Source organism: Pectinatus frisingensis, assembly GCF_014076555.1.
Lineage (GTDB): Bacteria > Bacillota > Negativicutes > Selenomonadales > Selenomonadaceae > Pectinatus > Pectinatus frisingensis.
Window position 1 is genome coordinate 1,665,001 of sequence record NZ_CP045424.1, and the last position, 57,671, is coordinate 1,722,671.

Annotated in this window: 47 protein-coding genes, 2 tRNA genes and 2 rRNA genes (2 of these 51 only partly in view); 8 read left to right on the forward strand and 43 right to left on the reverse strand. The window is 38.0% G+C overall.

The genetic code is table 11. The annotated features are described in order from the left end of the window. The 12 genes from F8M42_RS07820 to F8M42_RS07875 all read right to left on the reverse strand — a co-directional run. A 23S ribosomal RNA gene (locus F8M42_RS07820) occupies position 1 on the reverse strand; it reaches 2,921 nt to the left of the window's first position. 318 nt (positions 2 to 319) lie between these two features. Further along, positions 320 to 396: transfer RNA gene (locus tag F8M42_RS07825), tRNA-Ile, on the reverse strand. Positions 397 to 406: 10 nt separating this feature from the next. Further along, a tRNA-Ala gene (locus F8M42_RS07830) sits at positions 407 to 482 on the reverse strand. Positions 483 to 573: 91 nt separating this feature from the next. Next, positions 574 to 2,123, reverse strand: a 16S ribosomal RNA gene (locus tag F8M42_RS07835). Together the 16S and 23S rRNA genes with 2 tRNA genes alongside form the textbook arrangement of a ribosomal RNA operon. Positions 2,124 to 2,495: 372 nt before the next feature. After that, on the reverse strand, positions 2,496 to 3,296 hold the full coding sequence (gene folE2, locus F8M42_RS07840) for a GTP cyclohydrolase FolE2 (RefSeq protein WP_182185770.1): 801 nt from the start codon (positions 3,294 to 3,296) through the stop codon (positions 2,496 to 2,498). A 7-nt stretch (positions 3,297 to 3,303) separates the two neighbouring features. Beyond that, positions 3,304 to 3,975: a 7-cyano-7-deazaguanine synthase QueC gene (queC, locus tag F8M42_RS07845; RefSeq protein WP_407672847.1), complete on the reverse strand. Its 672-nt coding sequence runs from the start codon at positions 3,973 to 3,975 to the stop codon at positions 3,304 to 3,306. Between the two features lie 91 nt (positions 3,976 to 4,066). After that, the gene (gene pknB / locus F8M42_RS07850) at positions 4,067 to 5,794 is read right to left on the reverse strand and encodes a Stk1 family PASTA domain-containing Ser/Thr kinase (protein WP_182188682.1); all 1,728 of its coding nucleotides are present in this window, start codon (positions 5,792 to 5,794) and stop codon (positions 4,067 to 4,069) included. A 5-nt stretch (positions 5,795 to 5,799) separates the two neighbouring features. Further along, the gene (locus tag F8M42_RS07855; RefSeq protein ID WP_229711304.1) at positions 5,800 to 7,212 is read right to left on the reverse strand and encodes a peptidoglycan D,D-transpeptidase FtsI family protein; all 1,413 of its coding nucleotides are present in this window, start codon (positions 7,210 to 7,212) and stop codon (positions 5,800 to 5,802) included. Further along, the gene (locus F8M42_RS07860; RefSeq protein ID WP_182185772.1) at positions 7,205 to 8,461 is read right to left on the reverse strand and encodes an FtsW/RodA/SpoVE family cell cycle protein; all 1,257 of its coding nucleotides are present in this window, start codon (positions 8,459 to 8,461) and stop codon (positions 7,205 to 7,207) included. The genes F8M42_RS07855 and F8M42_RS07860 overlap by 8 nt, the downstream gene beginning before the upstream one ends. Next, complete coding sequence (locus F8M42_RS07865; RefSeq protein WP_182185774.1) at positions 8,461 to 9,165, reverse strand: Stp1/IreP family PP2C-type Ser/Thr phosphatase; 705 nt, start codon at positions 9,163 to 9,165, stop codon at positions 8,461 to 8,463. Before F8M42_RS07865 ends, F8M42_RS07860 begins: the two co-directional genes overlap by 1 nt. A gap of 5 nt (positions 9,166 to 9,170) precedes the next feature. Further along, positions 9,171 to 9,605 carry an FHA domain-containing protein gene (locus tag F8M42_RS07870; RefSeq protein WP_182185775.1) on the reverse strand — a complete coding sequence of 145 codons (435 nt, stop codon included), beginning with the start codon at positions 9,603 to 9,605 and terminating at the stop codon, positions 9,171 to 9,173. Continuing rightward, on the reverse strand, positions 9,605 to 10,351 hold the full coding sequence (locus F8M42_RS07875) for an FhaA domain-containing protein (protein WP_182185777.1): 747 nt from the start codon (positions 10,349 to 10,351) through the stop codon (positions 9,605 to 9,607). Before F8M42_RS07875 ends, F8M42_RS07870 begins: the two co-directional genes overlap by 1 nt. A gap of 152 nt (positions 10,352 to 10,503) precedes the next feature. Here F8M42_RS07875 and F8M42_RS07880 point away from each other — a divergent pair, with 152 nt between their 5' ends. Both F8M42_RS07880 and F8M42_RS07885 read left to right on the forward strand, forming a co-directional pair. Continuing rightward, positions 10,504 to 10,818 (forward strand): metal-sensing transcriptional repressor, encoded by a 315-nt coding sequence (locus tag F8M42_RS07880; protein WP_182185779.1) that lies wholly within the window; start codon positions 10,504 to 10,506, stop codon positions 10,816 to 10,818. A gap of 6 nt (positions 10,819 to 10,824) precedes the next feature. Then, positions 10,825 to 13,386: a heavy metal translocating P-type ATPase gene (locus F8M42_RS07885; protein WP_182185781.1), complete on the forward strand. Its 2,562-nt coding sequence runs from the start codon at positions 10,825 to 10,827 to the stop codon at positions 13,384 to 13,386. Between the two features lie 152 nt (positions 13,387 to 13,538). On the opposite strand, the gene F8M42_RS07890 is transcribed toward F8M42_RS07885, so the two are convergent. The 5 genes from F8M42_RS07890 to uxaC form a co-directional block, all read right to left on the reverse strand. Next, complete coding sequence (locus tag F8M42_RS07890; RefSeq protein WP_182185783.1) at positions 13,539 to 15,026, reverse strand: UxaA family hydrolase; 1,488 nt, start codon at positions 15,024 to 15,026, stop codon at positions 13,539 to 13,541. Continuing rightward, positions 15,023 to 16,528, reverse strand: a complete 1,506-nt coding sequence (locus tag F8M42_RS07895) for a tagaturonate reductase (RefSeq protein WP_182185785.1) — start codon at positions 16,526 to 16,528, stop codon at positions 15,023 to 15,025. Before F8M42_RS07895 ends, F8M42_RS07890 begins: the two co-directional genes overlap by 4 nt. 66 nt (positions 16,529 to 16,594) lie before the next feature. Beyond that, a complete protein-coding gene (locus F8M42_RS07900) occupies positions 16,595 to 17,020 on the reverse strand; it encodes an HIT family protein (RefSeq protein WP_182185787.1) in 426 nt (141 codons plus the stop codon). Between the two features lie 56 nt (positions 17,021 to 17,076). After that, positions 17,077 to 18,513, reverse strand: a complete 1,437-nt coding sequence (locus tag F8M42_RS07905; RefSeq protein WP_182185789.1) for a glycoside-pentoside-hexuronide (GPH):cation symporter — start codon at positions 18,511 to 18,513, stop codon at positions 17,077 to 17,079. A gap of 201 nt (positions 18,514 to 18,714) precedes the next feature. Further along, entirely contained in the window at positions 18,715 to 20,124 is a 1,410-nt protein-coding gene (gene uxaC / locus F8M42_RS07910) for a glucuronate isomerase (RefSeq protein ID WP_182185790.1), read from the reverse strand. A gap of 202 nt (positions 20,125 to 20,326) precedes the next feature. Here uxaC and F8M42_RS07915 point away from each other — a divergent pair, with 202 nt between their 5' ends. Then, a complete protein-coding gene (locus F8M42_RS07915; protein WP_182185792.1) occupies positions 20,327 to 21,325 on the forward strand; it encodes a LacI family DNA-binding transcriptional regulator in 999 nt (332 codons plus the stop codon). A gap of 89 nt (positions 21,326 to 21,414) precedes the next feature. Here F8M42_RS07915 and argH read toward each other — a convergent pair whose 3' ends face one another. From argH to F8M42_RS07955, 8 genes are all read right to left on the reverse strand, one after another. Then, positions 21,415 to 22,839, reverse strand: coding sequence for an argininosuccinate lyase (gene argH / locus F8M42_RS07920; RefSeq protein ID WP_182185794.1), 1,425 nt, complete (start codon positions 22,837 to 22,839; stop codon positions 21,415 to 21,417). Positions 22,840 to 22,843: 4 nt separating this feature from the next. Further along, entirely contained in the window at positions 22,844 to 24,055 is a 1,212-nt protein-coding gene (locus F8M42_RS07925; protein ID WP_182185795.1) for an argininosuccinate synthase, read from the reverse strand. 60 nt (positions 24,056 to 24,115) lie between these two features. Then, entirely contained in the window at positions 24,116 to 25,060 is a 945-nt protein-coding gene (gene argF / locus F8M42_RS07930; protein WP_182185796.1) for an ornithine carbamoyltransferase, read from the reverse strand. Positions 25,061 to 25,132: 72 nt separating this feature from the next. Beyond that, positions 25,133 to 26,323, reverse strand: coding sequence for an acetylornithine transaminase (locus F8M42_RS07935; RefSeq protein ID WP_182185797.1), 1,191 nt, complete (start codon positions 26,321 to 26,323; stop codon positions 25,133 to 25,135). Positions 26,324 to 26,356: 33 nt separating this feature from the next. Further along, complete coding sequence (argB, locus tag F8M42_RS07940; protein WP_182185798.1) at positions 26,357 to 27,247, reverse strand: acetylglutamate kinase; 891 nt, start codon at positions 27,245 to 27,247, stop codon at positions 26,357 to 26,359. Between the two features lie 13 nt (positions 27,248 to 27,260). Then, positions 27,261 to 28,466: a bifunctional glutamate N-acetyltransferase/amino-acid acetyltransferase ArgJ gene (gene argJ / locus F8M42_RS07945; RefSeq protein ID WP_182185799.1), complete on the reverse strand. Its 1,206-nt coding sequence runs from the start codon at positions 28,464 to 28,466 to the stop codon at positions 27,261 to 27,263. 30 nt (positions 28,467 to 28,496) lie between these two features. After that, positions 28,497 to 29,531 (reverse strand): N-acetyl-gamma-glutamyl-phosphate reductase, encoded by a 1,035-nt coding sequence (gene argC / locus F8M42_RS07950; protein WP_182185800.1) that lies wholly within the window; start codon positions 29,529 to 29,531, stop codon positions 28,497 to 28,499. 189 nt (positions 29,532 to 29,720) lie between these two features. Further along, positions 29,721 to 30,293 (reverse strand): hypothetical protein, encoded by a 573-nt coding sequence (locus F8M42_RS07955; protein WP_182185801.1) that lies wholly within the window; start codon positions 30,291 to 30,293, stop codon positions 29,721 to 29,723. Between the two features lie 250 nt (positions 30,294 to 30,543). Here F8M42_RS07955 and htpG point away from each other — a divergent pair, with 250 nt between their 5' ends. Beyond that, positions 30,544 to 32,502: a molecular chaperone HtpG gene (htpG, locus tag F8M42_RS07960; protein WP_182185803.1), complete on the forward strand. Its 1,959-nt coding sequence runs from the start codon at positions 30,544 to 30,546 to the stop codon at positions 32,500 to 32,502. Positions 32,503 to 32,929: 427 nt separating this feature from the next. On the opposite strand, the gene F8M42_RS13655 is transcribed toward htpG, so the two are convergent. From F8M42_RS13655 to F8M42_RS08045, 17 genes are all read right to left on the reverse strand, one after another. Further along, positions 32,930 to 33,160, reverse strand: coding sequence for a hypothetical protein (locus tag F8M42_RS13655; protein WP_229711305.1), 231 nt, complete (start codon positions 33,158 to 33,160; stop codon positions 32,930 to 32,932). Positions 33,161 to 33,234: 74 nt separating this feature from the next. Next, complete coding sequence (locus tag F8M42_RS07970) at positions 33,235 to 34,461, reverse strand: ISL3 family transposase (RefSeq protein ID WP_182185806.1); 1,227 nt, start codon at positions 34,459 to 34,461, stop codon at positions 33,235 to 33,237. 251 nt (positions 34,462 to 34,712) lie between these two features. After that, a complete protein-coding gene (gene pyk / locus F8M42_RS07975; protein ID WP_182185808.1) occupies positions 34,713 to 36,128 on the reverse strand; it encodes a pyruvate kinase in 1,416 nt (471 codons plus the stop codon). Between the two features lie 155 nt (positions 36,129 to 36,283). Then, positions 36,284 to 37,282, reverse strand: a complete 999-nt coding sequence (locus tag F8M42_RS07980) for a GGGtGRT protein (RefSeq protein WP_182185810.1) — start codon at positions 37,280 to 37,282, stop codon at positions 36,284 to 36,286. A 28-nt stretch (positions 37,283 to 37,310) separates the two neighbouring features. After that, positions 37,311 to 38,006: an iron-sulfur cluster assembly scaffold protein gene (locus tag F8M42_RS07985; RefSeq protein ID WP_182185812.1), complete on the reverse strand. Its 696-nt coding sequence runs from the start codon at positions 38,004 to 38,006 to the stop codon at positions 37,311 to 37,313. A 97-nt stretch (positions 38,007 to 38,103) separates the two neighbouring features. After that, the gene (gene gpmI / locus F8M42_RS07990) at positions 38,104 to 39,627 is read right to left on the reverse strand and encodes a 2,3-bisphosphoglycerate-independent phosphoglycerate mutase (RefSeq protein WP_182185813.1); all 1,524 of its coding nucleotides are present in this window, start codon (positions 39,625 to 39,627) and stop codon (positions 38,104 to 38,106) included. A gap of 192 nt (positions 39,628 to 39,819) precedes the next feature. Further along, positions 39,820 to 40,572 carry a triose-phosphate isomerase gene (gene tpiA / locus F8M42_RS07995; protein WP_182185815.1) on the reverse strand — a complete coding sequence of 251 codons (753 nt, stop codon included), beginning with the start codon at positions 40,570 to 40,572 and terminating at the stop codon, positions 39,820 to 39,822. 93 nt (positions 40,573 to 40,665) lie between these two features. Beyond that, a complete protein-coding gene (locus F8M42_RS08000) occupies positions 40,666 to 41,850 on the reverse strand; it encodes a phosphoglycerate kinase (protein WP_182185817.1) in 1,185 nt (394 codons plus the stop codon). A 75-nt stretch (positions 41,851 to 41,925) separates the two neighbouring features. Further along, complete coding sequence (gap, locus tag F8M42_RS08005; RefSeq protein ID WP_182185819.1) at positions 41,926 to 42,939, reverse strand: type I glyceraldehyde-3-phosphate dehydrogenase; 1,014 nt, start codon at positions 42,937 to 42,939, stop codon at positions 41,926 to 41,928. A gap of 251 nt (positions 42,940 to 43,190) precedes the next feature. Beyond that, positions 43,191 to 44,546: a thioether cross-link-forming SCIFF peptide maturase gene (gene scfB, locus F8M42_RS08010; RefSeq protein WP_182185820.1), complete on the reverse strand. Its 1,356-nt coding sequence runs from the start codon at positions 44,544 to 44,546 to the stop codon at positions 43,191 to 43,193. 65 nt (positions 44,547 to 44,611) lie between these two features. Further along, entirely contained in the window at positions 44,612 to 44,755 is a 144-nt protein-coding gene (gene scfA / locus F8M42_RS08015) for a six-cysteine ranthipeptide SCIFF (RefSeq protein WP_182185822.1), read from the reverse strand. 89 nt (positions 44,756 to 44,844) lie between these two features. Then, positions 44,845 to 46,023, reverse strand: a complete 1,179-nt coding sequence (locus tag F8M42_RS08020) for a copper amine oxidase (protein WP_182185823.1) — start codon at positions 46,021 to 46,023, stop codon at positions 44,845 to 44,847. A 13-nt stretch (positions 46,024 to 46,036) separates the two neighbouring features. Further along, a complete protein-coding gene (locus tag F8M42_RS08025) occupies positions 46,037 to 46,825 on the reverse strand; it encodes a polysaccharide deacetylase family protein (protein WP_229711306.1) in 789 nt (262 codons plus the stop codon). Continuing rightward, positions 46,825 to 47,772, reverse strand: coding sequence for a DNA-binding protein WhiA (gene whiA, locus F8M42_RS08030; protein WP_182188685.1), 948 nt, complete (start codon positions 47,770 to 47,772; stop codon positions 46,825 to 46,827). The genes F8M42_RS08025 and whiA overlap by 1 nt, the downstream gene beginning before the upstream one ends. Positions 47,773 to 47,790: 18 nt before the next feature. After that, a complete protein-coding gene (locus tag F8M42_RS08035; protein WP_182185825.1) occupies positions 47,791 to 49,104 on the reverse strand; it encodes a gluconeogenesis factor YvcK family protein in 1,314 nt (437 codons plus the stop codon). 24 nt (positions 49,105 to 49,128) lie between these two features. Beyond that, on the reverse strand, positions 49,129 to 50,022 hold the full coding sequence (gene rapZ / locus F8M42_RS08040) for an RNase adapter RapZ (RefSeq protein ID WP_182185826.1): 894 nt from the start codon (positions 50,020 to 50,022) through the stop codon (positions 49,129 to 49,131). Positions 50,023 to 50,213: 191 nt separating this feature from the next. Beyond that, complete coding sequence (locus F8M42_RS08045) at positions 50,214 to 51,056, reverse strand: Cof-type HAD-IIB family hydrolase (protein WP_182185828.1); 843 nt, start codon at positions 51,054 to 51,056, stop codon at positions 50,214 to 50,216. Between the two features lie 486 nt (positions 51,057 to 51,542). Between F8M42_RS08045 and groES the strand changes: the two genes are divergently transcribed. The 4 genes from groES to F8M42_RS08065 all read left to right on the forward strand — a co-directional run bounded on the left by groES (position 51,543) and on the right by F8M42_RS08065 (position 55,265). Then, the gene (groES, locus tag F8M42_RS08050; protein WP_182185830.1) at positions 51,543 to 51,824 is read left to right on the forward strand and encodes a co-chaperone GroES; all 282 of its coding nucleotides are present in this window, start codon (positions 51,543 to 51,545) and stop codon (positions 51,822 to 51,824) included. Positions 51,825 to 51,866: 42 nt separating this feature from the next. Further along, positions 51,867 to 53,495, forward strand: a complete 1,629-nt coding sequence (gene groL / locus F8M42_RS08055) for a chaperonin GroEL (RefSeq protein ID WP_182185831.1) — start codon at positions 51,867 to 51,869, stop codon at positions 53,493 to 53,495. A 161-nt stretch (positions 53,496 to 53,656) separates the two neighbouring features. Continuing rightward, positions 53,657 to 54,115, forward strand: coding sequence for a GNAT family N-acetyltransferase (locus F8M42_RS08060; RefSeq protein ID WP_182185833.1), 459 nt, complete (start codon positions 53,657 to 53,659; stop codon positions 54,113 to 54,115). After that, positions 54,102 to 55,265 (forward strand): MFS transporter, encoded by a 1,164-nt coding sequence (locus F8M42_RS08065; RefSeq protein WP_182185835.1) that lies wholly within the window; start codon positions 54,102 to 54,104, stop codon positions 55,263 to 55,265. Before F8M42_RS08060 ends, F8M42_RS08065 begins: the two co-directional genes overlap by 14 nt. A gap of 146 nt (positions 55,266 to 55,411) precedes the next feature. Here the strand turns inward: F8M42_RS08065 and F8M42_RS08070 are convergent, their stop codons facing one another. Then, a protein-coding gene (locus F8M42_RS08070; RefSeq protein ID WP_182185837.1) for a glycyl radical protein crosses the window boundary here: on the reverse strand, positions 55,412 to 57,671 show its 3' portion. It continues 149 nt past the right edge of the window; the window shows 2,260 of its 2,409 coding nt (coding positions 150-2,409); its start codon lies off the right edge, out of view; it ends in the stop codon at positions 55,412 to 55,414.

The following is a 57,671-nucleotide window of genomic DNA, read 5'->3' on the forward strand; positions in this document are numbered from 1 at the left end:
TTTAAACTTTCCATAACCGCTCATCTGCTTCGTCATCATTTCAGCTCACTCATCGGCGTATATTAATACGCCTTCTTTATTCGCTTTCATGTTTCCTTGCACCTGAACGTTTCTGGTAAGTTTATTATATTCTCGAGTCTCCTCCAGAATATCACCTTTAGCTTAAATCATTTGTTTTTGTCTTAGCTTGTTTTAGTTTCCTAATTGTGCTTGGTCCAACTATTCCCCGCCATCCTCTTGAAAATTTCTTCTCACAAGTTTGGCATTGGTGATTAATTGTTCTTTGCTTTTCTTCTGTGTAGTTTTCAATGTGCAATTATGGTGGGCCTAAGTAGACTTGAACTACTGACCTCACGCTTATCAGGCGTGCGCTCTAACCAGCTGAGCTATAGGCCCATTTCTCTTCTGGTGGAGACGAGGAGATTTGAACTCCTGACCCCCTGCTTGCAAGGCAGGTGCTCTCCCAGCTGAGCTACGCCCCCATTAGTTCTATCTATTTTTTTTGAGGGAGAAACCCTCAAAACCAAACAATACATGTTCCGGATGTGCTCGACGGATTGTTTTAATCCTTAGAAAGGAGGTGATCCAGCCGCACCTTCCGATACGGCTACCTTGTTACGACTTCACCCCAATCATCGCCCCCACCTTAGACGGTCGGTGCCTTGCGGCCCTTAGCCGGCTTCGGGTGTGAATGACTTTCGTGGTGTGACGGGCGGTGTGTACAAGGCCCGGGAACGTATTCACCGCAGTATGCTGACCTGCGATTACTAGCGATTCCGACTTCATGCAGGCGGGTTGCAGCCTGCAATCCGAACTGGGAGACATTTTTTGGGGTCCGCTCCAGATCACTCCTTCGCTTCCCTCTGTGTGTCCCATTGTAGTACGTGTGTAGCCCAGGACGTAAGGGGCATGATGACTTGACGTCATCCCCGCCTTCCTCCGCGTTGTCCGCGGCAGTCTCACTTGAGTTCCCACCTTTACGTGCTGGCAACAAATGATAGGGGTTGCGCTCGTTGCGGGACTTAACCCAACATCTCACGACACGAGCTGACGACAGCCATGCACCACCTGTTTTCTTGTCCTCCGAAGAGAAAATATCCATCTCTGGATACGTCAATCAATGTCAAGCCCTGGTAAGGTTCTTCGCGTTGCGTCGAATTAAACCACATACTCCACCGCTTGTGCGGGCCCCCGTCAATTCCTTTGAGTTTCAACCTTGCGGTCGTACTCCCCAGGCGGGATACTTATTGCGTTTGCTCCGGCACAGGAGGGGTCGATACCCCCTACACCTAGTATCCATCGTTTACGGCCAGGACTACCGGGGTATCTAATCCCGTTCGCTACCCTGGCTTTCGAGCCTCAGCGTCAGTTACAGTCCAGAAAGCCGCCTTCGCCACTGGTGTTCTTCCCAATATCTACGCATTTCACCGCTACACTGGGAATTCCGCTTTCCTCTCCTGCACTCAAGAACCTCAGTTCGGACCCCATCACGGGGTTGAGCCCCGCACTTTTAAGATCCGCTTAATGTTCCGCCTGCGCTCCCTTTACGCCCAATGATTCCGGACAACGCTTGCCGCCTACGTATTACCGCGGCTGCTGGCACGTAGTTAGCCGTGGCTTTCTAACAGGGTACCGTCATTCACTATACTTATTGGCTATAGTGCCGTTCGTCCCCTGCAACAGAACTTTACGATCCGAAGACCTTCCTCGTTCACGCGGCGTTGCTCCGTCAGGCTTTCGCCCATTGCGGAAGATTCCCCACTGCTGCCTCCCGTAGGAGTCTGGGCCGTGTCTCAGTCCCAATGTGGCCGTTCATCCTCTCAGACCGGCTACTGATCGTCGCCTTGGTGCGCCGTTACCGTCACCAACCAGCTAATCAGACGCAGGCCCATCTCCAAGCGATAGCTAAAAGCCACCTTTGGTAATACTGCCATGCAGCAGCATTACAACATTCGGTATTAGCACCCCTTTCGGAGTGTTGTCCCCATCTTGGAGGCAGGTTGCCTACGCGTTACTCACCCGTTTGCCACTAAGCCCTTACCGAAATAAGAGCCTCGTTCGACTTGCATGTGTTAAGCACGCCGCCAGCGTTCGTCCTGAGCCAGGATCAAACTCTCCATAAATTTATCGGAGAGCCAATTTGGCTCTTGTCATTTTTGTTAAAAAGAAATTGTTTCAGGTTTTTATTTAAACCGCACATCCGGTATGTTTCGAAAACATATGATGTATTGTTCAGTTTTCAAGGTGCCTGCCTCAACGAGTTAGCTTGTATATATTATCACGCGCTGTTTCGTTTGTCAAGGACTTTTTTTCGCCCGGCTCCCCGGCCGCCGCTCTCTTGAGCGCAGGAATTATTATATCTAAACTTTCTCCCTTTGTCAATCCCTTTTCCCGCTTTTTATGCAATATTGCTACGACAATATATTTTATACTATACAAATAAAAGACAGCTGTCAGATTTATACTACTGCAGCTGTCTTTCATTTACCTATTGTCTATTCCCTATCCATATATTCCTTATGTGATGCATAAGCATTATGATTATGAATAGACTCAAAATTTTCACATTCAATTGAGAAATAATCCACGTCTTTTAATTTACGCATTGACAAAACCAGATCACGCAACATATCTTCAACAAATTTAGGATTTTCATATGCTGTCTCGGTTACATATTTTTCATCTTCCCGTTTTAAAATGGAATACACTGAAGATGATGCCTGGTTTTCAATCAATTTAACCAATTGTTCAATTGTTAATGAATTAGGTTGATAAGATTTTACTTTCACCTTAACTATACTGCGTTGATTATGAGCCCCATATTTAGATATTTCTTTACTACATGGGCAAAGTGATGTGACCGGCACACTTACTACAATGGTAAAATTAAGAACTCCATCCTTTTCTTTATCACCTATAAAAGAACAATCAACATCCAGTAATGATTTCTTATGACTGATTGGTGCCGTTTTTTTTACAAAATATTTAAATCCGACAGCAATGTGCGCTGATTTAGCCGATAATTTAGTCAATGATTCCGTAAGCAAATTATCTACAGTGGAAAATTCAAGCGGTTTATTAGCATATTCGTGGAGTATCTCCATAAAACGGCTCATATGGGTTCCCTTATATTCCATCGGTAAATCTACTGTAAAGCGCTTTACCTTCGCTGTCACATGTTGTGGCTTGTCTGTCTTTTTCTTATTAGCAATCAAAAAAGGCAGCCATGCCTGGCTTATCCCTACACGCTGAATAGCAATTCCCCGTGTATCACCCATATTTTGAACATCTTTCAAAAAAAACTCACCTCATATATTCTATCGGATCTTTTAAACCCGCCTCAGCAAAACCACGCAGACGCAGTTTACAACTGTCACAATGTCCACAAGCTTTTTCACCACCATTGTAGCAGCTGCGTGTCAAATGAAATGGTGCTCCCAGCTTGGTTCCTAAAAGAATTATGTCTTTCTTTGACAAATTCTGCAGTGGTGTTTCTATTATTATTTTTTTTCCGTCTGTAGCCGTAGCTTTGGTAGCATAATCTGCTAAATTTTGAAATTTAGCAATGAACTCTGGACGACAATCAGGATAACCGGAATAATCGACAGCATTAACTCCTATATAAATGTGCGCTGCATCAAGTACCTCAGCATACCCTAAAGCATAACTCAAGAAGGTAAGATTTCTGGCAGGTACATAAGTTACCGGCACATCATCGTCATCGGGATTTCGATCAGGTACAGCAATACTCTTATCTGTCAATGCAGAACCACCAATAGCATCCATATTAGTATTTATTATTAAATGTTTTTTAACCCCGAAAAATTTTGCGACTTTTTGAGCGCTTTGTAATTCTATACTATGCCTTTGATGATAATCAAAGCTTATTGGATAAAGTTCATATCCTTTACTTTTAGCCACTGCCATACAGGTCGTAGAATCCAGCCCGCCTGACAATAAAATAACTGCTTTCAAAAAATATCCTCCCATATAAGTGACTATTATTTCTTTTAATATTATATACTGCGGAAATCCCAGCATTTTTTACAATTATTTTTCAATTTAATCAGTTGCTCTTCTTACCCACCGACAGATCCTTCCCGGCAGAACCATTATTAGGTTCCGGTTCTTTAGTGGAATTCTTTACAGTTCTTTGTTTTGCCACTACAAGGTTTATTGCACTTTTTTCTGCCGCTTCACTGGCCGGTTGAGGTGATTGACTTAAAACAGTACCTGACGGCCTGTCACTTTCCTGTTCTGTTACTGATCCAACCGAAAATCCCATTTTTTGAATAATTTCTTTTGCTGAGCCAAGTGAATCACCAATAACATCAGGAACGCCGCTTTTTTTAACTTCCTGACCTTTGCTGACGATCAAATCCACAGACTTGCCCTTTTCAAGTTTATCCCCGGCATTCGGACTTTGCCGCAAAACAGTTCCGGCTGGCTTATCAGAAAATTCTTCACTGATATCCCCTACTTTCAGCCCTGCCTTACTGAGCTGATTGGCCGCTTCTTCTTTAGTAAGACCAGTAACATCCGGTACTGATATTTTTTCACCGCCTTTACTAACATAAATGGTGACCAATCGGTCTTCTTTAACCGTCTCACCAGCTGCCGGTGTCTGGGATATTACAAAGCCTTCCGGTACGTCGGCATCATAATTTTCCGTTACCTGAACACGTAAGTTTTTACTTGTCAAAATATTTTTTGCCGCTTCTTGTGATTGTCCGACAACATTAGGAACTACCACTTGGGCATTACTCCAAAATTTACCAAAAGATAAGAATGCTCCTGTTAAAAAGCCTAACAATAATATGACAATTAATATAGCTATAAATTTTTTTGACTTTAAAAAAGAGTTTTCTGAATGTCCGGCAGTAGTTGGTACCCGTTCAGCCGCTGCCAATTCATTTATCTGCCCACGCGGTAAAATTTTTGTTGCGTAAGGATCGTCTGCTGCCTCATCTTCTGAAAATAACATCTTTTGTGCTTTATGGATATCAAGTATCATTTGCGTACTGCTGAAACGTTTTGCCGGATCCTTCTCCATAGCCTTAAGTACGATAGCTTCAACAACAGGTGGTACATCAGGACGCAATTCATGTATTGGAGCAGGCATTTCCTGTAAATGCTTTAAAGCAATGCTGACAACATTTTCACCCTTAAATGGCACTTGGCCTGTTAACATTTCATAAATTACTACCCCCAGCGAATAAATATCTGACTTAGGCGTTATAGCATTACCTTGTGCCTGTTCAGGAGAAATGTAATGAACAGAACCCACTACATTACCACTATAAGTCATCGTTGAAGAAGAAGCTGCCCGGGCAATACCAAAATCAGCTACCTTTACCTGCCCATTAGGTTTTAATAAAATATTATGAGGTTTTATATCACAATGAATAAGATTATGCGAATGAGCATGTTCCAATGCTTCACATATTTGTCCGCTTATATCAAGCACATCACGTATTGAAAGCTGTCCTTCCCGTTGAATTTTATTTTTCAATGTTTCGCCTTCAACATATTCCATAACTATAAAATGTTTGCCTTCCCATTCACCGACGTCATAAATATTGACAATGTTGACATGAGATAATTTGGCTGCACCTTGTGCCTCTTTTTTAAATCGAACTATAAATTCTTCATCATTGGCAAATTGAGGATGCAATATTTTAACCGCGACATAACGATCCAAAAGCTGGTCATGAGCCCGATATACGGCAGCCATTCCTCCGTCACCAATGCGCTCTATCAATTCATAACGTTCCGCCAAAATCTGTTTAGCCATCATGTTTAATCCTCCTTAAGCATAGTAGTTATTATATCTCTTATGACTGGCGCAGCCTCAGATCCGCCAAATCCACTATTTTCCAAAATAACTGCAAACGAAATTTTCTTATTTCCCACTTGTGCCGTACCAATAAACCATGCATGATCAGCGCCAAGAGAATTTTCCGCCGTTCCTGTTTTGCCGGCAACTACAGTCCCTTTTACTGCCGCATTTCGCCCGGTACCCCTCAATACCTCATTTTTCATATAACTTTCTATCAAGTCTGCCCTATCCGGTGTAGTTACTTCCTTAAATACACTTGGTGATGCCTTTTGAAGCACTCCTCCGTTCGGTGAAGTCACCTCTTCCACCATATAAGGCTTCATCATTTTCCCCTGATTGCCAAATGATTCAGCTAACATTGCCATCTGCAATGGTGATACCAGCAAGTTAGCCTGTCCTATGCCAACCTGGGCAATTTCCCCCTTGTTCAACTTAGAAAAATCGGGTAAATGCGCTGATTCAACTGCAAAATCTGTTTGCAGCCCATCATTAAAACCAAAGCGATCAAAGGCCTTTTTTAACCCGGCTTCACCCATTTTTACTGCCAATCCGGCAAACATCACATTACTGGAATGAATTATGCCCTCCTCCAAATCTATATTTCCATATACAGCATTATCAGCTTCATATATCTTTTGATTGTTCCCTAAATCATAATAAGGTCCACATTCTATTTTTTCATCGGGAGTTATCACATTTTGCTGCAAAGCCGCATCAGCCATCATTGGTTTTATTGATGAACCGGGTGGGTACATTCCCTGCGTTACTCTATTTAATAACGGGCTTAGTTTATCAACACGCAAACTTTCCCAGTTTTTTGCCGCGCTGTTAGGATCAAATGACGGTTTACTCACCATCGCCAATACGGCTCCGGTATTCGTGTCCAATACCACAACAGCACCGCGTTTGTTCCCCATTGCATCCCAGGCCGCCTTTTGCACAACAGCATCTAACGTCAATTTTACATTATTTCCCTTATCTGCAGCAAATAACTGTTCCAAAGGTCCCAGCTGATGAAGCAGCATATTAACACCTGATAAGTTAGCATTTTCGCCCTGTTCAATACCTGAATTTCCTATGCTGGTACCAGTATAACCCACTGCTTGAGCAAACACCATTCCATATGGATATATTCGTTTTACTATTTTACCCGTATTCTCACTATAGGCAATTTTTTTCCCATTACAATCCAATATATCCCCGCGCAAAGTGGAATTTTCCTTATTGGCAATGCGTGGATTAAGCGGATTACTGTCATACCACTCACTCTTAACTATCTGTATATAAGACAAATTCCCTATCAAAATAATGAATAATACAATAAATACACGTACTATTCTAAACATATTTCTATTTATGTCGTTATTACGCACGATTTTTCTCCCTTGCATTTATTGCCAGCAACAACCCTATTGCAATAAATTCTGAAAGCATTGAACTGCCCCCATAACTAATAAATGGCAGTGTAATTCCAGTTAATGGAATTAATTTTGTATCTCCCGCAAGAATTATAAATGCCTGTAATAACATCGTGCCGGCTATGCCAAAGGATAATAATTTGTATTTTTCATTCACACAGGCAAACGCAATTTTAGCTGAACGGAAAAATATCAGCAAATATGCCATAATTACTGATATAACGCCAATAAAGCCGAATTCTTCACCAACCGCGGAAAAAATGAAGTCCGTATATACTATCGGTATCAATTCAGGTGAGCCATGAAAAAAACCTGTGCCAAAAAATCCGCCATATCCCAGCGCAAATAAAGACTGCACTATCTGATAAGCTTTACCCATAGGATCCGCCCATGGATTAAGCCAAATTTCAACTCGTACCCGTACATGCCCAAACATCATATAACTAAAAATGGAAGCCAATATAAAAAAAACTGCCGCCAAAAATATATATGATTTATTACTTGTAGCAGCATAAGTCATCATTACTGCCATGCCAAAGAATAACAAAGCAAAACCTAAATTACGCTGATAAACAAATATTAATAATGCTATTCCCCAAATCATCACTAAAGGAGCCAAAAATCTAAGCGGTGGCAAATATAAAAAGATCCAATGCCTATTAGGTAAATTAAGCATATTTTTATTTTCTTGCAGATATGTTGCCAAAAAGCCAAGAATCAGCAACTTAGAAAATTCGGCTGGCTGTATTTGAAAAGGTCCGATTATTATCCAGTTTAAACCGCCGCCTATTTCAGTGCCAAATATAATAACTGAGCCAATAATAATTATAGCGCATAATCCAAGTATATACGGATAATCAAGCAGTTGTAAAAGCTTATCGGCAAATTTTATTGTGATAAACATAAGTACCATACCAATTACAATCCAGCGAAACTGGGCATAAAACAAAGAAACTTTTAACCGCAGCATCATAATGAGACTGATACTGCACAAGAAACAAATTAATGGCAGTATATATTCATCAGTATTTTTTAAAAACTTCTTTGCCATCATTGGCACAACAACAAATATTACACATGATACTGCCATTATCGACAAATTGACATTGTTTACCGCAGAAGCATCTTTTAGATAAAACAAAGCCATTGCCAAGGCCGGCAGACAGGCCTGTAACAGTAATATCCTATTCTTTAAATAATACATCAAAGTTCCACCACTATTGCCGTTATATTATCTATTCCACCATGCTGCAGTGCCTCTTGAATAAGGAATTCAGCCTTATCATGAATACTTTCATCAAACATAATTTGTTTTATCTCAGCATTTTCCACCATGTTAGTCAACCCATCGGTGGCCAGTAAAAGTTTATCACCTGTTTCTACTGGGAATGTCCCGGTATCTACTTTTATATCGTTCTCTACACCAACCGCACGAGTTAAAATATTTTTCTGCGGATGATGTAGCGCTTCCTCTGCCGTTATAGTCCCATTCTTCACCCATGCATCAACCAAAGAATGATCCGTAGTAATCTGTCGCAGCTGTCCGGCATGGCAACAATATATCCGGCTGTCACCTATATGTGCCCATATGACCTTATCAGTTTGTAAACAAATAATACTGGCTGTTGTCCCCATTCCCGCTAATGTTCTGTTTTCAGCGGATTTACTCAATATAATACTATTAGCCGTTGTAATGCATTGCTGCAGCATTTTTTCATCACAGGTTACCGACGAGAGTGTTTCTAAGTTCTTTCTTATCTCGCCAATCAGCAGTTTACTGGCCACTTCACCTGCAGCATGTCCGCCCATTCCATCAGCAACAGCAAAAATATGAGGTTCGGCACAAACATAACTATCTTCATTATTACCTCTGACCAGGCCCACATTAGTGCCATGTGTCACGTGCATTATTATCACCTCTCAAATTTAAATACTGTTGTCCCAATTTTTATTATATCGCCATTTTGTAAAAATGATTTATTTCTTATTTCCTGCTCATTCACGTATGTATGATTTCTGCTGTGCAAGTCTTCAATCTGGTATTGATTCTTAATATGGCTGATTACTGCATGATGATACGATACGTAAGCATCTGACAATACTATATTATTATCAGGGCCTCTGCCTAAAGTAATCAATTCAGTAAATAATACCCGTTTATTGATGATATTTTCATCATAAGACTGTAGAACTAACAATGCCACCTTTTTAATTGAACGAACATTGCCTTTTTCATGTGAATCATTATATAAATCTTTATATATTGCCCGCATTGTCTTACAAATAAAAGCACATATAAACAACAACAATGCATATTCTAATATTACCATTACTGTCTTTATGATCATCAAAGCACCTCGTAAATAAGTTTACTCTGCCCAATAGTAATCACATCTTCATTATTCAGACAAAGTGCTGTAATCTTTTTCCCATTTACAAAAGTTCCGTTTAAACTATCAGCATCATACAATATATGACGATACTTTTCAAATGTTATATAGGCATGCAATCTGGAGGCATTAGGATCAGTCAACAAAAATTCATTTTCTGCCCGTCTTCCTATATGTATCTGGTGTTCACCAATTTCTAATCTCGAATCAATATCATAACCTTCTATTACAGTCAGTCCAGCATAAAACCGTTCCAGCGGCATTGACGCTGTTTCTTTTATTGTCGGTTTTCTTATAACAATAGTCTTTTCCGCTACATCACCTGTTGCAGCAGTGCAGTCACTATCAGCAGCGTAATTTGCCGTTACTTCACAGGCTCCTTTTTTCAAACTACTATTTTTACAAAATTTTACATTTAAATGTCCATCAATAAATAAGTTACTCCGTATTGTCATACGTACGATATATTCATAAAGCATTTCCCGTGCCTTACGTGAACAGATACGGTCATAATCAGCACCGCTCATCTGCAATATATAGCAGTTAGGGGCAAACAAAATGCCATTTATCATTTTTTTATTGCGGCCCATTGAACGCTCAACATTTTTCTGCAACTCCACAAATTGAAGATCACTGGCAAATTTACGATTAAAAAATCCCTCGATATGTTTTTCTAAAAAAGTTTCCATTTTAGAAAATGACATTTATATCGCCCCGTTGTCTTTCCGAATTTAATATCCCTATTATATGCAATATTATATTCTAAGTCAAAAACAATTATTTAATTCATACTTGACAGATAATAAATAACGATGTATATTATATATACCCCCTTGGGGTATACGGAGGAAATGATATGAGCTGTAATTGTAAGAATATCCAACAAGACAATATAAAATATAAACGACGAGCTGCAGCAGAAAAAAAAGATCTTACTACACGATTAAATAAGATTGAAGGACAAGTACGCGGCTTAAAGGCGATGGTGGAAAACAACCGTTACTGTGTTGACATTTTAATACAGGTTTCTGCTGTACAATCAGCTCTCAACAGTTTTAACAAGGAACTGCTGGCCCGGCATATTAAAACTTGTGTTGCCGATGACATAAGAAAGGGTAACGACACTGCCATCAATGAACTTTGCGAGCTTTTAAAAAAACAAATGAAGTAGGTATATATGATGAAACAAAAATTTTCTGTAACCGGCATGACTTGTTCGGCATGTTCAAGCCATGTTGAAAAAAGTGTGATTAAAACACCTGGTGTAAAAAATGCCAGTGTCAATTTACTTACCAATAGTATGCAGGTAGATTACGATGAGGAAACGACTTCTTCAGCCAAAATAATTACTGCAGTCGAAAGTGCCGGTTATGGCGCATCTGTTTTTGGCAGCGCAGATACAGTTACTGCACCTGATAAAACTTCTGCCATCACAGCCATGCGGCAGCGTCTTTTTACTTCTGTGTTATTTTTGATACCACTACTTTATATTGCCATGGGTCATATGATTTATAGTTGGTTATCAATTACTCCGCCATCTTTTATGTCTAGCTATTTTTTAGGCAATGCCAACGCTGTCACTTACTCATTTACACAACTCTTATTATTGCTGCCGATAGTTCTAATCAATAAAAGTTATTTTATTAATGGCTTTAAAACACTCAGCAAGGGCAGTCCCAATATGGACAGTTTAATCGCAATTGGTGCTGGTGCGTCAATTGTTTATGGTATATTTTCCATTTATCGTATTGGCTACGGACTAGGTTATAATCTTCCATCTCTTGTTGAACATTACCGACTCAATCTATATTTTGAGTCAGCCGGTATGATACTTACCTTAATAACTGTAGGTAAATATCTGGAAACTAGAGCAAAAGGAAAAACCAGCGATGCCATAACCAAATTAATAAATCTCACTCCTAAAAAAGTAACTGTCATAAAAAACGGCACAGAAAAACTTATTCCGGCTGATGATATCCTTGTTGATGACATTTTTATTATAAAACCCGGAGAAGCTGCAGCTGTCGATGGTATAGTCATCGAAGGACGCTCAGCTTTTGATGAAGCTGCATTAACCGGTGAAAGCATCCCTGTAACAAAAAGCCCCGGTGACAAATTAATATCTGCTTCGATAAATAAGACCGGCCTAATCCGCGCTAAGGCAACACAGGTTGGTAAAAACACAACAATAGCTAAAATAATAAAATTAGTTGAAGATGCTTCTGCCAGCAAAGCTCCTATAGCTAAACTTGCCGACAAGGTTGCCGGTGTATTTGTTCCTATAGTTATCGGCATTTCTTGTTTTACCGGTCTATTTTGGCTGTATAATGGCTCCGGTACTGAGTTTGCCATATCGATGGCGATAACTGTATTGGTTATCTCCTGCCCGTGTGCATTAGGTTTAGCAACCCCTGTGGCTATTATGGTCGGTACCGGCAAAGGAGCCCAAAACGGCATTTTGATAAAATCCGGTGAAGCATTGGAAACAGCGCACGCCATCGACACTATCGTACTCGATAAAACAGGTACTATAACTGCAGGAAAACCCATTGTCACTGATATTATCTGCACCGACAGCAACGATGAAAACAGTTTATTGAAAATAGCCGGTTCAATTGAAAAAGGCAGCGAACATCCTTTGGCAGAGGCTATTATTAATAGATGTGAAACTAATGCCATAAAATTTGCTACTGTAACTGATTTTAAGGCACTTTTAGGTCTAGGCGCTGAGGGATGCATTAACGGCCAAAAATATTATGCCGGAAATATAAACCTCCTCCATGAAAAAGGTATTTACATCAATGACATCCAAAATAAGATTATTCAGGAACTGGCCCAAAAAGGTAAAACACCATTAATTTTTGCCGACACACAAAAAATTATTGGTATTATTGCGGTAGCAGATACAATAAAACCAGACAGCAAGACAGCTGTACAAAAATTAAAAGCAAATGGCTTAAACGTCATAATGTTAACCGGTGACAATAAAATAACCGCCCATGCCATAAAATCACAAGTAGGTATAGATAATGTTATTGCCGATGTATTGCCAACTCAAAAAGAAGCACAAATAACCGCATTAAAAAATAGCGGTCATAAAGTCGCCATGGTTGGTGATGGTATAAATGATGCGCCCGCTTTGACCGCCGCTGACGTTGGTATTGCCATTGGAGCTGGAACCGATATAGCTATTGAAAGCGCTGATATAGTATTGATGAAAAGCAATCTTTTAGATGTTGTCAATACCATGCATCTCAGCAAAGCGGTGATTCGCAATATAAAAGAGAATTTATTCTGGGCTTTCTTTTATAATATAATTGGTATTCCTATTGCCGCCGGACTTCTTTATCCTCTTTGGGGAATACGTTTAAATCCAATGTTTGCCGCTGCAGCCATGAGTTTGAGCAGTGTATGCGTTGTAACTAATGCACTGCGTTTAAGAAATTTACGGCTGGATAATTCTCAAAACAATACCTTCCCGCCGAATTCCAACATAATTGTACAAAAAGAAAAAGGAGCTAATAAAATGAAAACAGTAACTATCATGATTGAAGGAATGAGCTGCAGCCATTGCACTAATGCAGTAACAAAGGCATTGCAGTCCGTTAATGGCGTTGATGATGTAAAAGTCAGTCTGGAAAAGAAAAATGCTGTCGTTACAGCAGATAATAATATATCGGTAGATATATTGAAAAATGCCGTTATCAATGCCGGATATGATGTAATTGATTTAAAATAAGTAAAACAGGGTTGTCACACATAACCATTTTCATTCATAAATATACGATAGTCCACTCTATTTACCCGCCCTTAGAAAAGCAAAAAGCGCATTACAGTGGTGGATTTGCATCTTTATGAAGTCAATGTTGTTTAGTGACAACCCCGTTTTATTTACTCTGTCACGCCATCTTTCATTATGGCTATTTCATGAAAATCCATCTGTTCCGATTTAGTAAGCTGTCCTGATGCAATTTTTATTATTAAATCGAATAACTCATCACGCAGATTGTCCATAGAAATATTATTCAATAACCTACCAGCATTAAAATCAATCCATTTGGATTTATAGCTGGCCAATTGATCATTAGTTGCTATTTTTATTACTGGGACCGTAGTTCCCCATGGAGTACCGCGTCCCGTTGAAAACAATATCAATTGGCAACCGCAAGCCGCCAATGCCGTCGTCGACACTGAATCATTGCCAGGGCCATTAAGCAGATTCAGGCCTGTATTTTTTAATATATCCCCATAACAAAGCACATCCTTGACAGCAGCCTGTCCTCCTTTTTGCACGCAACCCAATGATTTATCTTCCAGAGTGGTTATGCCGCCCTTTTTATTACCAGGGGAGGGGTTGTCATATATTACCTGCCCATAACGCTGAAAATATTTTTTAAAATTATTTATTAAAGCTACAGTTTTATTAAATACCCGCTTATCGATTGCTCTGTTCATCAAGATACTTTCAGCGCCAAACATTTCCGGCACTTCTGTGAGAACAGTGCTACCACCACTGGCTATTATAAGATCTGATAATGCACCAATTAATGGGTTAGCAGTTATGCCAGATAGCCCGTCAGAACCACCACACTTCAATCCGACACGTAATTCAGACACATGACAGGCTGTCCTGGTATATTGATTAGCAAATCGAGCCAGCTGCAGCAGTAATTTTTCGCCGGCATCATTCTCATCCTTAACCTCCTGCGTAACAAGAAATTTTACCCGATTTCCATCAAAATTTCCTAAAGCTTTCTTAAATTCATCAATGTTGTTATTTTCACAACCAAGTCCTACGACAAGCACAGCTCCGGCATTGGGATGATTAACAATATCAGCTAGTATACGCTGGGTTGTGTGGTAATCGTCACCAATTTGTGAACATCCATAAGGATGTGTCACAGCAATGCAGTCATCAATATTTTTTAAATTTCTGCATAATTTCCTACCTTTTCTTTCTAAATAACGAACTGTACTGGTAACACAATTTACCGTAGGCACTATAAGAATATTATTTCTAATACCAATTATATTCTTATCACGCCTGTATCCCATAAATGTGGTATTTTTTTTAATGGGCAGTTTTGTCGGTAATACTGGATCATATTTATAATCTTTTACTCCCTTAAGATTAGTTTTTAGGTTATGGGTATGGATATGGGCACCAATAAAGATGTTTTCCGAAGCATGCCCGATAGGAAATCCATATTTTACGATATTCTCACCCCTTTTTATATTATCCAGAGCAAATTTATGGCCTATACAGATATCATCCAGCAATGTGATTTCCCTGTTGTTGACTTTAATAATATTTCCCTTGAATAAATTTTCTAAAGCTACCGCTGTATTATCCAGTTTGCTTATTTGCAATGCTTTCATAATTGTACATCTTTCCGTATTAAAGATTTCATAACAGTCCTGCTGCCTTCCTTACCTATCCTATAAAGATATTTACCGATAATTTCAGTGATATTGGCAAACTTAGTCAAATCGATATTCCATAAATCAGTATCACTGATTACTTCCTTTACCATATTTATACTACTTTGCTGCGTGCCATCATATAATTTCCAAGCTGCTGCCATTTTAGCAATATCAGCTTCATTATCAGTAAGCTCGTATTCTTTTCCCTGCCGTATGCCATATAAATGATTGCCCTCAATCCGCACTGGTCTATACAGAAAAATATATGCAGCAAACGAAAACAAGAGCTCCTCAGGAAATTTACCAAATTTATCATGATATTCTAATAAAGACGGCAGTACTCTGACTTTAAATTTGGATGTTGAATTCAATAGTATATTGAGCAAATAATGCTTGATAAATGGGTTTTCAAAACGCTCAATAACTGATTCCGCAAAATTTTCAAGCATACTTTTATCTATATCTATTGATGGTAAAATAACGTTACGTATTACCTGACGGGTAAATTTTCCTGTTACTTTATCGTCCATCATTTCGGACACAGTATCAAGTCCGGACAAAAAGGCAGCCGGCACATTCGCTGTATGTCCGCCATTAAGCAACCGTACTTTACGTTTTCTGTATTTACTTATATCCTTTTCGATAACTACATTCAGCCCAATTTTTTGAAAAGGCAGCTTTTCTTTTAAACAAGCGTCTCCTTCAATAGCAAAAAAATAAAATGGTTCACCGCAAACCAACAACCTATCTTCGTAACATAATTCTCTGATAAACTTTTTAGTTTCACTCTTTGGATAACCGCTTACAACCCTGTCCACCAAGGTATTATAAAATTTATTATGATAATTGAGCCAATCGATAAATTTTCTAGGTAAATTCCATTGTTGGCAATATTTTAGGATTATGCTTTTTAATAGATCACCGTTTGCTTCCAACAGCTCACAAGGAATTACGTACATTCCCTTATCGGTGTCGCCATGAAAATATTTATAGCGATGATAAAGATAGAGCGTTAACTTTGCCGGAAATGACAGCGGCGGCAGCATATCCTTACAGTCATCAGCATTATATACAAGGCCTGCTTCCGTAGTATTGGAAAATACATACTCAATTGTGGGATTTTCTGCACATTTCAATATGTCAGCCCAATTGGTATAAGGATTTATTCCACGGCTTACAGAGGTTATTATTTCTTTCTTATTTACAATATTACCGTCTCGTACACCGCGCAGTATAGTCGTATATAGACCATCCTGCGCATTCAGTTTACTGACCACCTTGCCATATGGTGTCGGTTGAACAGCTACAATCCGACCATTAAATACGTTATTCAAATTCATCCGATGCACCATCCAATCAATAAAACAACGCAGAAAATTTCCCTCACCAAATTGAATAATTTTTTCGGGCAAATTGCTTTTTAGTTCCGGATGAGAATTGAAACTTAACATTTCCATATAAAATACCTTCTTTTACTAATTCATAGTATAAAAACAAAATATTATGTTATAAGTAATAAAAACTTATTTTCTAAGTACTGCCCTTATCTGCTCTATTATTTCCGCATATTCAGTGTCAGTCAAATATACATTATCAGGATTCATGGCAAAAACTCCACCCCATTCAAATTTATCCTTATATTTGGGAACCAAATGTGTATGAATATGCTTTGCTGTATCACCATATACCCCATAATTTATTTTATCAGGAATAAATATCTCATACAACGCACGTGACACTTTAGCTATGTCTTGATAATAACCAGCAATATCTTTATTATCGAGCTCGGTAATATCACCTATATGTTCCTTATAGGCCACAATACATCTACCCTTATGGCTCTGTTCTTTAAATAAATAAACGCGGCTTACCGGCAGGCTGCAGATAAACATGCCAAACCCAGCCAACACCTCATCATTTCCACAATAAGCACAATTTATGTCTTTCAATTTTATACCCCCATATTAAATCTATAATACAAATTTTTGCACCAAAAATACGAGAACTATTTTATCTGTCCATTTTCCCACAAATTATTGCTTAAATCATTGGCAATTTTTTTATAATGATCATCTGACAAACTATAAAAAAGACCGATTATTATAGCTGCTATACCCAGTGCAACACCAGGATAAAGTGTCATTGCGGCTTTAATACCTGTTAATGTTTCTTCTGATTGGGTAATATTTGCCACGTATCCGGTTAAAACTAAAATACCGGAACTCACCACTGCAGCTATAGCCTGTGCTATTTTACGAGAAAAATTGAAGGCAGCATAGGTTATGCCCTCTTTACGGATACCATTATGCCATTCACCATAGTCAATAACATCAGAAACAAAGGCCCACGTGATACCATTTGGGATAGCTAAAGCGACATATCCTATAGTAACAAGAATAATAAAGGTATAAATATTAGTAGTAATTACGAAATTAAGAATATTTGCAATACATCCAATTAAAAGTCCACTTACAGCTGTTTTCTTTTTGCCAAATTTTTTTACTAACGTAGGTATTAATAAAATCCCTAAGACAGAACATCCCATCATGATGCCATTTACCAGCGGCTGTAATCCCATGTTTCCTAAATTATACTGGCAGAAAAATATCATCATTTGGTTGTTGGTATTCATTGCTGAAATAGTAAACAAGGTCATTAAAATTATACAAAGCAGTGGTTTATTAGTAAATACTACTCTAATATAATCAGAAAAACCTGCTTTCTTTTCAGCTTCAGTATTACGCAAAACAGGCACATTTTCGCGTGTATTGCGATAACAGATATAAAAACCTATTACTCCAATAATAGACATGATGATAGCCGCCACAAAAAAACCATGGCGCGGATCACCGGAAGCAATGACTATAGGTACAAAAGCCATACCGGTTATAAGTTGCGCCCCTATAGAGCCAGCCTGACGTGTTGTTGCCAATTGGCTTCGTTCACTGATATCACGTGTCATGACGCTTGCCAGCGAACCATAAGGTATATTAGTAAAAGAGTAGACAAGTCCCCATGCCATATAAGCAACATACGCGAAAAGTATTTTACCTGACAGCGATAAATCCGGCATAGTAAATGTTACTATAGTAAGAAGTGCCAGTACAATGCTGGAAATCATCATAACTGGACGAAATTTGCCGCGTCTGCCTATATTTTTTCGTCTGTCTATCAAGGAACCTGCTATAGGATCCATAAATGCATCAAATATTTTAGTAAATGCAAAAATACCTGCTACTGCTGCTGCGGGAATTGTACAAATATCTATCCAATATTTGGTTAAATAGGCCTGTCCTAAATCAAACATAAAACCATTACCAAAATCACCAAAACCATAACATATTTTTTCCCGCCATGATAATTTTTTAAAATGTTCGATTTGATTTGTCGTAATTTTGCTCCCATTATCCTTGTGGGGTGAGGTATTAATTATTTCCTGCATAATATTTCCTTTCTAATCATCTTAATATACTTTAAATGAATATTCTGTATATAATAATTAATAGCATTATTTTGTTATTTGTTTAAACATAAACTGCTTAAGCCGCAATATCTGAAAATACAAAAGTATATATTATATCGCGGCTTATTTCAAAAACAATAATCTTTCAGGTAATGTACGCATAAATTCGTCATAATAAAATCAAATATCAAATCCAAAATATTTTTTAGCATTATAATAAGAAATATTTTGGACAAGCTTCCCCAGATAATCTATATCATTAGGGTACTCACCATTTTCTACAAGCTTAGCAATAAAATTACATAAGATACGACGATAATATTCATGTCTCGGATAAGATAAGAAAGAACGTGAATCAGTAACCATTCCTAAAATATTGCCAAGAATAGAAAGATTTGCAATATTAGTCAGTTGATTGACTATGCCATATTTGGAATCGTTGAACCACCAAGATGCCCCTTGCTGTATTTTCCCGAAAACTCCTGGACCTTGAAAAGAACCGATAACTGAACCAATCATTGTATTATCAGCGGGATTAAGCGAATAAAAAATTGTTTTTGGCAATATATTATTTTTATTGAGCGAATCCAAGAATGCCACAATCCCCTCAGCGCAGTTGTATGCAGCAAGACAGTCAAAACCAGTATCAGGTCCAAGTTTACTATACATATTGCTATTATTATTTCTTAACGCTGAATAATGAATCTGCATTGTCCAATCACGTTTACTGTATTCAGAAGCAAGAAACGTCAAAAGTACTGTCTGATACTTTTCTGTTTCATCATTAGAAATTTTCTCATTTTTTAAGGCCTTTGCAATAATTGTGTTAATTTTCGCATCATCGGCTGGATTGTAAAATACATATTCCAAAGCATGATCCGTAACTCTACAGCCCATATCACCAAAATAGTTCATGCGTTTTTTTAGGGCTTGACGGATATCATTTATCGTTTTTATTTCTATTTCAGCAATTTTCCCCAGCTTAACAACATAGTCACTATACCCCTCTGCATCAATACGCATTATAGCATCAGGACGCATAGCAGGTACCACCTTAGCACTGCATGACCCGTCATCCCTGATTTTTTTATGCCATTTCAAAGAATCGGCAGGATCATCTGTCGTACAGATAAGCTTAACATTTGAATTAGAAATGATACCCTGCACACTCATTTCTGATGTCCGCAATTTTTTGTTGCACAAATCCCAGATTTTCTCAGCAGTACTCTCATTTAAAGTAATATCGCAATCAAAAAATCTTTTTAATTCTAAATGAGTCCAATGATAAAGCGGATTCCCTACAGCTTTTGGAAGCGCTTTCGCAAATTCTTGAAATTTTTCTCGATCAGAAGATTCTTTTCCGGTTATTTTACTTTCCGGTGTACCATTAGAACGAATAAGACGCCACTTATAATGATCACCGCCCAGCCATACTTGAGCAATATTGTCAAACTGGCGGTTTTCAGCAATCTCCTGTGGTTGAATATGGCAATGATAATCAACTATAGGCATTTTTTCAGCATAATCGTGAAAAAGCGTTTTGGCTGTTTCCGATTCCAACAAAAAATCTTCATCCATAAATTTTTTCATCTGTTATCCCTCTTTTAAATAATAAATATATAAAATGTAAGCGCTTACATTTTATATATTTAAAATATCACGCTTAAAAGCATTTGTCAATATTTAATTATTTATTAAATTCAATTAATTTAAATTAATTGAATAAAAACATGTTTAACAATTTATATGATATAATATATAATATTCTATTTAAAATAATTGAGGTATATTAATGTCAACAATATATGATATAGCAGAAAAATGTGGCGTATCCATTGCGACAGTTTCACGTGTTCTTAATGGAAGTACACGAGTTAATAAAAAAACAAAGGAAAAAATTTTGTCAGTTATAGAAGAACAGCATTATCAACCTAATCCATTTGCACGTGGATTAGGACTTGATTCAATGAAAATGATTGGTGTTTTATGTACTGATGTATCTGATGCTTTTTATGCAACGGCTGTATCATTGATTGAAAATAACTTAAAGAAATTCGATTTAAACGTAATATTAAGCTGTACCGGATACGAACCGGAACCCAAGTATAAATACCTGCAGTTTCTTTTAGACAAGCATGTAGACGCCATTATTATAATTGGAACACCATTTACTAAATCAAAAGATATTTCTTATATAAAGAGTGTTGCTAAAAAATTACCAGTAATAATGGTAAATAGTTATATCGAATTTCCTAATATTTACAGTATAGCCTGTGATGAAAAAACAGGTATGCGTGATATCGTAAAAAAAATGGCTGCCAAACGCTGTCAATCAATTCTCTATCTTTACGACTCATTAACTTACAGCGGTAAGCAAAAATTAGATGGTTATAAAACAGGTATAAAAGAATGCGGTCTTAGTGACAATCCTGCACTACAAAATAAAATTATCAGATCACTGGAAACGGCTGAAAACATTATTCATAAACTTACAATCCAGAAGGTAGAATTTGATGCTGTTATTACTTCCGAAGACTTATTAGCAATTGGTGCACAAAAGGCCTTATTAAGAATAAATAGAAATATACCTGTAACTGGATGCAATAATTCTATTTTATCCCAATGTGCAACCCCCATGATTACCAGCTTAGATAATCGCTTAGATGTTCTTTGTGAATCTGCAGTTGATTTACTGACCAAGATTATGAACAAAACAGCTGTCCCATCAAAAATAGTTTTTCCTGCCAGACTTATACAACGAAATAGTTTCATTTTTGATGATACCCACTGATGAATAAAGCTTATACAAAAAATGCACGCGAAGTAGATGCGTGCATTTTTTATATAAGCTTATAGTCAATAATTTTTACAAATTGGAATTTATATTTTTATCTGCTTACTTTCATATAGTTCAAGCTGCTTTTTCTCATTAGCAAAAATATTTTTTGCAGCAAGGATCTGCATTTTCACTTGTTCATATGATGTACCACCATATGAATTACGATTTTTCACACAAGTCTCCGGTTTTATTGCATCATATATATCAGCTTCGAATAAACCGGACAACTTTTTATATTCTTCCATCGATAAATCTTCCAGCCATTTATGTTGTTCAATACAATAATGGACCGCCCTGCCGGAAACGGCATGAGCCTGCCGGAACGGTAATCCTTTTTTCACCAGGTAATCAGCCAAATCCGTAGCATTAGAAAAATCCTCCCGTACAGCCTTCAGCATAATATCTTTTTTTATTTTCATACCGCGAATTAATTGGGCATATACTGCCAAACTGAATTTGACTGTATCAATCGTATCAAAAAGGCCTTCCTTGTCTTCCTGCAGATCTTTATTATAAGCAAGCGGCAATCCCTTTACTATTGTCAGCATAGCCATCAGATGTCCGATAGTCCGCCCGGTCTTGCCGCGAACCAATTCTGATACATCAGGATTCTTCTTTTGTGGCATCATACTGGAACCGGTACAATGCGCATCATCCAATTCAATAAAAGAAAATTCACGTGAACACCAAAGAATTATTTCTTCACTTATCCGGCTTAAATGAACCATCAATATAGATGCGGCTGATAAAAATTCCATAATGTAGTCCCTGTCACTTACCGCATCCAGACTATTGGAATAAATTGCTGAAAAATTAAGTTGTTCTGCCACATACTGCCTGTCTATCGGAAAAGTCGTACCAGCCAAAGCTCCGGCTCCTAGTGGCATAATATCACAACGTTCATAAGCACCTTTAAAACGGGAAAAATCGCGTACCAGCATGGCACAGTAAGCCAGCATATGGTGAGCAAATAAAATTGGCTGTGCTCTTTGCAGATGTGTGTAGCCAGGCATAATAACATCATTATTTTTCTGAGCGACTTCTGCGAAAGCCTTTTGTAAATCAAGAATAAGACTCTGCACTTCAAGTATTTCCCGACGCAAATACATATGTGTATCAAGAGCCACCTGATCATTACGGCTTCTTGCCGTATGCAGCCGGCCGCCAGCTTCTCCGATAGCGTCAGTAAGACGTTTTTCAATATTCATATGAATATCTTCCAAGTCAACAGAAAAATCAAAATTTCCCTGTTCTATCTTAACAAGAATTGCTTTTAATCCATCTGTTATAGCGGTGCAGTCACTTTTGCTTATTATGCCGCATTTTGCCAACATTCTAGCGTGAGCAATGCTGCCAGCTATATCTTCATGATACATACGTTTATCAAAGTGTATGGAAGCTTGAAATTCATTTATCATTTGATCGGTGGATTTAGCAAATCTGCCACCCCATAATTGTTCACTCATATAACTATTTACCTGTTTTTTCCTGCATCAGAGCACGAACCTTCAATGGTAACCCAAATAAATTAATAAATCCAGTAGCGTCTGCCTGATTATAAACATCATCAGCTTCAAAAGTTACATAATCATGACTATATAAGGAATATGGCGATTTTGCTCCAGCTGACATAATATTACCCTTATAAAGCTTTAATTTCACTGTACCGGTGACTGTTTCCTGAGTACTGCTGACAAATGCAGCCAATGCTTCACGCAGCTGACTAAACCACATTCCATCATAGACAAGTTCACCATAGCGAATCGCCACAGTTTCCTTGTAATGGAATGTCTGGCGATCAAGACAAAGATATTCCAGCTCCCTATGGGCATAGTACAAAAGTGCTCCGCCTGGATTTTCATATACACCACGCGACTTCATTCCAACAAGCCGGTTTTCCACTATATCAGTTATGCCAATACCATTTTTAGCACCGATTTCATTTAATTTTTCTAACAATTCAACTGCATCCATTTTTTGTCCATCTACAGCTGTTGGTATTCCCTTTACAAAGTCAATTGTTATATATTCTGGTTTATCCGGAGCATCTTCAGGAGCTTTGGAAATCAAATACATGCTATTTTTCGGTGCATTTCCGGGATCTTCAAGATCGGAACCTTCATGGCTTAAATGCCAGATATTTCTATCCATGCTATACGTTTTATTTTCTGCAGCAACCGGAATATTATGTTCATTAGCATAAGCGATTTCATCTTCACGTGATTTCAACGTCCATTCACGCCATGGTGCAATTATTTTAATATTTGGTGCTAATGCCTTAACTGTTAATTCAAAACGGACCTGATCATTTCCCTTGCCGGTAGCACCATGTGCGATAGCATCAGCATTTTCCTGTTTAGCTATTTCTACAAGCCGCTTAGCAATAAGCGGGCGAGCAAAAGAAGTACCTAAAAGATATTTTCCTTCATAAACAGCTCCTGCCTGCAGCGTCGGCCATACATAATTTTCCAGAAAATCTTTAGTTAAATGTTCTATATAGACTTTAGATGCTCCGGATTTTAAAGCTTTATCATGAACTACATTTAGTTCATCACCCTGCCCAATATCGGCACATACGGCAATAACTTCACAACCACCATAGTTTTCCTTCAACCATGGAATAATTACAGATGTATCAAGACCGCCTGAATATGCAAGGACAACTTTATTCACTTTTTCCACTTATAACAACTCCCTATATTTAATTGACCAATAAAATATTATAACTTTATTAACTATTTATCAATGCTGGTGCATATCTCCCATCAAAAGTGCCATAATTGCCTTTTGCGTATGCAGACGATTTTCTGCCTCATCAAAAATTTCAGCAGCGTGTGCCTCCAAAACCTCATTTGTGATTTCTTCACCACGGTGTGCAGGCAAACAATGCAGCACCATAGCACGTTTATCTGCGACTTTCAATACATCATCGTTTATCTGATACCCCTGAAATATTTTAACACGTTTGTCATGTTCCGCTTCCTGTCCCATACTGGCCCAGACATCTGTATATAAGACATCGGCATCTTTAGCTGCTGCCATAACATCATCAGTAACTGAAACAACAGCCCCTGTTTCAGCAGCGTCAGCTTTAGCATTCACCAATATATCAGTATCCGGTTCATAACCATGTGGTGTTGCCGCTACAAAATTTATGCCGGCTTTGGCACATGCATACATTAATGAGTGTGCCATATTATTGCCATCACCAATATAAACCATTTTAAGTCCCCGCAGATTTTTCCCCTTATGCTCCTTTATTGTCAATAAATCTGTTAAAGCCTGACAAGGATGAAGTAAATCAGTAAGGGCATTTATCACCGGTATATCAGCATATTGGGCAAATTCTTTAACTTTTTCATGTTCAAAAGTACGAATCATTATTCCATCAAGATAACGTGATAACACTCTGGCCGTATCCTTTATAGGTTCACCGCGGCCAATTTGCAAATCCCTATTCGACAAAAACAGCGCTTGTCCACCCAATTGGTACATTCCTGTTTCAAAAGAAACTCGTGTTCTCGTGGATGATTTTTCAAAAATCATCCCTAATGTTTTTCCCTCCAGTATATGGTGTTCGATACCGGCCTTCTGCATTGCCTTTAATTCCTGTGCCAAATCCAATATTTCATCTACATCATCAACCGTAAGGTCATGTATTGATAATAGATCTTTACATGAAAGCATTTAAGAACCTCCTCTAATATTATTTTTGTCCTAACACAAAAATCAACACTCTATTGCTGCCTGGTATATTGTTTACTGGGCAGCAAGCACTCTATCAAGCACTGGCATGAGTTCGTCCACATGATGCTTATTTATTATTAATGGTGGTACAAAACGCAGCACATTACCAGCGGTGCAATTTATTATCATACCATAATTCAAACAGGCATCAACGATTTCACGACCCGGTTTATTTATTTCCATTCCTACCATTAATCCGCGGCCACGAACTTCTTTAATAAGTGCCGGATACTTTTCCCTGAGCTTATTTAGTTCACCCATCAAATAGTTACCAACATTTTTGGCATTTCCCATCAGATTATCATCTTTTATAGTATCAAGCACTACATTAGCTGCTGCACAGGCCAAGGGATTACCGCCAAAAGTACTGCCATGATCTCCGAGTTTAAAAGCAGCAGCGACTTTATTACTGGTCATAAAGGCACCAATAGGTACACCTCCGGCCAAGCCCTTGGCCAATGTTACGATATCAGCTTTAACGCCAAACTGTTCATAGGCAAAAAATGTACCTGTCCGTCCCATACCACATTGAATTTCATCAAAAATAAGCAATGCATTATACTTATCACACAATTTTCGTACCTGTTGTAGATATTTTTCATCAGGGACATGAATACCTCCTTCTCCCTGAATTGCTTCCAGCATAACAGCGCACGTTTTATCACTCATCATTTTTTCTAATTGATCAATATCATTATAATCAACATAGGAAAAACCATTCGGCAGCGGTCCAAATCCTTCGTGGTACTTAGGCTGCCCGGTAGCAGTAAGTGTAGCTATTGTACGTCCATGAAAGCTATGTACAGCTGTTATTATTTGTGACTTATCTTTATCAGCCAAATGAGCATATTTTCGGGCAAGTTTTATTGCTCCCTCATTTGCTTCAGCACCGGAATTAGCAAAAAACACCTTATCCATTTTACTCAATTTGCTAAGCTTTTCAGCTGCTTTAGCTTGTACTTCTGTATAATAAAGATTTGAACAATGGATCATTTTACCGGCCTGCTCACTTATCGCTTTCACCAAAGCCGGATAATTATGTCCCAATACATTTACGGCGATACCACCCAAATAATCAAGGTATTTTTTCCCTTGGGTATCATAAACATATGGTCCATCACCATGATCGAGCACTATTTTATAACGGGCAAAAACCGGAAGATAATGTGCCTCATCTTCGGCATATATTTCTTCATCTGTCATTTTATGACCTCCCCTATTTCTCTCTATACAATCTCATCGTATTACCTGCGTGCCAATACCTTGTGAGGTAAATAATTCCAAAATAAGTGAATGTGCCTGACGACCATCAATAATACTGGTTTTAGCGGTGCCTTTAATTAATGAACATAAGCACGCTTCCACTTTTGGAATCATTCCACCGTTTATGCTGCCGTCAGCTATCATTCGTCGGGCCTGTTCTTGTGTCAAAGTGGATATAAACGTGCTTTTATCATTATAATCTTTGTATATTCCCTCTATATCAGTCAATAACAACAACTTTTCAGCATGCATAGCGCCGGCGACTTCTGCTGCTACGTAGTCTGCATTTATATTATACCCGGCACCATCTATCCCAACACCGATTGGTGCTATCACTGGTACATAATTTTGATCAAGTAAATCATTCAATATATCTGTATTTATTTTTTCAACTTCTCCCACAAATCCAATGTCGATTTTTCTTATCTTTCCATTATCATCGTGAACTGCAGCCAATTTCTTATGAGCTATAATAAGTTTCGCATCTTTCCCATTCAATCCCACAGCCCGAACACTCAGACCATTCAAGCGGCTGACTATTTCCGAATTTATTTTGCCAACAAGAACCATTTCCGCAATTTGTATCGTTTCCTTATCAGTTACCCGTAAACCATTGATAAATTGTGATGTTTTACCAATTCTTTGTAAAAAATCAGTGATATCGGGACCCCCGCCATGCACAATGATTGGCCGTATTCCGACATACTTCATCAATACGATATCATGCATCACTTTATTTTTCAAATCATCATTTATCATTGCATTGCCACCGTATTTTATCACAATTGTCTTGCCATAAAATTTTTGTATATAAGGTAATGCATCCACTAATATCGAAGCCTTTGCTTCAGCAGAAAACTCCATGGGACATAACTCCTCAGGTGTGATATTCACCATTTATTTTCACATATTCATACGATAAATCACAAGTCCAAACGGTCGCTTTATCATGCCCCAAATTTAAATCAACATCGATAACTATATCATGTTTGGCCATTATTTTTTGTAATGCATTTTTATCGAATTGAGCTCCCATACCATTTTTATAAACAATAATATCACCGAATTTAACAATAGTCTGTTCCGGCTGCATTGCCACTCCTGAATAGCCTACAGCGCAAATTACTCTTCCCCAATTGGGATCCTGTCCAAAAAAAGCTGTCTTTACTAAAGGTGAATTAGCAATAGACATTCCTACTTTTTTTGCATCTGAAAATGTTTTGGCGTTGTGGACATTAACCGTTATGAATTTAGTTGCTCCTTCACCGTCAGCGGCAATTTTTTTAGCCATTTCACAGCAAAGTTCCGCTAATGCCGAATAAAAAATATGATAATCTTCATTATCCTTAGTTATTTTGCTATTGCCCGCCTGTCCGTTTGCCATGACTATAACCATATCATTGGTACTCATATCACCATCTACTGATATCATATTGAAGGATTTTTCCACTGTTCCAGAAAGAGCCAGTTGCAGCCGAACCTGATCAATATCTGCATCCGTAGTAATAAAGCAAAGCATTGTCGCCATATTCGGCTGAATCATGCCGGCTCCCTTAGCTATAGCGCCTATATGAACTTTCTTACCATTAATCATTACTTCCGTGGTCAATGATTTTATATATGTATCCGTAGTAATAATCGCATTAGCAGCACTTTCACTGCCATCATTATTTAATGCCGCAACAGCAGCAGGAATTCCCGCTGCAATTTTTTCCATTGGTAATGTCACACCGATGACACCTGTCGAAGCGACCACCACATCATCTGCTGCAATATTCAGCTTTGCCGCAGCTAAAACTGCCGTTTTATTGGCATCATCCAATCCTTGCTGTCCGGTACAGGCATTGGCACACCCGGAATTAGCCACAATTGCTTTTGCCGTTCCGGTGCTGACAACATTCTTAGACACATAAACCGGAGCAGCCGCAACTTTATTTTGAGTAAATGTCCCTGCTACAACAGCATCATATTCACTGACAATCATCGCTAAATCAGGATTACCACTTTTTTTAATACCTGCCTTGACACCGGCTGCCTTAAACCCCTTCGCATATGTCACACCAGCTTTATTTTCTTTAACCATTAAAAATCCTCCTATAATTGTTTTTTTCATTTATGGATAAACCGGTGCCATCATCAACCCTGTTTTTTCATTAAATCCACAAGCAATATTAAAATTCTGCACCGCCTGCCCGGCTGCGCCCTTAACTAAATTATCAATTGCCGACAAAACCACTATTCTGCCAGTCCGTTGATCAACATGCCATCCTATATCACAAAAATTAGAACCGCGCACATTCTTTGTTGTCGGATAAGAGTTTATACCTCGTAAGCGAATAAAAAATTCTTTATCATAAAAACTATGAAAAGCATCATTTATCATCGTTTTAGTTACTGATGGTAATATATTAGCATAACATGTACTTAAAATTCCTCTGTCCATAGGTACTAAATGCGGAGTAAAATTAAGTGTAACTTTTTTTTGCCCCAGCCATGATAATTCTTGCTCAATCTCGGGTGTATGGCGATGTGTTGCTACACTATAAGCCTTAAAACTATCATAAAGTTCCGGAAAATGATTAGCAGGACTAGCCGTACGCCCTGCCCCCGACACACCTGATTTGGCGTCAACAATGATACTGGAAATCTCTACGAGACCATATTTGACCAGTGGTGCCAGTGCCAAAATACTTGCTGTAGTATAGCAGCCGGGATTACCGATTATTTTAGCTGATTTTATCATTTCACGGTGTAATTCAGACAACCCATACACACGATTTGTTGTCTTATGAGTATGCTTCACCTTATACCATTTTTCATATACTTCTGTATTATTAAAACGATAGTCTGCACCCAAATCAATGATTCTGGCAGCCTTGTTTTCCAACTGTCTGCCCACCTGCATTGCATGTCCGTGTGGCAGACAAATAAAAAGAAAGTCACTGGCATCAGCTATCTCATCTATTTTATCCATACTAATCAACTGTTGATCGTATATTTTATATAAATGTTCATAGACATCAGATATTTTTCGTCCGGTATTACTTTCTGAAGTCAAGTACATGACTTCAGCTTCAGGATGATTATATAATATCCGTAGCAATTCAATACCTGCATAACCTGTAGCACCTATTACACTGACTTTCATTCCATAATCATCTCCTCTTATGTAACTGTTTAATAATTATACATCTTTTATGCATATTTTTGCAAGTACAATATCAAAAAAACTTAATTTTATTATAGAAAAAGGATATTGCATAAATTATCATCTATGCAATATCCTTTTGTTAATTGACCCAATATTATATTGAACAATCTTTTAATATGCCGATATTTACTTAGCTTTTTTATCTTTATACTGTAACTTCACCGATTCAGCGAAACCATTATAAAACAATCCATTAAAAGATTTATAAGCATTGATATTATTATCGCCCTGACCACCGCCAATAACTTCAAAAGAGTATAAATAAGCGCCATTTTTTGCTGAATATAAATCATAAAATATTACAACACGGCTGTCATTAGCTATTGTGGCTACCAAATAAGCGTCAGCATATTTACCAATATCCTGTTTAAAAACTTTTTTAGCAGCATTTTTATCCAATGTCTGCAAATCAACGCCGCTGTCTTTTTCTATAGCATTAGCTATAACCGTATAAGGTATCACCGTAACATTTTTTAATTGTTTAGCATCAAATCCTGATTGAGCGAGTGTTGCCATTACGTCCTCGATTTTAGGACTGTTTTTTGTCTGAATGTAATCAGGCATAGCCACAGCAATAGAATGTATTGTAGAAAGGTTAAATGAGTCATCCATAATAACTGTCTTTGTTGAGGGCATTGCAAATGCCGCTGATGTAGTGAAAAAAAGCATCATCATTGTAGCTGATAACAATTTTATCATATACTTCAAAATAATCTCCCCTTAAAATAACGTTCTGATATATTTAAGTATACTCATTAAAGCAGTCAGCGTCAATTACTTATATATCTTTATCCATATATTATGCAATCCATCTATTGCATTCAAATACTCTGTGAATAATTCGGCAAAGTATTGATTTTTTTTTCAAAGCGTTGTATAGTAATCATAGTATTAGCACTCACTCGTTAAGAGTGCTAACAAGGCAATCCATGACAAGGGAGTTTGAATTATGTCTAAAGAAACATATGAATTTCAAGCAGAAACCAAACAATTACTTGATTTAATGATCCATTCCATTTATACCAATCGAGAAATTTTCCTGCGTGAGTTAATATCCAACGCTTCTGATGCTATCGATAAGATACACTTTGAAGCCTTGACCAATAAAGATTTATTGGAGGGTGACAATAACTACGAAATCTTTCTCGTACCAGATGAAACGACACATACATTATCGATCTCTGATAACGGTATTGGCATGACTCGCGATGAGCTGATCGATAATATCGGTACAATTGCCAAATCCGGAACAAAAGCCTTTTTGCAAAAAATGATGAAAGCCAAGGAAAACAACTCCAGTGTTTCCGGGAAAGAACTTATCGGACAATTTGGAGTAGGGTTTTACTCTGCCTTTATGGTAGCAGAAAAAATAACTGTGATCACCCGTAAAGCCGGACAAAAGCAAGCTTACAAATGGGAATCAGCTGGTGATGGTTCTTATACTATTGAAGAATGTAATAAAGACAAACGCGGTACCACTATAACTTTATCACTGCTTCCTGATTTTTATGGTGATAAAGCAGAAGAAAATTTTGTTGATACCTATAAATTAGAAAGTCTGGTAAAAAAATATTCTGATTATGTACGTTATCCGATAAAAATGAATTTTGTCATTGAAGAAACACCTAAGGACAAAGATGGCAAAGAAATAAAAGATGCTCCTAAAACTAAACGGGACGAAATTCGTACGCTCAATTCCATGCAGCCGCTCTGGACAAGGAACAAATCAGAAATAAAACCCGAAGAATATAATGAATTTTATAAAAATCTCTTTCATGACTGGGAAGAACCGATGGAAATTTTACATAACAAAGCCGAAGGTACTATTGAGTATACTTCATTGTTATTCTTTCCTGCCAAAGCTCCATTCAATTTATACCATACTGATTATCAGCCTGGTTTGCAGTTATATTCACGCCATGTATTTATAATGGATAATTGCAAAGACCTGCTGCCGGAATATTTGCGTTTTGTTAAAGGGTTAGTTGATTCACCCGATTTTTCACTTAATATCTCACGTGAACTTCTACAGCAAAGCCGTGAATTGAAAATAATAGGCCGTAATTTAGAAAACAGCATATTAAAAACCCTTGATAAAATGCTTAAAAACAAACGCGAGAAATATGAAAAGTTTTGGGCTCAATATGGCAAATCGCTAAAAATTGGCATATATAATAACATGTATAATGGTACTGATACGATAAATAAATTGAAAGACCTATTATTATTTGCAACTTCCGATGCTGATAAAGGACTCAGTTCCTTAAAAGAATATGTTGAACGCATGCCGGAAAACCAGAAAAAAATCTATTATGCTTCAGGTAAAGACCGCAAGGCTATCGATGATTTACCACAAATGGAATTACTTAGGGATAAAAATGTCGAAGTATTATATTTATTGGACAACGTTGATGAATTTGCCATTGAAGCACTGCATGAATACGACAATAAACAATTCCATTCTATCAGTCGCGGTGATCTTGACCTTGACGATGTTGAATCGCAGCAAACTAAAAAAGAAACTGAGGATATCACTAAGAAAAATGAAGATCTGATTAAAGACATCAAAGAAAGTCTTGGTGATAAAGTTGCCGATGTAAAAATCAGTAATCGTTTAAAAAGCAGTGCAGTCTGTCTGGTTGCCGATGAACAAGGTCCCAGTTTCGCTATGGAACAGGTATTTGCTGATGCCAACAATCCGATGTTCAAGGCAAAACGCATCTTAGAAATAAACCCGCATCACCAATTATTCAAACGGTTGCAGACAGTCCATAACCAGGGAAAAACTTCTCAGGAATTTAAAGACTATTGTGATCTATTATTTACACAGGCCCTTTTAATAGAAGGAATTCTGCCAGAAAATCCTTCTTCCATCGCAAATAAAATTGCTGCTTTAATGGCTAAATAAAAATTTATATAATAAAATCTCTTCCATAATAATATGTTACCTCTAGATAGGACAATGAAAAAATACATTGTCTTGTCTGGGGGTATTTTTTATGCTGCATAAAAGTAAAATTGATCTAGTATCAAAGATAAAAACCCGTAGAATGAACTGAAAATTCTATGCGGCTGAGTCAAACAAAAAACGAATGACCGCTGCAACAGAATTCAAATATTATATAGATTCAGTGATTTACAAGTTCTGCCTAAGTGCCATCCTTGATTTATACGATTGCCGGGTTGTGTCGTATATATTAAGCAACCACGACAATAACCGGTCGGTTTTTGATACTTTTGATGAGGCTATGAAAGCCAATCACGGTACATCCACTATTTCACAGTGCCTATGGATTCCAATATACAAGCCGCGAATTTCACAAGAGAACAATAGACTATAAAATGACACAAGCATGTCCCGAATAGTTCATTGCACCGACAACAGCCTGATAGAAAGATTCCGGGGAATCTTGAAATATGAAATGTATTACCGTCACCAATTTACCAGTCGCCAATAACTGATACATGCAGTCCTCGGCTATATCCACTACTACAACTTTGAGCTTTGCAGCGCCACTTACATGTGATGACACCCTACGAGTACCATGAGCAGTACAAAGCTGCATAAAAAAACAGCCCATCCTTACAGATGAACTGCAAAAAATTCGGTTCAACGTCAATAGTTGGGGTAATAAAAGATTCAGACAATAATTACGAAGGGAAAGCAGGGGTAGATTATCCTGCTTTTTTTTTCGTAATTAGCAATAAATAATAATCTGTTACGAAATCTATTAAAGTTCCTTACACCAAAACATATTCTCTTTAAAACTTTAGTCCTGTTATTGCAGCCTTCTGTATAACCGTTAGTATATCCTGTAAGTACGGCTCTCCTTATAGGATGAATCCATTTGCGTACACTTTGAGCCATAGTAAGGAATTTATCTATATTGTAGCTTTCTACAAGCATGAACCATTTGCTCAGACGCTTATTGAACTGTTCCTCCGTTTTACTGTCCATAACTTTATAAAACAACTCTTTTAATACATAAGCTTTCTTTAAGCGGGGCGCTATTTTTAGCATATTAGCAAGCTGTTCTTTTTCTTCTTTTCCCAAATAACGTTTCCGCTTTAGTAAAATAAATCGGCTTTTCTTGAAATAACGCCTGCGTATATCGGTGAATTTCTTTTGTTCCTGCTTGCGCACATATTCTATAACCCAGTTGGCAAGACGCACTGTATGAAATTTATCGGTTATTACCTTGGCCTCAGGGAAGCATCTGGTCATAATGCTGCGGAACTGGCTGCTCATATCCATTATTACATATTTTACTTTGAACCTTTCTTTAATATCTGTGTTTGTAAGATAGTTATAGATATCTTCACTGTTCCTGTTAGGCAGTATATCCAGTATCTTCTTCTTTTGTGGATCGGTAATGATACACTGGAATTTATAACCTCCGGCATTGCCCTTGAATTCATCTATGGAGATTATGGCAGGAAATTTATATATGTGCCGGTATTTAATATTCTCTATAGTTCTTGCTACCGTACTTGGAGAAACATTGCAGATATTAGATATCTGTTTCATATTCAGTAAGTTAGTGCAGTTATAAAGGATTTGTTTTTGTAAATTGGTGGTAACGGATCTGTATTTGGGCAGCAGGTTATTCTTCTCTGGAATTTTCTTACCGCAGTTAGGACATACATAGCGGCGTTTCTTTATGAATATTGTATATGGTGAACCTGGAATGGGTATATGTTTAATCTTTTGCAGGCGATAGTCGTGAATTTTTGTAGTCACAGCTCCGCATTCAGGACACACATGCGGTTTTACGGGAAGGCGCAGCGTGAAGGTTTTATTTACAACATTTATTACTTCAAGCCCTTCTAAACCTAATAATTGTATAGTATAATTTTCCTTGAGCATAAAATAATCCATCCTTTCTTTTATTGTGTGGTGCTTTAATTGTAACGGATTTATTTATTTTATGCTCTTATTTTTTTGCAAAAAAATAATGCTGAAGTAAGCTTGAATTTTTGCTTACCCCAACATTTAGTGTACAACCAAAAATTCTTATATTTTTTTGATTGCCTTCCTGACGGTATGCACACCATAATCGGCAGAGGTTTTATTATATAATACTGGAAAATCCCAACATTATTTCAATAATACATTTATCAAATGGTATGGATACGAATCGTACTAGTATCACCTTCAGCAAATTTCATACCAGAAGTAACAATTGCCTTATCACCGGATTTAACAAAACCCTTCTTCAATGCTGCAGCAGTAACTGAAGAAATCATTTCATCAACATTATTCCATTCTTTACCTACTATAGGAACAACACCCCAGCGAAGATTTAGATGACGGGCAACTTTTCCATTAGGTGTATATGCCACAATCGTTGATTCAGGCCGATATTTTGATATAACCTTTGCTGTATAACCGCTTTCAGTAGGAGTTATGATTGCTGACGCGTCAAGTTCATATGCCATCTGAACAGTAGCATGTGCTATAACATCAGTAGTGATACCCTGACGTTCAAAGCCCTTATTCAAAAAGATTTGCTTATATTCAAGTGCTGATTCAACACGTTTAGCAATAGAATTCATTACTTTTACAGCTTCAACCGGATAATCACCATTAGCTGATTCACCGCTCAGCATAATAGCATCTGTGCCATCAAAAATTGCGTTGGCAACATCTGAAGCTTCAGCGCGGGTAGGACGAGGATTCGTTGTCATGGTTTCCAGCATCTGGGTGGCAACAATAACGGGTTTGCCGACCTTATTACATTTTTTAATAATTGATTTTTGAATCAAAGGCACATCTTCAGCCGGTATTTCAACACCAAGATCACCACGGGCAACCATTATCCCATCTGCTGCAGCGATAATTGCATCAATATTTTTGACGCCTTCAGTACATTCAATCTTTGGAATTATTTCCATGTGTCCATTATATTCTTTGATCAATGCACGTATTTCTTCCACATCGTCAGCGCGCTGAATAAATGATGCCGCAACAAAATCCATATCATGTTTTATACCAAAAATGATATCATTTCTATCTTGTTCCGATATAGCCGGCAGTCCAAGAGAAACCCCCGGTGCAGCAACACGTTTCCGCGTACTCATTGGTCCGTCATTAAGAATAGTTGTAATAATATTCTTACCGGAAATTTCTTCGACACGTAATCCTACCAGACCATCAGAAAGCAAGAGAGTATTGCCTGGTTTTACTTCTGTATAAAGGGTTTTGTGATTGACAGATATATGGGTTTCATCCCCAGGTTTATCATCATTAGTTATAGTAAACTTATTACCTTTTTTTAAGAAAACCTTGCCATCGGCAAAATCACCTAAACGCATTTCCGGACCCTTGGTATCAAGTACCAATGAAATAGTCTTATCCAACCTTTTAGCTGCATCTTTGACCATATTGATCCGCTGTTCATGTTCCGCATAATCACCATGTGAAAAATTGAACCGAGCCACATTCATACCGCTTTTGATCATATCATCTAAAATCGTTGGATCCTTATCAATATTTGGACCCATAGTACAAACAATCTTTGTTTTTTTCAACATAAAATTCCCACCTATTCAAGATATTTCTTCCCATTTGTGGTGCTTCTCTTATATTGTAGCATAAATGGCGTTACATATAAAGCAATATTATTTATTAATGAAGGTTAAAAAAGATGTATAGGAAAATTTCCCCACACATCTTTCTTTAAAATTAATTATTTTGTATGTTCTTCAACAGCCACAGCCACAGCCACACTAGCGCCAACCATTGGATTATTGCCCATGCCGATTAATCCCATCATTTCAACATGTGCCGGCACAGAAGAAGAACCGGCAAATTGTGCATCAGAATGCATGCGGCCCATGGTGTCAGTCATACCATAAGAAGCAGGACCAGCCCCCATATTATCCGGATGCAAAGTACGGCCTGTACCACCGCCTGATGCCACGGAAAAATATTTTTTACCTTTTTCAATACATTCCTTTTTATAGCAACCAGCCACCGGATGCTGGAATCTTGTCGGATTAGTAGAATTTCCTGTTATAGATATATCTACATCTTCCTTATGCATAATAGCAACACCTTCTTGTACACTATCAGCACCATAACACTTAATTTTACTACGTTCACCATCGGAATAAGCAATTTCTTTAACTACATTGAGATCCCCGCTGGCATAATCATATTGTGTATGTACATAGGTAAATCCATTAATACGGGAAATTATCTGAGCAGCATCTTTACCAAGCCCGTTTAAAATAACATGCAGCGGTTGTTTTCTTACTCGATTAGCCTTACCAGCTATCCCGATTGCCCCTTCGGCAGCTGCAAAAGATTCATGTCCGGCAAGAAAAGCAAAACACTTGGCATCTTCTGATAAAAGCATTGCGGCCAGATTACCATGTCCCAAACCAACTTTTCTATGATCAGCAACAGAACCCGGTATACAAAAAGCCTGGAGTCCTTCACCAATAGCACGTGCTGCATCAGCTGCCTTTGTACAGCCTTTCTTTATTGCGATAGCGGCGCCTGCGGTATAAGCCCAACAAGCATTATCAAAACAAATAGGTTGAATGCTTTTTACTATTTCAGCAACATTGATACCTTTTTCATCGCAGATTTTTTTAGCTTCTTCTATCGAAGAAATGCCATATTCACTCAAAACTTTGTTGATCTTATCTATACGACGTTCATAACCTTCAAATAATGCCATACTAGTTCAGTCCTTCCTGTTTTTCGTATTATTCTTTACGCGGATCTACATATCTTGCAGCTTCAGCAAATCTGCCATAATTTCCCTTAGCCTTTTCCAGAGCTTCCTGAGCATTGGTTCCCTTGCGGATCATTTCCATCATTTTTCCCAAGTTTACAAACTCATAACCAATAATAGCATCATCTTTATCTAAGGCTATTCTCGTGACATATCCCTCAGCCATTTCCAAATAACGTGAACCTTTTTTCAAAGTCCCATACATTGTACCGATCTGACTTCTAAGACCTTTTCCCAAATCTTCAAGACCGGCACCAACAGGAAGACCACCTTCAGAAAATGCCGTTTGTGATCTGCCATAAACAATTTGCAGAAACAACTCACGCATGGCGGTATTTATTGCGTCGCATACAAGGTCCGTATTAAGGGCTTCCAGTATAGTTTTACCCGGCAAAATTTCCGAAGCCATTGCAGCTGAATGTGTCATACCGGAACAACCGATAGTTTCAATCAAAGCTTCCTGTATAATGCCATCTTTGATGTTCAATGTAAGCTTGCAAGCGCCCTGTTGCGGAGCACACCAGCCAACGCCGTGTGTCAGTCCACTGATATCCTTTATTTCCTTAGCCTGTACCCATTTACCTTCTTCAGGAATTGGTGCCGGACCATGATGTTCAATGCCTTTAGCCACACAGGTCATATTGTTGACTTCTTCTGAATAAATCATATTAATTCCTCTCTTCACTAAAATAATCCACTACATATAATATATGTTATGCTGTATGTCTGTCAATATTGACAAATATCTTTTGTGCCCGGCAGCATTAATCGACAAGTGCCTTACCTGTCATTTCCTGCGGTACAGGAATGCCAGCGATTTTTAACATCGTCGGTGCAATATCGCACAAAGCTCCTGCACGAACGGTTTTTATTTTATCAGAAACCACGATAAATGGTACCGGATTAGTTGTATGGGCTGTAAAAGGCTCATTTGTTGTATTGTCAAACATTTTTTCTGCATTGCCGTGATCCGCCGTAATACAGACTGTGCCACCTACCGAACGCATAGCTTCAACAAAACGTCCGACACAAGTATCAACCGTTTCCACCGCCTTGACCGCAGCCGGCAGTACTCCGGTATGTCCAACCATATCGCCGTTTGCATAGTTTAAGATTATAAAATCATATTTTTGTGATTTTATAGCATCAACGACTTTATCGGTAACCTCAATTGCACTCATTTCCGGTTGTAAATCATATGTTGCCACCTTAGGCGAAGGCACCAATATCCGATCTTCACCTTCCACTGGCTGTTCTACGCCACCATTAAAGAAAAAGGTCACATGTGCATATTTTTCTGTTTCCGCTATGCGCAACTGTTTAAGTCCATGCTGACAAATAACTTCCCCTAATGTATTTTTTAATGTTTCCGGTTCATAAGCGATCTGAGTATTCATACCCTTTTCATACTGTGTCATTGTAACAAATGGTATTTCTAAATTATCATCCCGCTTAAATCCTTCAAATGTTTTATCCGTAAAAGCATGGGTTAGTTCCCGGGCTCTGTCCGGACGGAAATTGAAGAAAATTGCACCATCATTATTCTTCATACCTGGATAATCATCAATAGCAGCAGGTACAACAAATTCATCAGTTATATCAGCGGTATATGACGCCTTTATAGCTTCATCAGCAGTTTTAGCTTTATTTCCTGATGCCGAAGCGATGGCAGCATAAGCTTTTTCTACTCTATCCCAGCGTTTATCACGATCCATGGCATAGTAACGACCCGATATAGTGGCAATTTTCCCAATGCCTATTTCAGTTATTTTAGTTTCCAATGCCGTCAGATAATCCGCAGCACTGGAAGGAGGCACATCGCGACCATCTAAAAAAGCATGCACATATACTTCCCTGATATTACTTTTTTTAGCCAATTGAAGAAGCGCATACAAATGATCTTGATGGCTATGTACTCCCCCGTCAGACAGTAATCCCATCAAGTGCAATGCACCATTGGTTTTTTTTACCTGATTTATAAGATTAATAAAAACAGGATTGGCAAAAAAAGTCTTTTCGCGGATAGCTTTAGTTATACGCGTTAATTCCTGGTAAACTACCCGCCCGGCACCAATGTTCGTATGACCGACTTCTGAATTGCCCATTTGTCCATCGGGAAGTCCCACGGCTTCGCCGGAACATTGCAGTAGATTATGAGGATACTTTTTCAAAAGCCCATCAATAATAGGAGTTTTTCCCTTATTTACCGCATTATTAGGATCATCAGAGCTGCCGATTCCCCATCCGTCCATTATAATGAGCGCCACCGGATTTTTTAGTTTTGACATGTGTAAATAACCTCTTGCTTAATCAATTTATAAAACTTATTTTTAACCTTTGAATATATCATACTCAACCTACATTATCATCATAAATAATGTATATAAAAATCACTTTAAATAAAAATCTTTATTTATGGGAATTAACCGCCTCACCAGATAAATTAATAAAATTATCGCGGTAAAGCGGTTAATTGGCAATCAGTTAAAATTTGCAATACGGGCAAAATCAGGTGCTTTTAACGATGCCCCACCCACTAAAGCGCCATCAACATTAGGTTTTTGCATAAGTCCATCAATCGTAGCCGGCTTTACACTTCCACCATACTGTATACGCACTGCATCAGCCGCTGTCTGCCCAAATTTGGCAGCAACCGCTGTACGAATGACAGCGCAAACTTCTTCAGCCTGTTCAAATGTAGCCGTCTTGCCTGTACCAATAGCCCAAATAGGTTCATAAGCAATGACAACTTTTTCAATATCAGCTGTACTCATACCGGACAGTGCAGCTTCTACCTGCCCCTTTACAAAACTATTGGTAGTGCCGGCTTCACGAATCTTTAATGTTTCACCACAGCAAATAATTGGGACAAGACCAGCAGCTAATGCGGCTCTGGCACGCTTATTAACGCCTTCATCAGTTTCACCAAAATATTCACGCCGTTCTGAATGCCCAATAACGACATATTCTACTCCGATTTCCTTCAGCATGTCAGTGGATATTTCACCTGTAAATGCACCACTTTTTTCCCAATGTACATTTTGTGCACCCACATGAATATTGGTACCTTTGGCAGCTTCTGTAACTGCAGGCAGTGCAGTGAATGTAGGACATACTACAATATCCACTTTACTATTTTCCTTAACTAATGGTGCCAAATCTTTTACTAACTGTGTACCTGCAGCAATAGTGTTATTCATTTTCCAATTGCCCGCAATAATTGGCTTACGCATATTAAAACCTTCCTTTTTATTTATAAAATATACTTTAAACTTACCATGTCAAACCGGCTGATAATCATCCATCCGTTAATAATAAACCATCTATTAAAGATCAGCTATTGCTTCTATACCAGGCATTGGCTTTCCTTCCAAAAATTCCAATGTAGCACCACCGCCTGTGGATATATGACTTATCTTATCGGAAAGTCCCGTTTTCTTTAATGCTGCTATAGAATCACCGCCGCCTACAATGCTTATCGCCCCTGAATCAGCGACAGCTTTAGCAACAGCTTCCGTTCCTTTAGCAAATGCATCAAATTCAAAAACACCCATAGGTCCATTCCAAACTACTGTCTTAGCATTCTTTAAAGCAGCAGCGTTGCGTTTACTGGTTTCCGGACCGCAATCCAGTCCCATCCAACCATCTCTTATTTTATCCGCAGCAACTATTTCGTGTTTGGCATCAGCAGCAAATTTATCAGCTATTACTATATCGACCGGCAAAATAACATTTACATTTTTAGCCTTGGCTTTCGCCAGCAGATCACCGGCTAAAGCAACTTTATCTTCTTCAAACAATGAATTACCAACATTATATCCTTGGGCCTTTAAGAACGTATAAGCCATACCGCCGCCAATAATCAATGTATCAACTTTTTCCAGCATATTAGAAATAACACCTATCTTATCAGACACCTTAGCTCCACCAATGATGGCAACGAATGGACGCTGCGGATCGGCAAGAGCCTGGCCGATAAATTTTATTTCCTTTTCAATGAGAAAACCGCTTACTACTTCGATATATTGAGCAATTCCTACATTGGATGCGTGTGCCCTATGAGAAACACCAAAAGCATCATCTACTGCCACATCAGCCAAAGATGCCAATTGCTTTGCAAATCCCGGATCATTTTTGGTTTCTTCATTATGGTAACGCAAATTTTCCAATAAAAGAACTTCACCCGGTTTTAAAGCAGCTGCCGCTTTCTGTGCAGCTTCACCTACACAGTCATCAGCATATTTTACTTCCTTGCCTAATAACTCAGAAAGTCTCTTTACTATAGGTTTAACCGATAGTTCAGGCACTCTTTGACCTTTTGGCCTGCCAACATGGCATGCAAGAATAAGTGCTGCATTATGTTCAAGCAAATAATTAAGCGTTGGTAATGTTGCTCTTATTCTTTTATCATTAGTTATATTTTGATTTTCATCCATGGGAACATTAAAATCAACACGAATAAAAACTTTTTTATTATTTACATCAATATCTCTGATTGTTTTCTTTTTCATTTTAATCCTCCGCGAACTATAAAATAGGCCCGGCCCGTTAAGGCCGGACCTTATTAGGCATAAGGCCGAACAATATTACTTCAGTTCAGCGAAATATTTGATTGTGCGAACCATTTGGCTGGTAAAGCTATTTTCATTATCATACCAGGAAACAACCTGTACCTGAGTATTACCATCATCCATCGGAACTACCATTGTCTGCGTTGCATCAAACAATGATCCGAATCTCATGCCAATGACATCACTGGATACAATTTCTTCTTCCGTATAACCGAAAGATTCAGTTGCAGCAGCCTTCATAGCTTTGTTGATTTCATCAACAGTAACTTTACCTTTTACTACTGCTACTAAAAGTGTGGTTGAACCGGTAGGAGTAGGAACACGCTGTGCTGAACCAATTAATTTACCATTTAATTCCGGGATAACAAGACCAATAGCTTTTGCCGCACCGGAACTTGCAGGAACAATGTTAACTGCCGCTGCACGGGAACGGCGAAGATTTCCCTTACGCTGTGGGCCGTCCAAGAGCATCTGATCGCCGGTATAAGCATGAACAGTTGTCATGATACCGCTCTGGACAGGAGCCAGTTTATTCAATGCATCAGCCATAGGAGCCAAGCAGTTAGTTGTGCAGGAAGCTGCTGAAATAACGGTGTCACTTGCTTTTAAATCCTTATGATTTACATTATAGACAATGGTAGGAAGATCATTGCCGGCAGGAGCAGAAATAACGACTTTCTTAGCACCTGCTCTGATATGAGCTTCAGCCTTAGCTTTAGAAGCAAAGAAACCAGTACATTCAAGTACTATATCAACATCAAGATCTTTCCAAGGCAACTCTTCTGGATTTGGTTTTGCATAAATCGTAATTTTTTTACCCTTTACAGTTATAGATCCTTCACCGGCTTCTACAGTATCACCATACTGATATCTGCCCTGTGTAGAATCATACTTTAAAAGATGTGCAAGCATTTTAGGACTGGTCAAATCATTAATAGCAACAATATCATATCCTTCTGCATCAAACATCTGTCTGAAAGCAAGACGTCCAATGCGACCAAAACCATTAATAGCAACTTTAACTGCCATTGTAAAATACCCCCTAAAAAATTTAAAAAATTTTCTGGAAACCTCCAGATATATCGTTTGGCCGTCATCACTTGTCAAGGAGTTAAATAACTCCAACCCCCAATAAACAGCAAGCGCCGAACCATTAGATATCTCTAATAGCTTTATCATCATTTATGATACAATAAAATCATATTATTTGTCAACGGTTTTACTTACAAATAAAGAGTTAAACGCGTACATCGAAAATTTATTTATCACCGTTTGAAAAATCACTTTTCCATATTATTTATAGCCTGAACAGCAATCGCACACTCCAACCGCTTTTTTTGCAGTTCACAACCGATTTCATAGGGTTTATATATATCACCGTTAAACAAATCAGCATTAGCATGACAACCACCGCTGCAAAAAAATCTTGCCCAGCAGTCGCGGCATTTTTCCTTATTCAAAACATGACAATTTCTAAAATACTGCGGCAAATCAGTATTTTTCACCCCATCAAATACATTTCCCAGCAAATATTTATTACGTCCGACAAACTGATGGCAAGGATACATATCACCGTTTGCTGCCACTGCATAATATTCATGTCCGGCGCCGCAGCCGCTGAGTCTTTTGGCAACGCAGGGTCCATTGCTTAGATCCATATTAAAATGGAAAAAGAAAAATCCTTTTCCTTTACTTTTATACTGCAAATAGGCATCCACCAGCTTATCATACTCAGCAAAAATACGCGGCAAGTCACTTTTCAAGATAGCATAATCGGCATCTTTAGCGACAACCGGTTCCATTGATAATATGTCAAACCCTTCTTTTGCCATTGACAATACATCTTTGGTAAAATCCAGATTATATTTAGTATATGTTCCTCGCATATAATAGTTTTCATCATTTCTGGATTTCACAAGTTTCTTAAAGTTACTTATTACTCTGTCATATGTACCATTGCCTCCGACGTCAGGCCGCATACGATCATGAACTTCTTTTCTCCCGTCCAGGCTGATAACCACACTTATATTATTGTCATTTAAAAATGCTATATTTTCGTCCGTAAGTAACATTCCATTTGTTGTTAAAGTCAACTTAAAAATTTTCCCGGTTTCTTTTTCCCGATTTCTGATATATTCAGTCAAATGTCTTACTACAGGCATGTTTACCAATGGTTCTCCACCAAAAAAATCTATTTCGCAATGCTGTCTGTTGCCACTGTGCCGAATAATATATTCCACAGCCGCTTCTCCGACTTCATTATTCATGAGTCTGCGATCAGCACCAAACTCACCCGAATCGGCAAAGCAGTATTTGCAGCGCAGATTACAGTCATGTGCAACCAGCAAACACATTGATTTTACAATACCTTTTTCTGAAAACACCGGCGGCACATCGATATCCGGTGCAAATAATTGACCCTTATTAATCAATTCATGAAGCTCCGATAGTGCTTCTGCTAATTCTAAAATTTTATATATACCACTTAATTGAGCAATTACCGTTTCATCATTATGTCCATCAAATATGTCCATAATGTCAGCAGTCATCGCATCAACGACATGCACCGCCCCACTATTGACATCCAATAAAAAATATATGTCTTTATAATGAAATTTATGGATATTTTCCTTCATTTTAAATAAAATCCCTTCTTACACTAAAAAGAGGCTGCATCAACAGCCTCTTTAGCTTCATAAAATCATTGTCTTTTTTCGCAAACTTGATTTCCCACAGTACAGGAAGTCTTGCATGCTGACTGGCACGATGCCTGGCATTCGCCACAGCCACCAGTTTTTATAGTGCTCTGCAGATAGGGTTTGTTAATCGTTTTTATATGTTTCATCAAACGGCCTCCTTATATATCAAAATACAAATACTCTATCTATTGTATAATTTTTTCCCAATTCAATCAATACATTTAACTGAAATTTATCATTGCGCCGGTGTCAAAATAATATTTACCGGTAAGTTAGATGCTCCCGGTGGCGAATATTCAAATAAAACATTATCCCTCGCATTATATACTCCCAAATCTGCATAATAAAGCTGTTTGGAATTTTCACCAAAGAATGCCCGTTCGGAGGGTGTCGGTATAAGATCAAGCCCCCGTTCATCATTTACCCGCACAGCAACTGCCCCTGCATAAACTCCTCCTAATGGCTGCAGATAATAATGTATTTTACCCATTCCACTGGTAGGAATGTCCAAATAATAAATCACTCCATAATTGCCATAATTTTTAGCTTCAGTCCCATCAGTGGCATCAATACCGGTTAAATACTTATCATCCTTATCATCAGCAACAGTAATACTCACCGCCCCGTCTTTTTCAGGATTGTAATACTGTTCACCCTGCAAAATTCTATCCATATTTTTGAAAGTTCCGCGCAACCGGCTTTCATCTTTCGGCAACACTGCAGCACGCTTTAAAAATTGATAAGGATCATCATCCAGCGGCATCATCATTACTGTAATTTCCACCGACTGATCTGTACTAAAATCATAAATACCACAAACCAGCTCGTCTTTTCTTACCAGAATGGTATTCATATTATCTTCCAGCAGCTCCGGTTTATTTTTACCGATAATTATCTGCCGCGGCACCTGATAACTGAAATAGCGTATTTGTGACGTTTTGCCCACATACAGATAATCTGTACTTGGTCCTGACTGAGCCGATCGGGTAATGTTAAAATGAGCTAAATCATTTCCCTTGTTTGACAACATCACTACTACTTTTTTCCTTTTATCGGTACCATTAACATGATAATAATATAGCCTTCCCTTGCCTGTAACAGTGTCTCTATATAAAATACCATCTTGATAAACCGTCTCCGGGCTGTCGGAAAACAGCAGTGTCCCAGACTCATCGATACGTTTTACCGGCCATTTCGTCAATTTATCCATTTGTACCCTAAAATTATTTTGCAGCACCGGTTTTGATGCATTCTGCGGTGTATACATCGATTCACTTCTTACTTCATCTGCCGTTTTATTTACCGTACTTTCAGCAGTTTCATTATGTCGTGCCTGTGCTGAAGGAGAGAAAATAAAAATTATTGTTGCAAAAACAATAATTGATGTCCATGCCATAGATTTGATAAATTTCATTTTTCGCAATGTCCTATAGTTTATTTTGTTTTATATTGAGCACACTATAAAGTTTGCTCTTTAAAATTCTTAACTTAAATTCTGTCATGCCAAAACGTAATCTTGGTATATATGTACGTTGTAAAAGAAACGGATCGGTTGAAAACTTATTTATGCCCGGGTCTCCGGTAACTGCCGCTAAATAACCATATTGTTTCAAATCTTGCTCAGCGGTAATATTATAAGCACCATTAGGATAGGAAAAAAAATAAATTGTTTTTAATCCCTTCCACTCCATTAACAATTTTGATAATTTTATTTCACTGTCAATTTCACTTGCCGAAAGTGTCGTCAACGGCAGATGATTAGCCGTGTGACTACCAATTTCCATACCGGTCGACTGCATGTCTTTTATCTGCTGCCATGACAAGTACCCAGGCTGTCCTACATCATTGGCAATTATAAAAACCGTCCCCTTCATAGCATGATCTTTTAAAAAAGGCATAACATCAGTATAATTATCCTCATAACCATCATCAAAAGTCAAAATTACTGATTTAGCCGGCAATTTCTCTCCATACTTTTTTGCCCTGACAAAATCCATTATTGAAATAGTCTTATACCCCTGCCTTGTTAAATAATCCAATTGTTCCTCAAAATCGTTTACAGGCGTCGTATATTCATCATTATCATCATTGTTGACCTTATGATACTCCAGTATCAATACACCATCATTACCTTTTTGTTGAAGATATAAAAGGGCACCGGCAATTGGCAGTGAGATTATTAAACACACTGCCAAAAGGATTTTATAATATTTCACTATTTTTCACATTCCTTCAAACTACGAGCCATTGCCTCCAATTTACGCAGCCGGTGATTGACTCCGGATTTTCCTATTCCTAATATCTGTGCCAGCTCACTAAGCGATGCATCAGGATTTTCTATCCTTGCTCTCGCCGCCTTTCTTAATGTATCAGGCAGCTTATCTATACTATCTCTTTTTAACAGTTCAGTTATATTCTTCACCTGACGCAAAGATGCATCTACCGTTTTTTGCAAATTAGCTGTCTCGCAATTTACCAGGCGGTTGACCTGATTGCGTACTTCCTTAAGATTACGCACACTTTCAAACTCTTCCAAAATCTGGCTGGCACCAATCATTCGTAAAAAGCTTATAATAGCCTCACTTTCTTTTAAATAAAGCACATAATTTTCCTTGCGCATAGTTTTTCCCGCCGAGAAACCAAACTGGCCTAATAATACATCAAGTTGACAAAAAAATTCATAATTACTTGTCGATATTTCCAAATGATACCCGCCATCAGGGCGATTTACTGAACCACCACCTAAAAAAGCTCCGCGCAGATATGCTTCTTTACAGCAATATTTACTTAAAAGAGCACCATCTTTTCCCATATTAAAGCCACCGTTGCCGTCAATAAATCCCAATTTTTCAAATAAATTATTAGTTTTCTTCGATGGCAGCACACGAATCGTATAGTAATTATTTTTTTGCAGCCGACGTGACCGCCTGACTATCAGTTCCGTATTGATTTCACCAATGCACAATCCCTTTGTAAAAGCCAGCACGCGTCTGGCCACCGCAGCATTTTCTGTGGAAAAATTTATTCCAAGGTGATGTCTCATATTTAATACAAAAGTACCACCCATACGCAGCAATGCTGAAAGCTCAGCATAAAGGCAGCAAATATTGCTTTCATTAAAATGCGCCAGTTCATTTTTTACTTCCATAGAAAAAGAAGGCATCATTCTACCCCCTAATCACTATTTTCTTTTATTCCATTTACCGTCAGTTTTCAATCCATAAGCCATCTGCATTATATTATTGGCCAATTTTTCCGAATCATGGTGAATTACATTAGTTTCATTTATTATATCAGCCTTTACAAAACCGACACCAAGTTCATGAATTGCCTCCTCATCCACGACCACCGGATATTGACCTTTTTGAGCATAATAATCTTGTAATGCCGGAGAAATCTGCTTATCATTAGCCAGTACATAATCAACGCTGCCAATCCCCGCATGTTCAAGTATTGCCTTTACATGCATAGATACTGTATAATCATCCGTCTCTCCCGGTTGTGTCATCACATTACAGATATATATTTTTATAGCTTTGCTTTTCCTTACAGTTTCAGCAACTTTTTTGACAAGAAAATTAGGCATGATACTGGTATATAAACTGCCCGGTCCCAATACTATAACTTCAGCGTTTTTTATTGCATTTATTGCTGACGGTACAGGTTCTACTTCACGTGGGAAAATGTGCACACGTTTAATTTTTTTGTGGGCAAGTGGAATTTGTGATTCACCTTCAATAATACTTCCATCTTCCATTGTTGCATTCAGTCTTATCTTTGCCGTACTGGCTGGGAAAACACGCCCCTTAACTGCCAGAACCTTACTGGATTCCATTAAAGCCTTTTCCACGTCACCGGTGACTTTAGTCATTGCTGCTATAAATAAATTGCCAAAACTATGCCCCGCAAGCTCACTTTCACCTTCAAAACGATACTGGAATAATTTTTCCATTAATGGTTCAGTGTCTGCCAATGCAACAAGACAATTACGTAAATCTCCTGGCGGTATTATCCCGAATTCATTGCGTAATCTTCCTGATGAACCTCCATCATCAGCAACCGTAACTACTGCCGTAATATTACTCGTAACCTCTTTTAATCCACGCAGCAATACTGATAATCCGGTACCGCCGCCGATAACTGTTATCGCTGGTCCTCTGTCTAATTTTCTCTTTTCATATATCAAATCTACCAGTTTTTCCGAGCTATCCGGCAGCAATACTGTAATAATCGACCTTATTGTCATTCGCATAGCCAAAAGCATGACAATAAAACCAATACAGGCTATTAATATTCCCACCGCATTAGTCACTGTATAATTATATGTTCCTGTAGTAGTATAAACTATACGGAAAATAAATTCTTCTATACCGTCAATATATTTATAGTTAAATACTATAGTTAATCCGATTATTATCAAAAGCACACCGGCAGCGAATAAAAGCAGCCAGCGCTTAAATCGCATACCAGGATAAAGCCATTTCAAAAGGTGCATGAATGCGTTTCCCCCATATTAGACCTATTGTAGATGTTCATCAACATCATTTTTCATTAAATCGCGGTGCTCCAGATTAGCTAAATATCCCCTATTTTTCAACAAATTGAATAGATGCCGTGCTATAAATACGGATCTGTGCATGCCACCGGTACAGCCAATAGCTATTACCAATTGACTTTTTCCTTCTTTTATATATTGTGGTACCAAAAAATTTATGAGCTCATCTAACTTTTCAAGGAATTGCTGTGTAACTGGCCATTTAGCAATATAATCGGCAACTTCCGGAACCGCTCCGCTTTTATGACGTAATTTTTCAATATAAAATGGATTAGGTAAAAATCTTACATCCAATACCATATCTGCATCAAGCGGCATGCCAAATTTAAAACCAAATGAAAGAACATTTATATTCATCTGATCGCCACAGTCATCACCGAATAATCTAAAAATTTTTTGTTTCAATTCACTTTTTAATAAAGTCGAAGTATCAATTATATAAGTTGCCTTGTTACGGACACCGGCTAAGCGCTCCCGTTCCATATTTATACCTTCACTTATTCGTGAATTTGGTGCCATTGGATGGCGACGTCTTGTTTCCTTATAACGGCGTATGATCACTTCATCGGAAGCTTCCATGAACAACAGCTCAAATGGCTTATTTTCCTCATTCATTTGCTTTAGCACATGAACAAACGTATCAAAAAACTCTCTGCTTCTCGTATCAACTACCAATACGACCTTATTCACATGCCCGGCAGAATGAATACAAAGCTCAGCAAACTTAGGAATAAATACTGGTGGAAGATTATCAACACAAAAATAACCTAAATCTTCCAGATTGCGGCAAGCCTGTGTTTTTCCGCTGCCCGACATCCCTGTAACGATAACAAGTCTGAATTCATCTTTTTCCTTCATCTTTTTTCACATCCATTTCACTTTTGAATGCTGGTGCTACTGCTGATTGACTGAATAATACTAACTTGCTGCCCCTGTTACAACACAACACTTCTTTTAAAGCATTTTCGTATATATCCCAATTATAAACCAATTTCAATCAAATGTAAGTATTCATTTTTCATATCTCACTGCTGCATTAAAAACATCTTTTATGAATATATGCTTTTTTTCAATACATACCTGTATATTGCTTCAGCAACACCATCATTTTCATTATCGTTAACTACATAATCGCATACATCTTGTATATGTCTGGCAGCATTTCCCATTGCCACACTCTTACCGGCTGCCCTTAGCATCGGTAAGTCATTGTCAGCATCACCAATAGCCATAACTTCATCAATAGTAATTCCCATCTGTTTTGCCAGCACATCCAATGCACTTGCCTTACTCACGCCAGGATTAATAACTTCAATCAACCCTTTTTTAGACTTGACCAAGGTTACTTTCTCTGCAAATTTTTCCATCATTTCACTGATTATTTCATCTTCATTTATGGCTTTTTCCGGTGCATCGGGATTAGCAAAATTTTCCAAAACAAATAACAGTTTAGTAACATTCCTATTTTTACGTTCCAATGCCTCCCACCCGATAGTTTTTCCCTCTATGCCAACACTCTTTTCATAGCTTATCGAACGCTGTAAATATTCAGGAAAATATAATTTATCATCACTGTTTACCTGCACATACCAATGTTTTTGTGCACAGTATCTGACAAAAGCACTGACAACTGCCGGTTCAATACAACTTTCAAAATATATTTTACCAGCTGTTGACTTTATCAATGCTCCATTGTAGGTTATAAGTGGTACATCCAGCCCCGCCTGTGCGGCATATTTAACCGCAGAACTATACATGCGTCCTGTAGCAAAAGTCACCATGACTCCTGCATCAACAGCATCTTTTATCGCTTTAATATTTCCTTCAGAAATATTGTCATCATTCGTCAATAAAGTTCCATCTAAATCTGTCGCAAATAATTTTATTTCCATATAAGTCCCCCACTATCATTATATAAAATCCCAAAAAAAATGAAGTTGTCACACGTAACCATTTTCATTCATAAATATGCAAATATTTACTCTCTTTGTCCGCCCTTAAAAGGATAGGGGACCGCGTAGCGGTAATGGATTGCATCTTTATGAGGTCAATGCTGTTCATGCGACAGCCCCGCAATATTTCAATGTAATGCTTTAGAAATTATAACAAACCCCTTTTTAAAAATCAAACCTATCAACTACATATACATATAAATTACTATCAAGATAAAATTATTATTCCGAATGCAGACTGTGTACCTTCAACTCCGACGTTGGATTTTTATAATAATATATAAATAAATATTTTTTTACTTTTTTACGAAAACACTTGATTTTTTCACTGATTTTATTTATTATAAGAGATGTGGTTAGCACTCATCTTAAGTGAGTGCTAACAAGAAAATAATAGTAATTTATTTTTATAAGGAGGAACATACAATGATTAAGCCATTAGGCGACAGAATTGTAATCAAAGTTTCTGAAGGAGATATGAAAACTGCCAGCGGTATCGTATTGCCGGATACAGCCAAGGAAAAACCACAAGAAGGCGAAGTTGTAGCTGTCGGCGGCGGTAAAGTTCTCGACAATGGACAAAAAGTTGCTCCAGAGGTAAAAGTAGGAGATAAAATCATTTTCTCAAAATATGCTGGAACTGATATCAAAGTTGATGGTGCTGACTATTTGATCGTCCGTGAAAGCGACATCTTAGCAATAGCTTAATAAAAATTAGTTTCAACAATAATTTAGGAGGTTTCATTAATAATGGCTAAACAGATTTTATTTGGTGAAGAAGCTCGCCGTGCCCTCGGTAAAGGCGTTGATTCATTAGCAGATGCTGTAAAAGTAACGCTTGGCCCAAAAGGTAAAAATGTTGTTTTAGATAAAAAATTTGGTGCACCGACAATTACAAATGATGGTGTTTCCATAGCTCGTGAAATTGAATTAGAAGATCCGTTTGAAAATATGGGTGCACAACTTGTTAAAGAAGTTGCCACAAAAACTAATGATGTTGCCGGTGACGGTACAACAACTGCAACATTACTCGCTCAAGCCATGATCCGTGAAGGTATGCGCAATGTTGCTGCCGGTGCTAACCCTATGATCATAAAAAAGGGAATCGAAGAAGCAGTAAACACTTTAGTTGCCGAAATAAAAGCAAAATCACATAAAGTTGAAGGCAAAGCTGCTATTGCTCAAGTTGCGACAATATCCTCCAGCGACAGCGAAATGGGCAATCTCATTGCTGATGCAATGGAAAAAGTTGGTAAAGATGGTGTTATCACCGTTGAAGAATCCAAAGGTATGGCAACAAACCTTTCTGTTGTTGAAGGAATGCAGTTTGATCGTGGTTACATATCTCCTTATATGGTAACTGATACCGATAAAATGGAAGCGGTTATGAACGATCCTTATATCCTTATTACCGACCGTAAAATCTCTGCAATTGGTGATATTCTGCCGATTTTGGAAAAAGTCGTAAAACAAGGCAAGGAACTCGTCATCATCGGTGAAGATCTCGACGGTGAAGCTTTGGCAACAATTGTCGTAAATAAACTGCGTGGTACTTTCAAAGCTTTAGCTGTCAAGGCTCCCGGCTTTGGTGATCGCCGTAAGGCAATGCTTGAAGATATTGCTATCTTAACCGGTGGTAATGTGATAACTGAAGAACTAGGCAGAAAACTTGACAGTGTCGAACTTGAAGATCTTGGACGTGCTCGTCAGGTACGCTCTACTAAAGAAGAAACTACTATCGTTGATGGTGCCGGTGACAAAGATGCTATCAAATCACGCTGTGAACAAATCAAAAAGCAAGTCGCTGCCACAACATCTGATTTTGATAAAGAAAAACTACAGGAACGTCTCGCCAAATTATCTGGCGGCGTAGCTGTAATTGAAATTGGTGCTGCTACCGAAGTAGAATTAAAAGATAAAAAACTCCGCATTGAAGATGCTTTAAATGCTACCCGTGCTGCCGTTGAAGAAGGTATCGTTGCCGGGGGCGGTACAACCTTTATTGACATCTTACCGGCTCTTGACAAAATCACATCTTCCGGTGATGAAAAGACCGGTGTGGAAATAGTTAAACGCGCTATTGAAGAACCAGTACGCCAAATAGCTAACAATGCAGGACTCGAAGGTTCTGTAGTTGTAGAAAAAGTAAAAAAAGCCGGTACTGGCAAAGGGTTCAATGCTCTTACCGGTGAATATCTTAACATGGTAGATGCTGGTATCGTTGATCCGGCTAAAGTTACTCGTTCTGCTCTACAGAATGCAGCCAGCATTGCTGCTATGGTTTTGACAACAGAAACTTTAGTCGCTGACAAGCCGGAAAAGAATCCTCCTGCTGCACCAGCCGGAATGCCTGGCGGTGGAATGCCGGGAATGATGTAATAAATTACTGACTATAGATTTATAGCTGGTTGTTTTGCCTCTGCAAAAGTTAATTAACTTTTGCAGAGGTTTTTTATATCATAAGGTTTTTTAACGATCCTTTGTAAATACATGGCAAATAATCTATACTATACATATTCATTAATGAGGAGGAACAATACTTGAATTATGAACGAAGCACTCACCTGACAAACGATGCAAAAAAAATTCGCGAAGCAGTATTTATCAGCGAACAGGGGTTTAAAAACGAAATTGACGCTATCGATAAACACGCCATACATCTTATATTTTACAAAGCGGCACAGCCAGTCGGTGTATGCCGTTATTTTATCAGTAATATTAACGGCGTATATATTATCGGTCGCTTAGCCGTACTCAAAAAATATCGCAAAGATCATATCGGTGCTTATATTCTGCAAACTGCCGAGCAGAATATAATTAAAGATGGCGGCAAAAAAGCCGTGCTGTCCGCACAGCTTCAGGCACAAAAATTCTATGAAAAATATGGTTATATTGCCAACGGTCCTATTTATATGGATGAACATTGTCCTCATATTCATATGGAAAAGTTATTAAATAAATTCAATTTAGATAAGGAAGATTCTCTTGAAAAATTTTGATTCTTTTTCTCTTCTTCCAGTTATTACTCTTATTCTTTTAAGTGTGGTTTTAGGAACCAGTGAATTTATTATCATCGGTATTTTACCTGACATTGCTCTCAGCATAAATTCTTCTATAGCAATGATTGGTAACCTTGTTTCAATTTTTGCCCTTGTTTATGCTATTGGAACATTTATTATTACACCTGCCACCAGCTCATTAAATCGTTATTATTTAATAATAATTTTAACAATAATTTTTATAATCGGTAATGTACTATTTGCTCTGGCTGATTCTTATTTATTTTTAATATTGGCTCGCATGCTGATTGCCGTTGTATCAGGAGTCATTTTGGCTATTTCTATGACTTTTTCTGCCGAAATAGCCGGCCCTGCTATACAGCCCAAAATTATCAGCTGGATATTTTCCGGATTCAGTATGGCAGCTGTATTTGGGGTACCGACCGGTACATTTATAACTCATCTTTTAGGATGGCGGACAGCCTTTCTTCTGTTGTCATTTATTAGCCTGATCATATTACTGATGCTTATTTTTTATCTTCCTAACACCGGATCTGGACAAAAATCTAATATATTAAGGCAGTTAGGACTTTTAAAAAAGCCACACATTCAGCTGGGTATTATGATTGTTATATGCGGTGCAGCTTCTACATATGTATTTTACACCTATTTGACTCCTATATTACAAAAATATCTATTTATTCCTGAACGATATATCAGCCTTATTTTAATAGGCTTCGGTGTCAGCACTATTATCAGTAATTTTTTATCCGGGCATATTGCCCTTACTGGCGGAATGAGACGTATGCCTTTATTTTTTCTTATACAGGCTTTATTCTTAAGTACATTGTTTCTTACAATAAAAATTCCTACCCTATGCTTAATTAATATATTTATTATTGGCACTGTAATGTACCTGCAAAATTCACCCACACAACTGCATTTTCTAAATACTGCCGTGCGGGAAAAACCAGAAGCAATCAATTTTTCTGCCTCACTGGTTCCCATATCTTTTAACATCGGTATCGCACTCGGTTCTGCTTGTGGCAGCCTGGTTGTAATATACAGCAGCATACAGTACGTTGGTTTATGGGGTGCAGCAATCGCTTGTGGTGCAGTATTTTTTAATCTAAAACTATTGAAGACATAATCATGGGGCTGTCTCACGTAACCATTTTTATTCATAAATTACAATATTCCACTTTCTTTGCCACCCACAAAATAGTGGGAGACGCATAGCGGTGGTGATTGCATCTTATGAAATCAATACGGTTCATGTGACAACCCCATCTTCAACTATAATACTTGTTCGGTTCTGGCAATTATATCATCTTGTGTCTGCCTTGATAATACATTAAAGAATGCCGAATAACCTGCTACCCTGACAATAAGATCGCGGTGTTTTTCCGGGTGCAGCTGGGCGTCAAGCAAAGTAGCTCGTGATACGACATTATACTGCACATGATATCCATTCAGGCGATTAAAAAAAGTCCTTATAAGATAAACTAATTTTGTACGGTCAGTTTCTTTTTCTAATATTTGCGGTGTTACCTTCTGATTGAGCAATACTCCGCCGGTTATTTCGTGTGTCGGTAATTTTGCCACCGTTTTAAATACAGCTGTTGGCCCATTCACATCCATAGCGTGACTCGGAGAACATCCTTCAGCCAATGGTGTATGTGCTTTTCTGCCATCGGGAGTTGCCAATGTTCCCATCCCCTGACCTACATTTGCCGAAATTGAAGATGTACCTGCGTAATAAGTACCACCAATCGGTCCCCGACCATAGCGAGTATTATGATATTTTTTTATTTCGTCAATATATACATCATAGGCTTCACAAATAAGCTTATCAACATAATCATCATCGTTACCATATTTAGGTGCGTCAATCAAAATACGGCGGATACGTTCACCTTCCTCTCCGGAAAAGTCACTTACTAACGCATCCCACAATTGCTGTGGTGTCAATTTCTTATCTTCAAACACACATTTTTTAATTGCTGCCAAAGAATCTGCCATATTAGCAATTCCCACCTGCAGACCACTTATAAAATCATAAACTGCACCACCTTCTTTTAATGTTTTACCACGCCCAATACAATCTTCAACCAAAGCTGAGCAAAGCACATCAGGTACATCTTTCTCCAACACCATATCACAGCAGGTTTCAATAATAATACTTTGCCGGGTAAAGTAACGAATCGTTTTATTCCAAGCGTTTTTTACATCATCATAAGAATGCATCCTGCAAAAATGTCCTGTACCTTCCATAAGTTTTGTCCCCGATTCAAGATCGACACCATCATTCAAACCGATGAGCAATGATTTAGGAAAATTCAAAAAACTCATCCCTGTACAACGATATCCCCATTTCCCCGGAACAGCTGTTTCTACACAGCCAATGGCACTATAATTATAGGCGTCTTCTTCCTTGACACCTTTTTCAATAAATGATGGAATTATTATTTCATCGTTATTGAACGCCGGCATACCAAAACCGAGACGGACTACTTCAATACATTCCCGCATAAAATCATCACTAATGTTCCGATGATACCGAACTGTTAAATTAGGCTGCGGCAAATGAACCTGGGCAACACTTTTCAATATCAAATACGACAACGGATTTACTGCATCCTTCTTATTTATCGTCTGGCCGCCAATAGTCACGTTCTGATACAAAGGACTGCCTGCACTGAACTGCGTATGTGACCAACTGCGTACTTTATTTATCGTAAAAGTTTTCAACCACAAATTAGTCAAAAGTTCACAAGCACCATCTTGTGTAATTATTCCTTTATCAATATCATGTTTATAGTATGGATATAAATATTGATCAACTCGTCCATACGATAATGAATGTCCATTTGATTCAATCTGCAGCACTAAGTGGATCAGCCATAACGACTGTACAGCCTCATGCAGACTATCAGCCGGTTCATAAGGTACCTTGCGCAAAATCTGCGCCATTGTTAAAAGTTCTTTTTTACGATTTACTGCAGCCGACTGTGCCTCATGTTCAGCCAAATCGGCATAACGTCCGGCAAAACTGCGAACAGCTTCTATAACTATCAAAACGGCCTTGTAAAAATGATATTTATTCATTCCATCCATAGTTGTCAAATCAAGTATCCGCAGTGCCTGTTCAGTTCTTTTCTGATAGTCTTTCAAACCTTTTTTTAAAATTGTTTCATAACTGACTGCCAGATGCGCATCTCCAGAAGTAATATTGCCTTCAGCTTTTATTATCCCCAAATCATAAAATATTTTACTTTCTGGCGGCATCATCGCCAATCCTTTATCCTTAGTTGTATTATGCTGCCAATAGGGTGCTATATTTCTTAGTTTATGCTTAGTTTCTTCCGTTATATAAAAAATATCACCATCCCTTTTTTCAAATTTATCCAATTCATCTATAACCCAATCCATCGCATATTCGGGAAAAACAGGAGCAAAACGATTACCAGATGCCTGATTTCCCGCAATCAATGTTTCCGGTTCAATAAAAACAGTCATTTTATCTAAAATATTTTTCAGCATATAAGCTCTTTTT

What these genes read in the sequence shown, in the direction of transcription:
- F8M42_RS08035 (WP_182185825.1), bottom strand. Translation starts at nt 49,104, where the DNA reads ATGCACCTTTTGAAATGGCTTTATCCTGGTATGCGATTTAAGCGCTGG.
- gap (WP_182185819.1), bottom strand. Translation starts at nt 42,939, where the DNA reads ATGGCAGTTAAAGTTGCTATTAATGGTTTTGGTCGCATTGGACGTCTT.
- F8M42_RS07860 (WP_182185772.1), bottom strand. Translation starts at nt 8,461, where the DNA reads ATGTATTATTTAAAGAATAGGATATTACTGTTACAGGCCTGTCTGCCG.
- pyk (WP_182185808.1), bottom strand. Translation starts at nt 36,128, where the DNA reads ATGTTGAAAAAAACAAAGATTGTTTGTACTATGGGTCCAAATATTGAT.
- htpG (WP_182185803.1), top strand. Translation starts at nt 30,544, where the DNA reads ATGTCTAAAGAAACATATGAATTTCAAGCAGAAACCAAACAATTACTT.
- argH (WP_182185794.1), bottom strand. Translation starts at nt 22,839, where the DNA reads ATGAGTGAACAATTATGGGGTGGCAGATTTGCTAAATCCACCGATCAA.
- F8M42_RS07905 (WP_182185789.1), bottom strand. Translation starts at nt 18,513, where the DNA reads ATGCAGGAAATAATTAATACCTCACCCCACAAGGATAATGGGAGCAAA.
- F8M42_RS07890 (WP_182185783.1), bottom strand. Translation starts at nt 15,026, where the DNA reads ATGAAAGCATTGCAAATAAGCAAACTGGATAATACAGCGGTAGCTTTA.
- F8M42_RS08045 (WP_182185828.1), bottom strand. Translation starts at nt 51,056, where the DNA reads ATGGAAATAAAATTATTTGCGACAGATTTAGATGGAACTTTATTGACG.
- uxaC (WP_182185790.1), bottom strand. Translation starts at nt 20,124, where the DNA reads ATGAAAAAATTTATGGATGAAGATTTTTTGTTGGAATCGGAAACAGCC.
- F8M42_RS08020 (WP_182185823.1), bottom strand. Translation starts at nt 46,023, where the DNA reads ATGAAATTTATCAAATCTATGGCATGGACATCAATTATTGTTTTTGCA.
- F8M42_RS07980 (WP_182185810.1), bottom strand. Translation starts at nt 37,282, where the DNA reads ATGGCATTATTTGAAGGTTATGAACGTCGTATAGATAAGATCAACAAA.
- scfB (WP_182185820.1), bottom strand. Translation starts at nt 44,546, where the DNA reads ATGAAGGAAAATATCCATAAATTTCATTATAAAGACATATATTTTTTA.
- whiA (WP_182188685.1), bottom strand. Translation starts at nt 47,772, where the DNA reads ATGCCTTCTTTTTCTATGGAAGTAAAAAATGAACTGGCGCATTTTAAT.
- rapZ (WP_182185826.1), bottom strand. Translation starts at nt 50,022, where the DNA reads ATGAAGGAAAAAGATGAATTCAGACTTGTTATCGTTACAGGGATGTCG.
- F8M42_RS07935 (WP_182185797.1), bottom strand. Translation starts at nt 26,323, where the DNA reads ATGACAGATGAAGAAATATATGCCGAAGATGAGGCACATTATCTTCCG.
- scfA (WP_182185822.1), bottom strand. Translation starts at nt 44,755, where the DNA reads ATGAAACATATAAAAACGATTAACAAACCCTATCTGCAGAGCACTATA.
- F8M42_RS13655 (WP_229711305.1), bottom strand. Translation starts at nt 33,160, where the DNA reads ATGCAGCTTTGTACTGCTCATGGTACTCGTAGGGTGTCATCACATGTA.
- F8M42_RS07880 (WP_182185779.1), top strand. Translation starts at nt 10,504, where the DNA reads ATGAGCTGTAATTGTAAGAATATCCAACAAGACAATATAAAATATAAA.
- F8M42_RS08000 (WP_182185817.1), bottom strand. Translation starts at nt 41,850, where the DNA reads ATGAAAAAGAAAACAATCAGAGATATTGATGTAAATAATAAAAAAGTT.
- pknB (WP_182188682.1), bottom strand. Translation starts at nt 5,794, where the DNA reads ATGGCTAAACAGATTTTGGCGGAACGTTATGAATTGATAGAGCGCATT.
- F8M42_RS07870 (WP_182185775.1), bottom strand. Translation starts at nt 9,605, where the DNA reads ATGATCATAAAGACAGTAATGGTAATATTAGAATATGCATTGTTGTTG.
- argC (WP_182185800.1), bottom strand. Translation starts at nt 29,531, where the DNA reads ATGAAAGTCAGTGTAATAGGTGCTACAGGTTATGCAGGTATTGAATTG.
- F8M42_RS07875 (WP_182185777.1), bottom strand. Translation starts at nt 10,351, where the DNA reads ATGTCATTTTCTAAAATGGAAACTTTTTTAGAAAAACATATCGAGGGA.
- tpiA (WP_182185815.1), bottom strand. Translation starts at nt 40,572, where the DNA reads ATGCGTAAGCCAATTATTGCGGGCAATTGGAAAATGAATAACACTATT.
- F8M42_RS07885 (WP_182185781.1), top strand. Translation starts at nt 10,825, where the DNA reads ATGATGAAACAAAAATTTTCTGTAACCGGCATGACTTGTTCGGCATGT.
- argF (WP_182185796.1), bottom strand. Translation starts at nt 25,060, where the DNA reads ATGCTTTCATGTAAAGATCTATTATCAATACATGACCTTACGGTTGAT.
- F8M42_RS07955 (WP_182185801.1), bottom strand. Translation starts at nt 30,293, where the DNA reads ATGATAAAATTGTTATCAGCTACAATGATGATGCTTTTTTTCACTACA.
- F8M42_RS07985 (WP_182185812.1), bottom strand. Translation starts at nt 38,006, where the DNA reads ATGATTTATTCAGAAGAAGTCAACAATATGACCTGTGTGGCTAAAGGC.
- groL (WP_182185831.1), top strand. Translation starts at nt 51,867, where the DNA reads ATGGCTAAACAGATTTTATTTGGTGAAGAAGCTCGCCGTGCCCTCGGT.
- groES (WP_182185830.1), top strand. Translation starts at nt 51,543, where the DNA reads ATGATTAAGCCATTAGGCGACAGAATTGTAATCAAAGTTTCTGAAGGA.
- argJ (WP_182185799.1), bottom strand. Translation starts at nt 28,466, where the DNA reads ATGGTTAAAGAAAATAAAGCTGGTGTGACATATGCGAAGGGGTTTAAG.
- F8M42_RS07970 (WP_182185806.1), bottom strand. Translation starts at nt 34,461, where the DNA reads ATGCTCAAGGAAAATTATACTATACAATTATTAGGTTTAGAAGGGCTT.
- F8M42_RS07915 (WP_182185792.1), top strand. Translation starts at nt 20,327, where the DNA reads ATGTCAACAATATATGATATAGCAGAAAAATGTGGCGTATCCATTGCG.
- argB (WP_182185798.1), bottom strand. Translation starts at nt 27,247, where the DNA reads ATGGAGTTTTCTGCTGAAGCAAAGGCTTCGATATTAGTGGATGCATTA.
- F8M42_RS07865 (WP_182185774.1), bottom strand. Translation starts at nt 9,165, where the DNA reads ATGCACGTGACACATGGCACTAATGTGGGCCTGGTCAGAGGTAATAAT.
- F8M42_RS07895 (WP_182185785.1), bottom strand. Translation starts at nt 16,528, where the DNA reads ATGGAAATGTTAAGTTTCAATTCTCATCCGGAACTAAAAAGCAATTTG.
- gpmI (WP_182185813.1), bottom strand. Translation starts at nt 39,627, where the DNA reads ATGTCAAAACTAAAAAATCCGGTGGCGCTCATTATAATGGACGGATGG.